Raw genomic sequence first — 44743 nt, 5'->3', positions numbered from 1 at the left:
AAAGCGTGCGTATTGCCTGAAAACACAACCCGCTACGGGGGAGACTTACCCGAAATCTGATTTATTCAACAAAGCCCTTACCCTTTTGAAAACAAGATGCTCAGAACCAAACAAGGCAATTGCCTGGATTATTACGAAAAGTGATGCAGCAAAAGATATAGCCCCAAAGGCAGAGGGTCCAATATATTTAGCCACATATGAAGTCACAAAAATCAAACCAAATATCGATATTACTTTTTCTAAGATCATCCAAAAGGAATTTCTAAAGACTTTAAGCTTCATTGCAGCACACCTGAATACCCTTCATTACATATTAAAATTTCGACGGATAATTTAGTCATCCTCGACCTTTTTATGATTTGTGATGATATAGTAGTAAGTAAGGATGATAAAACTATCAAGAGTGAAGAAAGATACTGTTGCAGTAAATATCACCAGTATGGCAACATCGTAACTATCTAACTTAAGTATAACAAAAAAGAATACAATACCAACAAACCCCAGAAGCCCCATATCCATGATTAATCCAGATAGACCAACAGCAGGCATCATTCCCTGATCGGCTAGGAACTTAAACACAGGTTGATAATCAACTAGACAATTATAATCAGTATTACATCCATACAAAAGATTACCTATATTCATATGTAGCATCAGATAGGATGCAGACAATCTATGAGCGATTGAGTCATTAGCCGTAAAGTAACTAGGAGAGCCTATATTTAAAAATTGGGCGAGCGCGACAAAAATAATCACAAGGGCGATAAACGTAATAATTACAGGTATTTTTTTCAAGAGTCTTCGCATAGGGTAAAGAATCATAAAAAAAACTAATGATATAGAAGACTTTGATAAACTAAAAGCGTACCCTAAGAAGAAAAGACACTTCTCAGGAAGGCTGAGTTTATGATCTCTTATTCGAATCATGAAACAGATAATCAGAAGCGAGGCAAAAAATCCAGCCTCTCGAGAAAGACCTGACATTCTAGGGAACAAGAACAAAACATACTGATTGGTGTAAGTGTTCGTAGCGAACTCGCCCCAAAAAAACCGCGACATCGAGCTTGGACCAATAATTACTGAATAGGCAGGGCTTATCTGATATGCTATAAACTGTATGACACACCAAAGGATTGATATAAGCATACAAATATAAACTTTATTTGTAATATGGTTTCCTATCTTTAATAAATATGACACACCTAGAATTAAAATGGCCGATTTTACGGCAAGATCAAATCGTAGGAAAAGAACACACATACTTAACCAAACAAATACACAAAGAAGGACCGGTTTAGATATTTTCCTAAGCGTACTTATATATTGATAATCCAGAATAACCAATGGAATCCATAGATAAAAAGTAGTATTTAAAATATATGGGCTTAACGGGCTAGCGATGATAAATAAAGCAATCAAGCATCTCAACAACTTCAGATAGAGAGACTCGCGATTACTTTCACTTATACACATCTCATTTTTCAGCACGGTGGTCATTACATTTCCTTACAAGGAAAATTTCAATCTTGAATAGCATTCAAAAATGCGCCCGCATAACTAGCCACGCGCGCGCCAATCACATTTATTTTAATATGCACCATCTCTACGAAGAACAACATTAACTGTCTTAAATAAGATAGCTATATCATTCCATAAGGCCCAGTTCTTTACATACCAAGCATCAAAGTAAACTCGTGTATCATAATCAATATCGTTACGTCCACTAACTTGCCATAGCCCTGTCATTCCTGGTTTCGCCATTAAATAATAATCCACATCCCCTGCGTAACGTTCCAATTCAGCTTCAACGATTGGGCGAGGCCCAACTAGGCTCATCTCTCCAATGAAAACATTCCATAATTGTGGCAATTCATCCAAACTTGTTTTACGAATAAATGCGCCAATTTTTGTTACCCGAGGATCATTTTTAAGTTTAAAATCTTTATTCCACTCAGCCCGAGCATCTGCATCACTCTCGAGTAATTGAGAAAGTACTTCTTGAGAGTTAACCACCATTGAGCGGAATTTAAGGCATTTAAATCGCTGTCCACTCCGGCCTATTCTCTCATGACCATAAATAGCCTTCCCACCATCTTTAGACACTAAATAGGCCAATAAAATCAATATAGGTGAAAGAAGTAGCATAATAGAAAAAGAGCTTACAATATCGAATAAACGCTTGGTAAATCGTGAAGAACGCTTAGCCAAGTTATTACTGACTCTCAAAATCATCACTTCGTGACTAAAAATAAAAGACATATCCGTGCCATAAAGAGGCACGCCTCGAAGAGTCGGGATCACCGATACAGACCGACAATTATTCTTAGCAAGGTTTTTCAACCACCAATCGCGTAAGCTATGTTGCTCAAATTCTAAAGCGACTATAAATTGAGTATTGTCTATATCAACTAAACGCCATAGCTCTTCCTCACTATCAATGAGTGGTATCCCTAGATAACTTTTTTTATCGGATGACCCCGTGCATACAAAGGCTTCAACTTTAAAACCCAGTACCTCTTCACTTTGTAGTGCAGCATAAGCCTCGAATGCATTTCGACCAGAACCGATAATTATCGTATTTTTTTTCCACAGGTCAAATTTGTTGAGTATACGTTTAGCGACACTCCGGCCAATAGGGACTAAAACAAGGATAATGACCCAAGTAAATAACCATAGAAGGCGAGAGAAATTCCATTTAGAGAAGGCCACCAATGCCAAGTCAAGCACTGAGAAAATTATCAAGGTTCGTATTATTTCTTTCAACTCAAACCAATAGGGTTTTCTATAGGAATAATGTCTTAGTCGCGTCCAGAACCATGTTATACATATAACTGAAAGCACAAAGTGTGACGTAATCCTAACATTCAACTCCTCAGGAAGAACAAAATCACTAGTATGCGTAGAGAATAAACCAATCAATATATAGGCTAAAAATATGGCGACATTGAAAAATACGATATCTGATATGGCTAGGAACATCTTTGGAAAAAGACCGATCCAAAAGTTACTATTTTTTTTCATCAGTTTTACCCATTTTCAAACCCCTTAATTATTTAGTAAAAATCTTTTTTAAATCATATAAAAATTTAATTTTCGCCACTAAAAAACAACAATATCAATAAATTATCTTTTTTCTATTTTCGAATTCATTCCATTTCGCAGTGATATAAGTATCCATTTCTTTTCTAAATCTCTCACAAGAGAAATTCACTGCATGATTACGACAATCCTCTGCATAAATTCTATCTTGTATAGCTTCGAATTGACTCACCGCATCCTTTATTGAATCAGCAGTCTGTTTATCAAAAAAAACACCTGTAGGTTTAGACGCCACACCATACGGTCTAACGGTCTCAAGAGAACCACCTTTCCCAAAAGCTATCACCGGAGTACCACAAGCCTGAGCTTCAACTGGGGTAATACCAAAATCTTCTTCAGCGGCAAAGACAAATGCTTTTGCACGCTCCATATAACTTTGCATTATATCGTTATTTTGATAACCCATGATCTCAACATTTTTACCTGCTTTCATTTTTATTTTTTCTATTTCACTACCATTACCGATCACAACTAGCTTTTTATCGGGCATCGCACTAAATGCTTCTACAATCAGGTCAACACGCTTATAAGGGACCAACCTGGATGCCGTTATATAGAAATCTTCTTTATTCTCCCTGAAATTAAAACGTTCCACATCAACTGGAGGGTATATAACGTCTGCATGCCGACCATAAACCTTTTTGATTCGACGAGCTATAAACTGAGAGTTTGCAACAAAATGATCCACTCCATTTACGGTACGTAAATCCCATAATCGAACTTTATGCAACAACCATTTTGCGAGTAAACCTTTAATACCTTTATCCAATCCTGACTCTCGAAGATATTGATGTTGCAGATCCCATGCATATCGGATAGGAGAATGAACATAACTGATATGCATTTGGTCTGGACCGGTCAATACGCCTTTTGATACAGCATGACTACTTGACAAAATAATATCGTGATGCGACACATCTAGCTGCTCGATGGCCAACGGCATTAACGGAAGGTATTTTTGATAAATTTTCCGAGATCTAGGTAGTTTTTGGATAAATGTCGTAGTTGCGTGCTTACCACTGAAATTATTTCTGGACTCATCCGATAAAAAATCGACCACAGAGTAAAGATCAGCATCGGGATAAAGTTGAATAAATTCTTTTATAACTTTTTCAGCACCAGCATATGTAACCAGCCAATCCGCTACAATGCCAATATTAATTGTCCCCTGGGACATTAGAAATCTCCTTAAAAGAATAAATAATAGAATTTCTTATCATCAGCTATAGACTGTAAATATAGCCATAAAGCAAACTTCAATATTTATTAAAATTTTATTGATTCAGTTGATTGATAAGAGAGTTTAATTTTTTCGCGGAATTACCCCATGAGAAACGCGTAATATTTTCGTAACCTTTATTGATAATTTTAGATCTCTCATCAGGGTTTTTAGCTATGAAATTCATAGCATTTGCAATTTCCCTTTCACTATGCGGGTCGAAAAAAATTGCACTATCCAACAAAACCTCAGGCATAGATGCCGCATGAGAAGATAAAACAGGGCATCCACATGCTTGTGCTTCAAGCGGGGGTATACCAAAGCCTTCATAGAAAGACGGAAAAATGAATGCGTGTGCCGTAGAATATAACTTAGCTAATTCTATATCTGAAACACGACCGAGATACTCAACTCTTCCGTCATTATCACCTAGTGATTCATCAAGCTCGATGCCGTTAAAGTTTTTATTTTTCTCACCAATAATCTTTAACGTGAAATCGTCAAGTTCTTTATTTTTTTTAAAAGCATTGATCAAGCCATGAAAATTCTTATGGTAATTAGGTGATGATACAGCCAAGAAAAAATGCTTTTTATTTTCATTTTGACTTATTGTTTTTTTAAAAATGTCACTCGCCGCATTATAAATAACACTAATTTTTTCTTTATCGTAATGATAAGTATCACTTATTTCGTTTTTTGAAAATTCACTAACAGTGATTAATGAACGGCTTTTCTTTAACATTAGTGGAATTAGAGTATTATATATTAATCTAAATTTCCATGAGTAGCTCTTAGGGTATTTCTTATAAGTAACATCATGATGTGTAACAACTTGATTTTTATACAGAATTGGACCTGTGTTTCCCAAGTTAATCAGAAGCCCTCCTCCATTATTTTTTAAATATTTTGGAAGTTCGACTTGCTCCCAATAATGTCCGCCTCTCTTACCCACAACGATAACATTGAGTTGCGAAGCAATATCATGCCTAAGAATATCTGGAGGTGATAAGAATACGATATCATCTCTTATTTTCTTTAATTCAAGGCTTATTTGCTCTGCAAAACGCTGAACCCCAGTGAGATTTTGAGTCAAAAACCTTGCATTAACATATATCATAATTAACTAAGTACCTTGCTCTATGTGTGTTAAAGCTCTTAGGCATGATCGAAAAAAGTGCATATACCGTACGGCAGGCAGAATTAACTCTGCCTGCCAGTTACTTTCAAAAATTAACTTTTATATTCATACTGATAATAATCATAGTAGTTTGCAGCTCGTCTCTCTACGGCATTCAATATCACACCTTTGATATCAACACCATTTTGTTCAAAGCGACGTATACTAACTTCTATCTCTTTCACAGTGTTCATCGCAAAACGAGCTACCATCAAAGATGTCCCAACATGACGACCGATAATAGCTGCATCTGTTACGGCCAGAATTGGAGGAGTATCAATTAACACTAAATCGTAGTTATCATTACACCAACTTAATAATTGCTCAAGTCGAGACGTCATCAATAACTCAGCTGGATTCGGCGGCACTTGTCCACGAGAAATAAAATCCATGCCGTCAACATCGGTTTTTTTGATCGCTTGCTCAACTGATATCTTATTTGAAAGTATATCAGAAAGACCGTTCGTTCCATCAAAACCTAGTAAACTATGAGAATACCCTTTTCGCATATCAGCATCGATGATAAGTACCCTTTGCCCCGTTTGAGCAATAACAGCAGCCAAGTTGATACTGACAAACGTTTTACCGATGTTCGGACTAGCCCCAGAAACCATTAAAACATTATTTTTGGACTCCATCATTGCAAAATGCAAACTTGTTCTAAGGCTTCTAATTGCTTCTATTGCAAGGTCTGCAGGATTCTCTTTCGATAAGAGATTTCCCTTCCCAGGTTGATGACGCTTCTTATAATTGGCATACGTTTCTTTATCTTTCTTTTGCTGCCATTCAGAGAATGGTATGCTCGCGTATACGTTGATGCCCTCTTGTTCTAATTGTTCTGGGCCTTCAATCCCTTTGTGCAGCATTGTTTTAAGTAAAACAATACTAACGGATATTAGAAGACCGAACATAGATGCAATGATTATGACAAGTGCTTGACGCGGTTTAACTGGTTTTATTTGCGTAATGGCCGGATCGACAACCCGAACATTGCCAACTGTACTAGCTTTAGTAATGCTCAGCTCCTGTTGTTTATTCAACAGTTGCATATAGATTTCTTTTCCCGCATCAACATCACGCGTTAAGCGAATAATTTCTTGTTGCGTTTTCGGCATCCCATTAATCTTTTTATTCAGATTGCCTTTTTCAGTTTCAAGCGTTTTTCGCTTTTCCAATAACGCCCGATAAGCGGGATGCTCTTTGGTATAAAGCTTAGATATCTCAGCCTCTTTGAAAGTCAACTCATTTAATTGGGATTCAGTGGCAACAATCGTATCAAGCATTGATTTAGCTTCCAGCGATAAATCTACAGAAGAGTTCTGTTGCCTAAATAGATTTAATTTATTTTCCGCTTCATCTAATGACGATCTAACCAGAGGTAGCTGCTCCTTCAGGAAGGCTAAACTTTTTGCTGCCTCTTCAGATTTTCGCTCAACATTTTGTAGGAGATAATTATTGCTAATACTTTGAAGGACTTTCTTCGCAAGGTTAGGATCTGGGTTTAAATAACTTAAGCTCAGAACGCCAGTGTCCTTACCTTTATCAACAACTGTTAGCGAATCCAGTATATTATTTATAGCATATATTTGGTGAACTTTCTTTACCAGGAAAATAGTTCCTGGCTGAGCGTCTATCGCGGTAACCAACATGCTTGCATAGTCTGAGCTGGCGAATTCACCAACTTTTCCTTTAAGAATATCCTGGCCGTCTGAATATAGGATATAATTTTCTTTATCAATTACTTTCAATTCCAAATCAGACCCAATTAGGTTATCCCTGAAATTTACTCTCGATAAAGCTATTCTTGGCGTTTCTGCTGACGTTAATCTTGCCCAACCTTTACCAAAAATAGGAAAGCGTTTTACTTCAACAATCGTATCTAATCCTAAATCATCAACTGTCTTTCCGATAACCATTCTTGACTGAATAAGCTCAATCTCAGTAGATGAGGATCCCGCTTCATTACTCTGCATCATTTGCGATAAATCACTCAGAATCGCGTTACCCGTTGGGTTTTCAACCTGTATCAACGCATCTGATTGATAAATAGGAGTTGCAAATATCGCATATACCATGCTTGCAACAGAGAATAAAAGGGTTATTCCTATAATCAACCAACGGTGGTCAATCAACATCCCAAACAATCTGCCGAGATCGATATCATCGTGACTACTACCCGTAGTGCTGGCTCTTTTATTGTCAGTCATTGTAATCTCTATTAATCAATTTAGTGCTTTAGCCCATTTCTGAGCTGATTCAGCCAACAAATTATATACAATCTCGAATACCTCATCACTTTTACGATAAGGATCCACGACCTCTTTTTTATCATTCCAATGACCAAATAGCATGGTTTTTCCGCGAGCCTCCGGTGAATACTGACATACAGCATCGATGTGTCGTCGCTCCATTACTAGGATCAACGAATTTTTTCTACACATGTCTGCCGTTAACTGCCTAGCTATATGCCCGTCCAAACTCACACCATAGTTACTGGCAACCGCTGATGCTTTATCATCAGCACTTTTACCGACCAGTGCCGATATCCCAGCCGAACTCACACTCTTATCCGGTAATAAATCTTTCAGCAATCGTTCTCCAATAGGTGAACGGCATATATTTCCGACACAAACGACCAAAATAGAATCAAACATTTGTCATTTCCTATGGCCAATTACGAATACGCAATGTACCTTCAGTTAAATTATTATAGCTGGATATAGTAGGAGCCAATTGTGAAATCAGACGATTCCAACGAACAATTGGCGCTGCGGTAACATATACTATATCGTAAGGCTGTAATTGAAATTCGGTTCCCATTACCATAGCGGTAGCATCAGCCATATTTAGTTGGTAAATATTTGCAAGCTTGCTTCCTTGAGTGCCACGTAAAGGTCGTATAACAAAAACTCCCGTAGCATCGGACGTTGTCTGGTCAAGACCAGCTGCATTACCAAGTGCTTCTGTTAGCGTCATTCCACTACGATCCATTTTCAGCGTTGCTGGTGTCTTAACTTCGCCCATAACAAACACTTTAAGTTCATCATTACGAGGTACGTAAACAATATCACCTGGGAAAAGAAGTCTGTTCTGTGTTAGATCGCCATTTTGCATCAGCTTCTGCAATGATAAAACTTGTTCTTTTCCCTCATGCGTCAACACAATATTACGCCAATCGGCATTAGCACTTAGCCCGCCAGCAGCATTAATTGCATCTAGAATGGTTAACGGTATGTTGGTAATCGATTGCTGACCCGATTTTTCAACCTCACCAGTTATGTAGGTTTTCTGAGAGCGGAAAGCCGCAATATTCACATCAACTTGAGGGCTTTCGATATACTGAGTTAAACGATTAGAAATTTCAGTTCGAACCTGACTAGCCGTTTTGCCCGCAACCTTGACTTTTCCAATATAGGGATAAAAGATAGTCCCGTCTGCTTGCACCCAGTTACCCGTATCACTAGCGCTACGATACTGCCCGGCAGGTGTTGTAAGTTCAGGATGGTCCCAAACAGTTACGTTAAGAACATCGCCTACACCGATCTTATATTCATAATTTCTAATTGCCTGTTCAAGTGACGCATTAGGTTGAGCTACAACTTTTACGGGCCTGAGCTTGGCAATCAGTGAAGGAGTCAATGGATAAATGTTGACCATATCATCAATATTAAAATCACTATCTTCTTGTTTAACAATGTTTTTGCTATCTTGACTCAAATGCTGTCCTGGGATGACAGTACATCCGGTTAGCATCGTCCCATATACAATAATTGCTAAAGCTTTAACTCTTGGATTTATCATTATTGGTCGCTACCATCTAAATATTGAAGTTGAATTTATGCTAATTGATTTTGAATATGATAGAGTATTTTATCTCGCAGTGCTGCAACTTCATCGCCTGAAACTGCATAAAGGCTATTTTTAGGCAAATAATCTAGCATGCCATCCCTTGCAGCAGCAATGATCGGCACATCCCGTGCTTGGGCTTCTAACATCACAAGCGGCACCCCCTCGAAAAGCGATGGTATTACCAAAAAATCAATATTATGGTTAGTGGCAATACGCCATGAATCGTCAACCCAGCCATGAAACGCTAACACAATGTTTTTTGGCAGCTTATGTTGCATTGCTTTTAGTTTATGTAGATCTGGTCCATCACCCACTACATGCAGTGTAATTTTGTAGTCGCTGATCCCAGTCAATGCGTCAATGAGAATATCGTGACCTTTTTGATGGAATTGTACCCTACCGATAATAAAGATATTTATCTCATCATCATTATCAAGATCTCTCTCTTTACGTTTTTCAGGCATTCCCACCTCACTCACAAAGTTGTGTATGAGTGATACTCTCGCGTTTTTATTTTTTAGTTCTATTTCATGTTTAAAACATTCGGATATTGTGATGTATTCCTCACAAGTTTTATAAATGATCTTTGCGAAAAAATCTTTAAGCGTAGCTAGCTTGGCGCCCATTTTCCTGAAAGAATGCGCATAAGGTATATAGCTAATTATTTTACTACGTAACAACTTTCCTGAAACTATAAATCCAACACCTTGCAAAATATCACCTTGAACCAAAATTATATTTTTTTCCTTTGATAAGGTTTTAATTATTTTAATGCATCGATATAGGTAAAACGGATTAAAAAAGGCGTGTAAAAACTCTGGTTTTGAATCGTTTGATTTGTATGTTTTAAATTCAAAATGGTTTGTTTTTATAATTTTCTCAAGCTTTTTATTATCACTCGGAAAAACGCAAATAATGTCATTGGCGTTCCTATATCCTTGAGACAATATTTTCCTTATTATTCCTAATGCCATTATTTCATGTCCCCCAACAAATTTGCTCGGGAAAATAAAAATCAACTTTCCTTGATTCATTTGAAGAATGAATTTATCAATATCAGCTTTTACGATTTCATCTTGAAAACTATTCATCCAACATCATCCACTATAGTTATCCACAATCGTCATTTCTTTTTTCGTGAACATCATGTATAAAAGGAAGTATAAATAAATTTAAAAACAGTATAAAATATACTGATAGGGGCTAATTATGTTCGATTTCTTGAACCTTCGACCATGTTTTTTACACAAGGAATATTTTCCTTTATAGATTGCTTAACATATATTTTAAAATTTTCAAAAGTAAAGTTATTTAATAAATCATCAATATTCAGAGGCTCGCTACGATTCATTTTATCTTGAAAGTAAAGATGCTTAAGCTTTGATTTATCTAGTTTTTCTTTGTGCGTTAAAATGAACATTTCGTAGCCGATTTTTGCTTTATTACCCGTGGTAATTCTGCCTAACTCGTGGTCAACATTCTGTATATAAGTCGCTTCCAAATGTTTAAAACCTGGGCCGTATAAATCTACCAGTCGGAACCATGCGTCATAATCTTGCCATGCTGGGAACTTTTCATCAAAACCACCAATGCTTTGCAAGTAATCCGTTTTCGTAAAAAGCTGATTGCCAACATGATTTTTAAACCCCATCATATCTCTGCTTATGACCCCACTAAAGTTGCCCATTACTCTCTGGTGAGTACCATAATTCATTATTATATTGCTGCAAACAAAAGCACATTCTTTATCTTCGAACACATCCACAAGGGTTTTAATGCGATTTTCCTTGAACTGATCATCATCATCTAAGCCAGTAATATAGTACCCTTTCGCCGAGAAAATCCCCATATTTCTGGCAGAACAGGCTCCCTGAGGAACTTCACTCCTAAAATATTTAATTCTGTTATCAAAAGTAGACAACTTTGCCACAACATCTTCAGTTCCATCAGATGAGCCATCGTCACAGACAAGAATTTCAATATTTTTATATGTTTGTTCTTGCACTGACCGGATTGCCCGCTGGAGCATTAACTTACGATTATGTGTAGGGATATATACAGATATCAATTTATCTTCTACCACTTTCATTTCCTTAATATATTTAATTGGTAATATCTGATTGAAAATCGGTGATGTAAGATATTGTCATCAGTTTAATTTTCCTCATAGGCCAATTGATAATTAGCCCATGTAGATTTACGTTCAAGACTACGATAGTATCGCGTTAATCCATTGTTTAAACTCAATACCTTGACTTGGATGCCGTAAACCATAGGTCACAAACGCCCGCAGATACCCCATTTTTTCACCACAGTTGAACGACTCTCCCACCAGCTCTGTCGCCTCGACCGGTTTGTGTTTCAGTAATTCAGCAATAGCATCTGTCAGTTGAATGCGTCCCCACGCCCCTGGTTTTGTTTTTTCCAAGATCGGCCAAATATCAGCCGAGAGAACATAGCGCCCTACCGCGGAATAATTCGACGTCAACTGAACTTCACGACCCGGTTTTTCGATAATCGCAGTCATGCGAGAACTTTCACCCGGTTGCAGCTTGCTGGCTTCGCATTCAACTACCGAGTAATCATGTAGCACATGCTCATCGGCTGCCTGAACCAACACCTGGCTCAATCCCGTTTGTTCAAAGCGAGAAATCATGTGTGGCAAATTGTCTTTCTTCAAGTCTGCTTTTGCGTCGTCAAGCAAGACATCCGGCAACAGAACCACAAAGGGTGAATCCCCTACCAAGGGTTTGGCACACAGCACCGCATGTCCCAAACCTTTTGGCTGCCCTTGACGAATATGCATCAACGTTACGCCTTTTGGCGTAATTGACTGTACCTCTTCCAGCAACTGGCGCTTCACGCGCGCTTCAAGCATCGCTTCCAACTCGAATGAGGTATCAAAGTGATTTTCAATCGCGTTTTTCGATGAGTGTGTCACCAGGATGATTTCTTTGATCCCTGCCGCGACGCACTCATTAACAATATATTGAATCAACGGCCTATCGACGATCGGCAACATTTCTTTTGGAATAGCCTTGGTTGCCGGCAGCATACGCATACCCAGACCTGCAACAGGAATGACAGCTTTCAACTTGGTCATGATAATCCTCTTTCAATATTATGATCGTATTTTAAGCCGCAACCATTACTTGCTATTTAGTGTCTGCTTCAACCATTGGGTAAAATCTTCACCCTCGGAGGAGTGACGCAAGCCATATTGCACAAACGCTTTCATGTAACCCAACTTATCCCCACAGTCATGCGACTTGCCACTCATGTGAAAAGCCTCTACGGTTTGAGCACCCATCAACATGGCAATCGCATCGGTGAGCTGGATTTCATCACCTGCACCCGGCAACGTTTTTTCCAACAGCGGCCAGATATCGGCGGACAGAACATAACGGCCCACTACGGCCAGATTAGATGGCGCGTCCTCACGAGCAGGTTTTTCCACTACCGCAGTCATCGGAGTACTCTCTCCTGCCGACAACGCCGCACCACCACAGTCCACCACACCGTACTTCGAAACATCCTGTTCCGGTACCGGTTCCACCATAATCTGGCTATAGCCAGTTTCAGTGAAACGTTGGATCATTTTGGCCAGGTTCTCTTTACGCAGATCGGCTGTCGAATCATCCAACAGGACATCCGGTAACAACACCACAAAAGGATCATCACCGACCATAGGTTTAGCGCATAGAACGGCATGGCCCAAGCCTTTTGCCTGACCTTGGCGCACCTGCATCACCGTCACATCGTCTGGGCAGATAGTCTGTACTTCTTCGAGAAGTTGGCGCTTAACACGTGACTCCAGAACCGCCTCGAGTTCAAAAGAAGTATCGAAGTGGTTCTCAATCGCATTCTTAGAGGAATGGGTAACCAATACAATATCTTTAATCCCAGCAGCCACACACTCATTAACAATGTACTGAATCAATGGTTTATCGACCACCGGCAGCATTTCTTTAGGAATGGCTTTTGTCGCAGGCAACATACGGGTTCCCAGGCCAGCTACGGGGATCACAGCCTTCAGTCTCTTTTGCATGTTTTTCATCCAATCAATAATTTTAACGTAGCCGAACTGAGCCTTATCCAGGACGCTTATGAAAACGAGAATGGAGTGGTGCAGACACGCTACCGCCCCTGGCTCTCAGCTACCAATGCACTGTCATCATTTTCTATGAAGCAACTGGGTAGCCCAATCGCTTTTCAATGTAAATTCAAGGCGATGCTCTTTGCTAAGTGACGTAGATGTCACATAAAAGCAAAAAAATACGTGTTTATAACCAAATGGTGATACTTGTAAATGTTTGTATGGCTAAGATTCTTATACTATTAACTTATCGATACAAGTCTAAGATACTTGCTGAGTACCCTTTTCAGATTAAGACTACCCATCGGCGTGTACTGAACAAAGTGTAGCAGGCCAGATCACATATAACTAATTGATATTTTTAAATTATATTTCCACCATTTCATCTACAATTAACCACTCCCCTTTTCTTAAGACTCATCCCTTTTGCATGAAAAAAACCCTCTGACCGCATAATCTCATCCGACGAGCTCGATGGGAGGGTGATTTTTTATGCATTATTTTGGCTTAACCCCATCCTAGCTTAGATGCACATTGCCAAAGCAAGGTTTAAAAGTTGAATTTTCCCGCCTCAGCACCCATCATTCCCCTGCGGCATAAGCCGTCGAACTTACAGGTGAAATTGGGCGTATGGAATGGATCGCAGATCCAACAATTTGGGCCGGCCTGGCCACTTTGGTCGTGCTGGAAATCGTTCTGGGTATAGACAACCTTATCTTTATTGCCATCCTGGCGGAAAAACTACCAAAACATCAGAGGGATAAAGCCCGCGTCGTCGGCTTATTGCTGGCGCTGTTGATGCGCTTGGCACTGTTGGCGTCCATCTCATGGCTGGCCACGCTGACCCAACCGCTGTTCTTTGCCTCTGGGCACCCTTTCAGCGGCCGCGATCTGATTATGTTGGTCGGGGGCATCTTCCTGCTGTTCAAAGCCACCATGGAGTTGAACGAACGGCTGGAGGGTAAAGATGAAGAACAGCATGGCCCGCGCAAAGGCGCCCGTTTCTGGCCGGTTGTGGCACAAATCGTGGTACTGGATGCCGTATTCTCTCTCGATTCGGTGATCACCGCCGTCGGCATGGTCGATCACCTGGCGGTAATGATGATTGCCGTCTGTATCGCTATCGGGCTGATGCTGCTGGCCAGCAAGCCGCTAACGCGCTTTGTCAACGCCCACCCGACGATTGTTATCCTGTGCCTAAGCTTCTTGTTGATGATTGGTTTCAGCCTGGTTGCTGAAGGATTTGGCTACCATATCCCGAAAGGTTATCTGTATGCCGCCATTGGTTTCTCGGTGATGATTGAGGCCTTGAACCAACTGTCCCAGTTCAACCGGCGTCGTTTTCTGTCAACGGTACGGCCGCTGAGAGAACGAACTGCGGAAGCGGTATTGCGTATGCTGAGTGGTAAACACGAAGAAGCGGAAGTGGACAGTCACTCCGCCAACCTGTTGGCCGATAGCACCAGCGAAAACGGTGAGATTTTCAATCGGCAGGAACGGCATATGATAGAACGAGTGTTAGGCATGGCGCAGCGTACGGTAAGCAGCATCATGACTTCACGCCACGATGTGGAATATCTTGAGCTGAATGATCCACAAGAAAAGCTGACACAGCTACTTGAAAGAAATCAGCATACGCGCATTGTCGTGGTGGAGAACAGTGCCAGCGATGAACCGCTCGGGGTAATCCATACTATTGATGTACTGAAACAGCAACTGGCTCAGGCTCCGCTCGATTTACGTGCGTTAATCCTTCAGCCGCTGATTTTCCCGGAGCAGTTAACCCTGCTGAGCGCGCTGGAGCAATTCCGCCAGGCACAGACGCATTTTGCCTTTGTCGTCGATGAGTTCGGTTCAGTTGAGGGCATTGTGACGCTAACGGACGTGATGGAAACCATTGCCGGTAACCTTCCGGAAGCCGGTGAAGAGGTCGATGCGCGGCATGACATTCAGCAAAATGCTGATGGCAGTTGGACCGCCAATGGTTATATGCCTCTGGAGGATTTGGTGTTGTATCTGCCACTTCCGCTGGAAGAGAGACGTGAATACCACACCTTGGCCGGCTTGCTGATGGAACACAGCCAACGTATTCCTCAAGAAGGCGAACAGTTACGCATTGGTGACTATCTGTTTGAACCACTGGAAGTCAGTAGCCACCGTATTTTGAAAGTGAAGATCACTCCGCTGTCAGTACCAGAGCCTGACTACGAGGTGTAAACGGGGGCCGGGCATCGCCCGGCCACCTGTTACAAATGCTGAGGAACCAGCAGCTCCGTCGCCACAATCACCACGATCAACCCGACAATCACCGGTACCGACGTACGTTTCACGACGTCGAACGGGGAGATTTTCGCCATGCCAGATACCGCCACCACCACACCGGAAACCGGTGACAACGTACGACCCAGATTCGACGCCTGCAGCATGGGGATCACCAAATACGCGGGATTTACCCCCATCTGAGCCGCCAGTTTAGGAATCAGTTCAACAAAAGCATAGAACGGCGCATTTCCCGAACCGGTAGTCATTGCCGCCAGCATGGTAATCACCACCAGCACCAGCATCATGATAATCCCGCCAGTACCAAACGACTGTGCCAAACTGATTAACCCGCTGATAAAACCAACGGTACTCAACCCTTGAGCGAATACGCCCGCAGCGACCAACAGCATCACCACACTGGCAAAAGCGTCCGCCATTCCCCGATAGGCCACTTCAAGACCGGTAAATACCTGTTTGGCACTGAAGCTGCGCAAGAACTCAATCACTGCCGCCAATAACATGCACCCCACCAATACAGTGATGATATGCAGTTCCGGCCCCCACTTACCGTCAAACACCAGCACGCCGAGAATCGGTGTAAAAGGTAAAACAGCGTAAAACCCCGGTGCATGCGTAGTTATTTCACTCACATCCATAATGTGGTGCTGTTCGTTGTTCTTCTTGTCGAGGTAGCGTTGCCAGAAGAAGTGCGCAATGGCCATGCAGACAATCGCCGCAATGGATATCGGTAAGGTAGTTTTAAACGCGAAATCGACCAACGACATTTCCGCAGCCTTTGCAGCCAGCACCACGTCACCAGAGGTAGGTGCAAGGATAATGGCAGCCGGTGAAGCACAGATAGCCGCCGCTGCGCCGCGGCTAATCCCCACGTTGACCATCAGTGGGAATAATGTGGCCATCAGCAGCACACCCAAACCGGTTGCAGAGGAGACAGCCAGTGACATCAGGCAAGCGACAAAATACGCTGCCACCATCAGAAGATAGGGGGAGTTGATCATCTGCAAGGGACGTGAGGCCAGCTTTACGACCACATCATTAGCACCAATGTGTGTCATATAAGCCGCAAATCCGCACAGCATCATGATCATCATGCCAAGATCGCCACCGCGGCTCATCAGCAGGATCTTGACATACTCGATGATATCCGTCGTGCGCCACCCCGTAGATACTGCGCTTGCAGGCAACAGGCTCTTGCCCATCAAGGCACTGATGGCCAAGAGGAGCAGGCCGCCCACCATCAGAACTCCCGTCGCAGAGTAGCCTTTAATGATATAGCGCCCAACGCCCGCCGCCACTATGGCACCAATAAAAAGTTCCAACATGAATTGACCCCAGATAGATGTAGAAAAAATAATATGAATATATCACTGCGGACACTATAAATATTATGTCTTGTACTATAAGTGATAAAAATCAAAGTAAATAGAATTTATCTCACACATTTCACAAACACTAAACCATAAACATAACCAATTGATTAAATTAGACAATAATGCATTCCACAATGAATGCAATCAATTCATTAACAAATAGATACCAGATTTAACAACTTATATTTTACAATTAGCCACCTGATGTTATTATTAATTTTGAATCACTCTTTTAACATAGACAGGAAGGGTATGCATGAACCGTAGAAATCTCGTAAAGACAATAATAGCAGGAACATCTGGTATTTTAGCGGGTAAGGTTTATGCCGCAGATAAAGTGAATGGCATTATATCAACAAATGCTGAAAATGATTTATCAGCCAGCAATAGCTTATCTGTTTTATCTTCAAAGCTTTCTAGTTACGATGGAGCCAAATATATTGGAAGGTGCCCCGACATTGATAATTTGAGAAAAATAACCCCCCAGTTCTCAGGTCAAAAAATAGACGTTGTGAGTTTTTATTCAACTAACAATATTATATCATCTGGGGGGGGGAGAGTTCTATGCTGTCCAATCGAAAGACTTGAAGGAAAAAAGTGGCATAGTAATTAGAGTGGATGATAATTGGTGTTGGATTAGGGTTGACTCTGTTTCTACCAACATATGGCCAATTGAGTGGCTTGGGATAAGAACTGGCTCAACTCAATATGGAGAACAAAATTCTATTATTTTACAAGAATCTATGGTTAATAACTATAGAGTAGAATTAGTGTTTCCAAGCGCAATGACATATTTAAAGCCTGGAGTTATAAAAATCCCTAGTAATTGGGCTGGGGTTCTTCGAGGAAGTAATACTAGAAATTGCATTATCCGTCCCAGCGAGGATCCTAAAGACCCTAACGTTATACTGATAGAATATAATGCAGAAAAAAAGTTTAGCTGGGGATTGAGAATCGAAAACCTATCTTTTGATGGTATTAACTTCACATTGAGTGCACTCAGATTAACAAATGTTGCCTATGTCTATACTAACAATGTACAAATATATTCTTTCCATGGCTGCAATCTTTGGTTGGATAAAGTTCAAGACTCTGTTTTCGAAGCCACTAATATTCAAGATGGTGGTTATTCAAATGGTGACCCATCTGACAATACAAAAACGACCCATCCAGCATTGCTACTAACCAGTACAATTAAGAATGATGCTTGTAATATGATAAGATTTAATAACTGCCAGATTGAGAATAATAAATGCAGCCCCTATGTACGCATAACTAATGGGATTGGTCTTATGTTTCACCAGACACATGCTGAAATCAGAGATAAATGGAATTGGGGCAAAAGAGACTTTATGGAAATAGGTAGCGCCGACGTACAAATATCTGAGCATGCAGGTTCTAGGTTCAAAAATGCTTTACTGATTAAAGGGTACGGCAAAACAATCGTTTCAGGTGGCCGTGGCATTGGAGGTAACATTATAACTCAAGCCGATGGTAAAAGAGGTACATTAGCACTATCCAACTGTCTTGTAGGTAAAATAGAAATTTCGGCCTATAACGGAAACCACCAATTTTCAAATGTTGTAGCATCTGATGTTATTATTAAGAATACCGCCGGTTCTATAAGATGGTTTGGCGGAACGTTAAGTTCTCTTTTGGTCACAAATACATCGCCACAATCTCAGGGCACACATTTTGATGGCATATTAGTGCAGAATAACGTAACGTTTCTTGAAGAGAAGAATAACACATCCTCATCTCATTCTTTTGTAAACAGCACCGTTTTAGGTAATATGACATTTAACTGTAATAACAGTATCTATTATGCTAATAACATTGCCGGAAATGAAACGATCGCAATGGAACAACGAATTTCAATCCCAAGTAATGTTCGTATCATGCATGGAAATACGGCACCAACATCAGGCAGCTTTAGCCAAGGTGACCGAATTGTAAATAGCGCTCCAACAGCAGGTGGATGGGATGGTTGGCGATGTGTAGAGGCAGGAACCCCCGGTGTATGGAAAGGATATGGAAAAATATCTGACTAACATCCATTAACGTTAAAAATATGGGGGCATTGCCCCCATATTTTGACTTTAAAGCTTATCAAGCAGTTTTTTCAGATCCTGGCCTTCGCGCGAATCCTTGTTCTTATCAGCCCACTTATTCAGCGCCTCTTTCGCCCTGTCCTGCAGCGTTTTACGCAGTATCTGATCAACCTGTAACTGGTAGTTGAGCTGGCTCCACGGGCCGTAAACACGCAGCGGGATAGGCGTTTTCTGCAGCTGTTCGATCAGATCGCTACGCCCTTGCCAACCGCCCGTTACTCGTACATTCAGCGCCATATCACACTGCTTACCTGGCATATCCACCGTACCGCTACCACTCAGATTCAACAATGGCGAATCTGCACCCAACTCGGTGAATTTTACCGTACCGCTATTCAAACTCGCTTTTGCCGACAGTTGCTTCACTTCGGTATAACGTTGGTAATCTTTCTGCCCACTCACGCTGCTGTCGTTGCGTGCCACCGCTTGCTGAATCAACTGCTGAATATTCAGGCCGTGCAGTTGCGCATCTTGCATTGTCAATTGAGCGGTTCCTTGCCAACGCCGCTCAAACGACTGTGATGTCAAACGATCGCCCGTCAAATCCCCTTGCATGCTGAGTTTGCCGGTTAATACCTGTGGCATGTCGAACGCTTTCAGTACAGTGCCCAACTCAACCTGCCGCACTACCGGCTTCACGGCGATCACTGGCCGGCTGTGGCGTGCATCCAGCGAGCCAGGCAACGCGAAATCGCCCCCGGCCAGCTGCCCCGAGAGTGAATGTACCGTCAGCAAACCCTGCTGGTTTTCCGCTTGCGTTGATAAATGGACAATATTCATGCCGCGATAGGTGAGTTGATCAACGCTCAAATTAAGCTGTGCGTTAAAGTCACGCAGTACTTCAAGATTTTGCTGTGGATCGTCCATTTGATTGGCAATCACCGGCGCAGATGTCGTGCCTGGTGTTTGCTGTTCTTGTGAACCGGACTTGGACTGCCAACCAGAAAGTGCGTCCAAATCTACTGCAGTGGATGTCAAATTCAACACATAGGCAGGCACGTCACCCATCTGCACGCTGGCCCCGCCCGAGAATTGGCTGTCATTGGCGCTGAGGGTCAGCTGGCTTAACGCGACTTGCTGCGGCATTTGTTGGTACACCATCTGAGCGCTGCCATCACCCTTGATGCCACCGGCCAAAATATCCGCACCTTCAAGTTGGTAATTGAGTTGGCTGATATTGGCCGCAATGCGTCGCGGATATTGCTGCAGATCGATATCCGCCACCATGTTGAAAGTCAGATCGCGTTGATCACGATTCACCCGACTGGAAAGTTCCATTTGCGCCTGGCGTTTGGCATTTTGCTTCAAGGTGAGATTAATATCGCGAACGTTGATTTGTTCGTTGTTGGCACGCTGCCAGATCAGCAGACTGTCCACAACCTTCAGATTATCAATGTCAAACTTCCATGGCGTATCTACCGACTCTGCAGAATTGCCCGCAGGCGCGATAGGTGCATTGGGTTGATTTTGTTCTTCGCTGTCGGGCGTAAGGCGGATGACGGCATTTTTCAGCATTACCTGTTTCACAAACAGCTGATGCGACAACAACGGCAGCAATTTAACGTCAAGGCGCATATTATCCGCGCTCACCACTGGCGCGTTGGCCCCAGGTGCGGTCAGCGTCATGCGCCCTGCCAGAATGCTGAGCTGCGGCCAAATATGCCAGCGCAGATCGCCATCCAATGTCAGATGATAACCGCTCTTTTGTTCGACCTTCGTAACCATATAGGCACGAAAATCATTCGGATTAACCAAAAGCACCAGCGCGGATATTCCGGCCACCAGCACCACCAGTAAAATCGCCAAAGTCGTCAGTAATCTTCTCATGCCATCCTCTTGTCAGCGCCACACTAACCCGACCACCAGCGCGGTTAGTCCTTGTCAATTCGACTGGCTACTGCACCCTGTTGATCGCGGTATTTTGCATCCTGGCGGCTATTGTAAGGACGTGCTGCCGGTCCGGACAACGGTTCAAAGCTTAACGCACCGATCAGCATACCCGGACGCAATGCCAGCGGCAGCTTACCCGAATTATAGAACTCCAGAACAATGCGGCCCTGCCAGCCCGGATCGATACGGTGTGCGGTTACGTGAACCATCAACCCCAAACGCGCCAAGGAGGAGCGGCCGTCCAGCCAACCCACCAGATCGTTCGGCAACGTTACCGACTCCAAAGTCACTGCCAGTGCCAGCTCACCCGGGTGCAGGAAGAAGGCCTCTCCTTCTGGCAGAACGATCTCATCACTCATCACGCGGTCCAACGCAGCGCTGACCTCGTCTTTCGGGCCACTCAGATCGATAAATGCCGCAGTATGACCGCGGAACACACGGAACTGATTGCCTAAACGGACATCCACTGTGGCCCCGTTAATACGCTCAATCGGCGGACGCGGTGAAATCACCAGTTTTTCACAATCCAGCCAGGCTTCTATATCACGGTCGCACAGTCTCATCTCTTCATCTCCATCAAGGCGTGTCACTAAAACAAAAATTGCCACACAACGGGCGAAAGGTCTACGCCGCAGCGTAAATAGTTGCCCGCAGGCCGGAAACCAGGGGTTTCCGGCCATTGAGCAGCATTACTCAAAGAATTGGCTAATTTTGGCTTTTAGAATGTCGATCGCAATACGGTTTTTCCCACCGCGTGGAACGATAATGTCGGCGTATTGTTTGGAAGGCTCGATAAACTGCAGGAACATAGGGCGGACGGTTTTCTGGTATTGCGCCATCACCGAATCCATCGAACGGCCACGTTCATTCACGTCACGCTTCATTCGACGCATCAAGCAAATGTCCAGCGGCGTATCGACAAAAATCGAGAAATTCATTTCCTGACGCAGACGGATATCCGTCAACAGCAGGATCCCCTCAAGAATAATCACCTTTTTAGGTTCCAGGTGAATGGTCTCTTTCTTGCGTGTGTGTTCAGTGTAACTGTACAGCGGTAACTCTATCGCCTTGCCCGATTTCAGCATTTGCAAATGCTGGAACAGCAGGTTGTGATCCATGGCACTCGGGTGGTCATAGTTTGTTTTGACCCGTTCTTCCATGGTTAGATGAGTCTGGTCTTTGTAGTAACTGTCTTCAGGAATCACGCCGATGTGTTCATCGCCAACCTGATCGCGAAGTTCACGATATAACGTACTGGCGATAAGGCTTTTTCCGGAGGCAGATGCGCCAGCTATACCAATAATGACGCACTGATGCGGCTTGTCAGTCATAAAATTAAAGACCTGATTTCGTAGTGTGAAGGAGGGGAACTAAAACGCGACAATTATAGGGAGTTAGCGGGCATTGCGCCAGACTATATTGTTGGCAACGGAGCGCTATCTCTGGTTATTTCGCCATAAGTGGCATTCATCGGTTTTAAGATTATTGCGTCTAGGGCAATCCAGCGTCACAGGGTAAACTCCGTGGCTTGATGATTATCCTTGAAATAGGATTTTGCATTTCACCGGAGACTAACGTGCTGGACTGGCATTTTTTGACATTTTTTGGCGACAGCATGTTGCTGTTGCCCTGCTCGCTGATTCTTTTTGCCGTACTTGTTGCCTCACGTGCGACCCGTACCGCTGGCTGGCAATGGGCGCTGATCTTCGGCTGCGCCGGTGCTGTAGTGTGCGTATCCAAGCTCGCTTTCATGGGGTGGGGCATTGGGATAAAAAGTTATGACTTTACTGGCTTTAGCGGCCACTCCGCGTTGGCGGCCAGTATCTGGCCGGTTCTGCTCTGGACGCTGACCGGGCGTTTTTCACATGCAGTACGCAGCATGGCGCTGGTTGTGGGGCTGGTATTGCCTGTCACCATAGGGCTATCACGGTTAGCTATCCACGTACATTCTCCTTCAGAGGTGGTGAGCGGCCTGATACTTGGCTATCTGGCCAGTACGCTATTTTTGTGGTTGCAACGCGGCAAGCCTCGCCCTCAGCTCTCTACACCGCAGATTGTCGTGGCATTGGCCTTGCCAATGGCACTGATGGGAGTACGGCAACCTGCACCAACGCAAGGATTGCTGGAACATATTGCTACTGTCTTGGCGCAGGTAGAGCGCCCGTATACGCGGGCGGATTTGCACAAACAGGCTATAGCCCCATAAACAAAACCCCGGAACTTGTCCGGGGTTTTGTTTTTAAGCCAGCGGTGTGATTACAGCGCGCGGAAAGAGATCTCCGTCGGGATTGCTTCACCCTGCCAGTACATTTGTGCGGCAACACGACCGGCAAGTTGACGGTACAGTTCGGCAAACTCACTGTCCGGGCGGCTGATCACCGTCGGCTCGCCGCGATCCAAATCCTCGCGCAGTGAAATATGCAGCGGTAATTGCCCCAACAGCCGACTGTTATATTTCTTCACCAGCTTCTCAGCCCCACCGGTCCCAAAGATGGGCTCGTGATGACCGCAATTGCTGCAAATATGCACGCTCATGTTTTCCACTATGCCCAAAACCGGCACGTGAACTTTTTCGAACATGACAATACCTTTAGCAGCGTCAAGCAACGCGATGTCCTGCGGTGTGGTCACCACTAAAGCCCCGGTAACCGGGATATTCTGCGACAACGTCAACTGGATATCGCCGGTGCCTGGTGGCATATCCAGCACTAAATAGTCCAGATCCGGCCAAAGCGTATCCTGCAACAGTTGCATCAGCGCTTTACTGGCCATAGGCCCACGCCAGACCATGGCGTTATCGTCAGTCACCAGATAACCAATCGAATTGGTTGCCAGGCCATGCGCCACTATCGGCGCCATGTGCTGACCGTCTGGTGACGTTGGGCGTTCATTTTCAGTGCCCAGCATATTCGGGATCGACGGGCCATAGATGTCAGCGTCCAAAATACCGACTTTGGCCCCTTCCGCTGCCAGCGCTAATGCCAGGTTAACCGCCGTAGTGGATTTACCCACCCCGCCTTTACCGGAACTGATAGCAATAATATTACGCACGCCTTTGATGCCGGCCTGATCGTTCGCACGTTTCAACGTAGTGATATCGTGCTTCAGTTTCCAGTCGACAGCCTCAGCGCCGGTCACGCGCAGTAACTCTGCACTGACGGTGTCCTTCAGCACCTCGAAACCGCTCTGCCAGGCGAATGGCATGGTCAATTCAATATGCAGTACATTGTCCAGCAGCGCGCAATGGTGAATGGCCTTCAGCGCAGTCAGATTGTTTTTTAACGTCGGGTGTTCAAAGGCGGCCAATACTCCGGTCACCAGGGCACGCAGAACTTCGGGGTTAGTCTGCTCAGGGGATTTTGCGCTCATCCCGGCTCCTTGATTTTGAATGGATAGCTTCCCGTCTAGCATATCAGAACTGCGCGCCCGCCGACGCATCTCTGCATAAAGAAACCGCCCTAGCCGTAGCGGACACGATCGGGTAACATCGAAGACCCTTTTTATTCATTACAGAAACCAAGTTCTCACTATGGCTCAAGTCGCGAAAAAATTATTGGTGACGTGCGCGCTACCGTACGCAAATGGTTCCATCCATCTCGGCCACATGCTCGAGCACATCCAGGCAGATATCTGGGTTCGTTACCAACGAATGCGCGGCCACGAGGTTCATTTCATCTGTGCGGACGACGCGCACGGCACGCCGATCATGCTGAAAGCTCAGCAGTTAGGCATTCAGCCAGAAGAAATGATTGCGGAAATGAGCCAGGAGCACCAACAGGATTTCGCCGGTTTTGGCATCAGCTATGATAACTATCATTCAACCCATAGCGATGAGAACCGTGAGCTGTCGAGCCTGATTTATGGTCGCCTGAAAGAAAACGGCTTTATTAAAAACCGGACAATTTCTCAGCTGTACGATCCGGAGAAAGGCATGTTCCTGCCTGACCGCTTCGTAAAAGGCACCTGCCCAAAATGCAAATCACCGGATCAATACGGTGATAACTGTGAAGTTTGCGGTGCAACCTACAGCCCGACCGAGCTGATCGATCCGAAATCCGTGGTCTCTGGCGCTACGCCGGTATTACGCGATTCCGAGCACTTCTTCTTTGATCTGCCTGAGTTCAGCGCCATGCTGCAAGCCTGGACCCGTTCAGGTGCGCTGCAAGAACAGGTTGCCAACAAGATGCAGGAGTGGTTTGAATCCGGTCTGCAACAGTGGGATATTTCACGCGATGCGCCGTATTTCGGCTTTGAGATCCCAGACGCACCTAGCAAATACTTCTACGTCTGGCTGGATGCGCCAATCGGCTACATGGGCTCATTCAAAAACCTGTGCGACAAGCGTGGCGATCTGGACTTTGACGAATTCTGGCGCAAAGACTCCACCACCGAGCTGTACCACTTTATCGGTAAGGACATCGTTTATTTCCACAGCCTGTTCTGGCCAGCAATGCTGGAAGGCAGTAACTTCCGCAAACCGACCAACCTGTTCGTACACGGTTACGTGACGGTGAACGGCGCCAAGATGTCCAAGTCTCGCGGCACCTTTATCAAGGCCGGTACCTATCTGCAACACCTGGATGCCGATTGCCTGCGTTACTACTATGCCGCCAAGCTGTCTTCACGCATTGACGATATCGACCTGAATCTGGAAGATTTCGTGCAGCGCGTGAACGCCGACATCGTCAATAAAGTGGTGAACCTGGCTTCTCGCAACGCTGGCTTTATCAATAAACGCTTTGGCGGCCAACTGGCCGACAAACTGGCTGACCCTGCGCTGTACCAAACCTTCGTTGACGCGGCGCAAAGTATTGCCGACGCCTATGCCAGCCGTGAGTCTGGCCGGGCAATCCGCGAAATCATGGCGTTGGCCGATCTGGCTAACCGTTATGTGGATGAGCAGGCACCCTGGGTTGTGGCGAAACAAGAAGGCCGCGATGCCGACTTACAAGCCATCTGTTCAATGGGCATCAACCTGTTCCGTGTATTGATGACCTACCTGAAGCCAGTGCTGCCGTCGCTGAGCGAACGTACCGAAGCTTTCCTCAACTGTGAGCTTAGCTGGGATAGCATTCAGCAGCCGTTACTGAGCCATCAGGTCAATCCATTCAAAGCGCTGTTCAACCGTATCGATCTGGACAAAGTCAATGAAATGGTAAGCGCGTCGAAAGAAGACATGGCGGCGGCTAAAGTTGTCACCGGTCCGCTGGCTGACGATCCCATTCAGGATACGATCACTTTTGACGATTTCGCCAAGGTTGATATGCGTATCGCACTGATCAAAAGTGCCGACTTTGTTGAAGGCTCGGATAAGCTGCTTAAGCTGCAGTTGGATCTGGGCGGTGAAATGCGTCAGATCTTCTCAGGCATTCGCTCCGCTTACCCAGAACCCAAAGCGCTTGAAGGCCGCCTGACCATCATGGTTGCCAACCTTGCACCACGCAAAATGCGCTTTGGTATTTCCGAAGGTATGGTGATGGCTGCCGGCCCAGGTGGAAAAGAGATCTTCCTGCTTAGCCCGGACAGCGGCGCACAACCAGGGATGCAGGTGAAATAACACCTTTTCTCCTGCCATAAGGGTCGAGCTTGCTCGGCCCTTTTTATTTGCATTCCCTCACGTTAACGCCTCACCGTCTCGTTCGGCGAAGGGCAATGCCAGATCCATTGCCCGTTACGGGGCTCCGATATTACAAGTAGACGTCCAGAAGGAAAGACTGCTATAAATAGCGTCTTACCGGGATAGATCTCACCTGCTTTCGGAGCCAATAATAATGAAAACCTTAAAGACCCCGCTGCTGGCTATTGGCCTGCTGACCGTTTTGCCGCTGTTCGCGGCAGAAACACCCACGCCAGTACCTGCGGCCATCGCGCAACATCAGGGACCGATCCGTATTGCGGTAATCCGTAATTTGGGATCTGACGACAACACCACCCAGTTTCTCGCCGGTACGCTTCAGGAGGGTCGGAAGCTGGGCTTTAAGGTCGATACCTTTCTCAGCAATGGTGATGATGCACGTTTCCAAGATTTCGTAAACCAAGCCATCAGCCAGAAATATGACGGTATTATCCTCTCGCAGGGGCGCGCGCCTTATTCGACCGAGCTGGTCAAACGCATTGCCGCAGCAGGCATTGCCGTATCCGCATTTGATACCGATATCAGCGGCAGTATTCCTGGCGTCACAGTTTCACAGCAAGATGACGCCTCGCTGGCGAATGAGTCCTTCGGACAGTTGATCAAGGACTTCAACGGCAAAGCCAACATTATCAAGCTCTGGGTCGCTGGCTTCCCGCCGATGGAGCGCCGTCAGGCAGCCTATCAACAGTTGCTGAAACAAAACCCGGGCATTCATGAGCTGGAATCGATTGGTGCTGTCTCATCCGACGTACAAGGGGATACCGCCAATAAAGTGGGTGCTGTACTGGCCAAATACCCGAAAGGCAAGATTGACGCTATCTGGGGCACCTGGGACGCCTTCAGCCAAGGGGCTTATAAAGCGCTGAAAGAAAACGGCCGCACCGAAATCAAACTCTACAGCATCGACATATCCAATCAGGATCTGCAACTGATGCGCGAGGCCAACAGCCCATGGAAAGTCAGCGTGGCAGTGGATACCAAGCTCATTGGTGCAGTCAACTTACGTTTGGTGGCGAACAAAATTGCCGGCGAACCGACGCCGGCAACCTACGAATTTAAAGCCGCATCTATCCCGCAGGCACTCCTGGTCAGTCAGCCTGGTCCTGTCAATGTCGCCAGTTTGGCTAAAATTATTCCGGGCTGGGGCAGCAGCGATGCTTTCATCCAGCCTTGGTTCGCCACGTTGCAGACCAAAACAGGCCAATGAGCCCATTCCACTGAGGCTATTCCGGTAGCCTCTTTTTTCACACAATTCCCTATTCCCCCCTTCTTTGTTGGTTAAAATACGCTATGTTATCCCTATTGGGTTAATAACTGTATGCATGAACAGGTCTGACATGAAGGGATTCCCACCACTGATCAACGCACTGCTGGCGAGTTCGCTGGTCTTAACCATCGGCCGCGGCGTGACTCTGCCATTCATTACCATTTATCTTACCGGGCATTTTCACCTGCTGCCGAAAAGTGTCGGGATTATTCTGGGCATCAGTCTGGCAATCGGTATTTTCGCCAGTTTGTACGGCGGTTACCTGGTGGATAAATTCAACAAGAACACGCTCATTCTGACGTCCATTCTGCTGTTTGCCCTGAGCTTTTTCGCTATCCCTTGGATCCCGCGTCCGGGCGGCATCATTGTGGTGTTGGCTATCCTGCATACTGCCTATTCCGTACTGGGCATTACTATCAAGGCCTGTTTTGCCGACTGGCTGCCGGTTGCACAGCGTATCAAAGCCTTTTCCATCAACTACACGCTGGTGAACGTGGGTTGGGCGGTAGGTTCATCACTGGGCGTGATGGTGGCAGGGCTGAACCCATTGTTACCTTTCTACCTTTCCGGCGGGTTGGCTTTACTCACGGTGACAACCTTGAATTTTAGCCTGCGCCGACAGCGCGTTCCCTCCCCACCAGCAAGCGATGTGATACCTACCGCACCGCCGAATTTCCGCCAGACGCTGAAAATCCTGCGTAACGATCGTCGGCTGATTTACTTTACCCTTGGCAGTACACTCGGGGCGGTCGTTTTCGGCCAGTTCACCGGCTATTTGTCGCAATACCTGATTACCGTTTCGAATGCAGAGTTCGCCTATCAGGTGATTGGCGCAGTGATGATCGTCAACGCCTGTATCGTTATTGCCCTGCAATATGTGCTGAGCCGAGGAATGCGTCAGGAAAACATGCTGCGCTGGCTGGCGCTGGGCACGCTATTTTTCATTCTGGGGCTGCTGGGGTTTTGGTTGGCAGGGCAATCGCTCTGGCTCTGGATCGCGGCCATGGCGGTATTCACATTGGGGGAAATCATTGTGATCCCTGTGGAGTATATGTTTATCGATTTTATCGCGCCGCAGCATCTCAAAGGCAGCTACTACGGCGTGCAAAACCTCAGTGCATTGGGCGGCGCCATCAATCCGGTGCTGTGCGGGTTTATTCTCAGCTACACGGCACCATACATGATGTTTATGATGTTAATAGCCGCCGCGTTATTTAGCCTGTTATTCTTTTTCCTCGGGCACCGCCTGGCGCAAAAACAGCAGTTGGACACCCATAATGCTGTCAGTGCAGAATGAGCATGCGGCTTAATGACGACTGTCAACCGGCTCAATCGGCATAGTCGTCATAGAGCGAATTCATGGTGTGATTTGTGGCTAAGGTCACAGTTTAATTGTATGATGAATGCATCGGTTAAACAGGATTAAGTTATGACCAAGCTACTCACTCTGTGCTGGAAATACCTGAGGGCAATCGCCCTTATCTACCTTTGTTTGTTTATCGGCAATGCGCTCGCGGCATTGTTGCCGATCGCCATTCCCGGCAGCATTATCGGTATGTTGCTACTGTTCGCCCTGCTTTCCACACAAATTATGCCGGCCAAGTGGGTCAAACCAGGCTGTCATCTGTTGATCCGCTATATGGTGCTTTTGTTCGTGCCCATCGGTGTTGGCGTGATGAAATACTATGACCAGATTATCGAACACCTCGGCCCACTGGTGATCTCTTGCGCCGTAAGTACTCTGATGGTGTTAGTCGTTGTCGGCTATACCTCGCATTATTTCCATCGAGAACGCCGCATCGTCGGCAAGTCTGATGCAGCGGAGGGCGAAAAATGATCCATGAAATCTGGTGGTCATTGCCGCTGACGCTAGCGGTCTACTTCGCAGCACGCAAGCTGGCCCAATGGCTGAATATGCCACTGCTCAACCCATTACTGGTGTCAATGGCGGTGATTATTCCCCTGCTATTGCTGACGGGCATTCCTTATGAGCGTTATTTTCAGGGCAGTAAAATCCTCAATGACTTGCTACAACCGGCCGTAGTGGCACTGGCTTACCCGCTTTATGAGCAACTGCACCAGATTCGCGCTCGCTGGAAGTCCATCATCGCCGTCTGTTTTATCGGCAGCATGACGGCCATGATCAGCGGTGGTGCTATCGCATTATGGATGGGGGCCACACCGGAGATTGCCGCGTCCATCATGCCTAAATCGGTCACGACGCCCATCGCGATGGCGGTCGCAGAATCGCTTGGCGGCATTCCGGCGATCAGCGCCGTCTGCGTTATCTTCGTCGGTATTCTCGGCGCCGTGTTCGGGCATACCTTGTTCAAAATATTAGGCATCACGACCCGCTCGGCACGTGGGTTGGCAATGGGGACAGCATCACATGCGCTGGGCACGGCGCGCTGTGCGGAAATGGACTATCAGGAAGGTGCATTCGGCTCACTTGCGTTAGTCATCTGCGGGATCATTACCTCGCTATTGGCGCCGTTTCTGTTCCCGGTGTTGCTGCACCTGTTCGGTTGAAAGGCTTAAAACTTGCGATACGTCCCGCAATTATGCATTTCATTGCATTGATTTCATCAATAAAGAGATTTTCATCACACTTTATTCGCACTGAGCTGCCTAGAATGTTATCCCGTTAACCTGTAGAGAGAGTTTCTATGCACCCGCGTTTTCAAACCGCTTTCGGTGAACTGCCCGCCACATTGCAATCCGCCCTATTACCTTATATTGATGCGCCTGATTTTCCGGCCATGTTTAAGGCAGAACAGGTGGATGCAATCAAGCAGCGCTGCGGGCTGGATGATGATGCTCTGGCATTTGCTCTGCTGCCCCTGGCGGCGGCCTGCTCGTTAGCCCCGATCTCCAAGTTCTATGTCGGTGCCATTGCCCGCGGACAGAGCGGCAATCTCTATTTTGGCGCCAATATGGAGTTCAGTGGCGCGCCGATGCAGCAGACCATTCATGCCGAACAGTGTGCCGTAACCCATGCCTGGCTGCGCGGCGAAACCGCCCTGGTCTCCATCACGGTGAACTACACGCCTTGTGGCCACTGCCGCCAGTTTATGAACGAACTCAACAGCGGTACCGCTCTGAAAATCCGCCTGCCTGGCCGTGAACCTGCAACTCTTGGCGATTATCTGCCAGATGCCTTCGGCCCCAAAGACCTGGATATCACCACACTGCTGATGGATCGGGTCGATCACGGCTTCCAACTGACGCTAACCCACGAACTGGAAAAAGCCGCACTGGCCGCAGCCAATCAGAGCCATGCGCCCTACAGCAATGCGCACAGCGGGGTTGCGCTAGAAGCCGAAGACGGTACCATTTACACTGGCCGCTATGCTGAAAACGCCGCGTTCAACCCAAGTCTGCCCCCCCTGCAAGCCGCGTTAATTCTGATGAATGTCTCCGGCCGCGATTGCCAAAAAGTGAGCCGTGCAGTGCTGGCTGAACCGGAAAGTGCCATTCTCACACAATGGGATGCTACGCGCGCAACGCTGGCCGCCCTCGGCTGCCAAGACGTCAGCCGCATCACGTTCTAATCCTGCCTCCTGGCGGTGCTGCCTGGCACCGCTGTTAACAGCCCCGCAAGCCGATTACAATGGCATTCACGTCTTAAAACACTTTCTTTAGTTAAATTAGGACGTGATCGTCGATAATTGCGCCAATTTACCTCATGATCCGATAACAATTGCTGTACATATTTTCCCGATCTTTTAGGATCTACCCCATAAAGTTATCCGATACGTTGAAGAGCTAAAGCCATGGAACTTGAATACGAAAGCAAACGCCCCCTCTACATCCCTTATGCTGGCCCTATTCTGCTGGAATTCCCGCTGCTGAATAAAGGCAGCGCCTTCACTGAAGAAGAACGTAGCCATTTTAACCTGCAAGGCTTACTGCCTGATGCCGTAGAAACCATTGAGGAACAAGCAGAACGCGCCTATCGCCAGTACCAGGATTTCAAAAACGACAGCGATAAGCACATTTACCTGCGTAACATTCAGGACACCAACGAAACTCTGTTCTACCGTCTACTTGACTCACACCTGAGTGAGATGATGCCAATCATCTACACACCGACGGTGGGTGAAGCTTGTGAGCATTTCTCCGATATTTATCGCCGTGCGCGTGGGCTGTTTATTTCCTACCCGAACCGCGATCGCATTGATGACATGCTGCAAAACGCCACCAAGCAAAACGTCAAAGTGATCGTCGTCACCGACGGTGAACGCATTCTCGGCCTGGGCGACCAGGGCATCGGCGGCATGGGCATTCCTATTGGTAAGCTGTCTCTGTACACCGCCTGCGGCGGTATCAGCCCCGCCTATACCCTGCCGGTAGTGCTGGATGTCGGGACCAACAACCCACAACGCCTGAATGATCCGCTGTACATGGGTTGGCGCCACCCGCGTATTTCTGGTGATGAATACCACGCTTTCGTAGAAGAATTTATTCAGGCCGTAAAACGTCGCTGGCCGAATGTGTTGTTGCAGTTCGAAGACTTTGCACAGAATAACGCCACCCCGCTGTTGAACCGCTACCGCAACGAAATCTGCTGCTTTAACGACGATATTCAGGGTACCGCAGCCGTCACGCTTGGCAGCCTTATCGCCGCCAGCCGTGCGGCGGGCAGGCAACTGCGTGATCAAACCGTAACCTTCCTTGGTGCAGGTTCCGCCGGTTGTGGTATTGCCGAGCAAATTATCGCGCAGATGAAATCCGAAGGCCTGAGCGAAGATGAAGCCCGCGCGCGCGTCTTTATGGTCGACCGTTTTGGCCTGCTGACCGACAAGCTGCCTAACCTGCTCGATTTCCAAAGCAAGCTGGTGCAAAAAAGCGAAAATCTGGTCGAATGGCAGACAGAAAGCGATGCCATTTCACTGCTGGATGTCGTACGTAACGCCAAACCAACCATTCTGATTGGCGTTTCTGGTCAGCCGGGCCTGTTCACCGAAGAGCTGATCCGCGAAATGCACAAGCATTGTTCGCGTCCGATCGTGATGCCATTGTCCAACCCGACTTCCCGCGTGGAAGCGCGCCCGGAAGACATCATCAACTGGACCGATGGCGCAGCGTTAGTGGCAACCGGCAGCCCATTCGCCCCCGTGAGCTATAAAGACCAGCTGTTCCCTATCGCCCAGTGCAACAACTCCTATATCTTCCCAGGGATTGGTTTGGGCGTTCTGGCCTCCGGTGCCACACGCGTTACCGATGCCATGTTGATGGCCGCGAGCCGCGCACTGGCTGAATGTTCGCCGTTAGCGACCGATGGACATGGTGCCTTGTTGCCGGATATCGATGATATTCAGGGCGTGTCGAAATGCATCGCAATGGAAGTCGGCAAAGCGGCTCAACTGCAGGGAATGGCCGTCGTCACCTCTGAAGAAGCGCTGTCAAAAGCCATCGAACACAACTTCTGGCGTCCGCAATATCGCAGCTACAAGCGCACCTCATTCTGATTGATAAAGATGAAGCAGATAAAGCCCGGTTAACCGGGCTTTTTTTATGGGTAACATTGCCTAAAAATGCCGCGTAATGCGCGCTTGAGAGAGGGACAAGCTTGCTTCAACCAGTCAGGTAAAGTAGCCTTGAACCATCTTTTTTGGCCCCTGTGCGCGTAAGGCAATAACATGTGGAAACGCCTGATCATCAGCCTGTTCATCATTACTGCACTGGTGATGGCTTCAGCTCTCGCGCTTGATCGCTGGATCAGCTGGAAAACCACGCCTTACATCTATGACGAGCTACAAGGTCTGCCCCATCGGCAAGTGGGTGTGGTACTCGGCACCGCCAAGTATTACCGTACCGGCGTAATCAACCAATATTACCGCTACCGCATTCAGGGAGCGATCAACGCCTACAACAGCGGTAAGGTAAAATACCTGCTGTTGAGCGGTGACAATGCCCAGCAAAGCTACAACGAACCTATGACCATGCGCCGCGATTTGATTGCAGCAGGCGTGGCGCCCAGCGACATCGTGTTGGATTATGCAGGGTTCCGCACGCTGGATTCCATCGTACGTACCCGAAAAGTGTTTGATACCAACGACTTTATTATCATCACGCAACGCTTCCACTGCGAACGTGCGCTGTTTATTGCGTTGCATATGGGGATCCAGGCGCAGTGTTATGCGGTACCTTCACCGAAAGATATGATGACGGTGCGTGCTCGCGAGATCTTCGCCCGCCTTGGCGCACTGACCGATCTGTACATTCTCAAACGCGAACCCCGTTTCCTTGGCCCGCTGATCCCCATTTCCGCCATGCATACCGTACCTGAAGATGCTCAAGGTTATCCGGCGGTGTCGCCTGAACAGTTGGTTGAACTGGAACACAAGCTGGCAGCTGAAAAGCAAAAGGCCAAATAGTCTTAATCCCTTCGGTCAAAACAATAACGGCCAGCAGGTGCTGGCCGTTTCCATCCCTGAACCGCGACTATTTTTTCTTGGCGTACTTCAGTGAATCCAAGGCCACGGCAAAGATAATAATGCCACCCTTGATGATGTACTGCCAGTAAGGGTTAACACCGATATAGGTGAGTCCATAGTTGATGACGGTGAAGATGATCACCCCGGTCACCACCCCCAGCACCGTCCCCACCCCACCGGCAAAGGACACGCCCCCCACCACACACGCGGCTATCGCATCCAGCTCATACATAAAGCCAAGGTTGTTGGTGGCACTACCGATACGGCCCGCTTCCAATAACCCCCCGAAGGCATAGAATACGCCGGACAGCGCATAAATCATGATCAGGTTCAGCGGCACGTTCACGCCTGACACCTTTGCCGCCTCTGGGTTACCGCCAATAGCGAAGATATTTTTACCGAAGCGGGTCTTGTTCCACAGGATCCAGACAAAAATAATCGCAATGATGGCGTAGAAGGTAATGTACGACAGCTTAAAGTCCCCGAAACGCAGGAATCCTTGTGCAAAGGTCGAGAACTTGGGATCAAACCCCGCCACTGGGGACGCGCCGACAGAGTCGTAATACAGCGAGTTAATGCCGTACACGATAATCATGGTACCCAGCGTCGTAATAAAGGGTGTCACATTGAGATAAGCAATAATCAACCCGTTAACCAAGCCGATCACGGCGCCAACGGCACACACCAGCAGGATCACCAGCGGAATCGACCAGGTTTCCATGTGCGGGAACACTTTATTGACGTTATCCATTGACTGCAATAACGTCGCCGCGATCACCGCCGCCAACCCAACCTGACGCCCGGCTGACAGGTCAGTCCCCTGCGTGACAATCAGCCCCGCTACGCCCAGTGCAATAATGATGCGCACCGAAGACTGAGTCAGGATGTTACTCAGGTTCATTAAACTGAGGAATGTCGGATCCTGGATAATAATAATTGCCAGCAGCACCAGCAATACCACGTAAATGCCACCTTCCTTAAAATAGGTGAACAAAGTTTTCTTATTCAGCGCGTTCATAATTCTGATCCTTAAAGGTGCAGGGATGCGAGACGTAAAATTTCATTTTGCGAGGTCTGTTTGGTATTAACGATGCCCGCAACCTGACCATTACTCATCACCAATATTCTGTCGGTAATTCCCAAAAGCTCCGGCATTTCAGACGAGACAATAATGATCCCCTTGCCCTTCTTCGCCAGTTCGGTCATCAATTGATAAATTTCGAATTTGGCACCAACGTCGATGCCGCGCGTCGGTTCATCCAGCATTAATATTTCCGGCTGAGTCAGCAGCCAGCGGCCGATGATCACCTTCTGCTGGTTACCGCCGGACAGCGAACCAATATTGGTATGATGACCGGGTGTTTTAACCCGCATAGCATCGATCACCCACTGGGTATCGCTTTTCATTCGCGCGTTGTCCAGCAGGCCGATTTTATTTTTATAGTTGCGGATATTGGAGATCAGCGAGTTGAAGCCAACGTCCAAATAGGCGTAAATCCCGGTGGAACGACGCTCTTCCGTCACCAAGGCAAAACCGTGGTTTATCGCTTCATTCGCGCTGTGGTTGTTGATGACTTTGCCGTGCAGCTTGATGGTGCCAGCGATTTTCTCACGAATGCCGAACAGGGTTTCCACTATGTCGGTACGTTTGGCCCCCACCAGCCCGGCAATGCCGAGGATTTCCCCCTGATGCAGATCGAAGGAAACATCGCGAATCGAAGGCTGACGCAACGACGTCAGGTTCTTCACCTCCAGGATCACCTCGCCCGGCGTATTCTGCCTGTCTGGGAAGCGCTGGCTGAGCGAACGCCCCACCATCATTGAGATGATCTTGTCCATATCCAGCCCTTCCAGCGGCTGGGTGGCGATCCACTGACCATCGCGCAGAATGGTGATTTCGTCGCACAGTTGGAAGATTTCTTCCATCTTGTGCGAGATATAAACAATGCCGCAGCCGCGCTCTTTCAACTTGCGGATAATGGTGAATAAATGATTCACCTCTTTTTCCGTCAGTGACGATGTCGGCTCATCCATAATGACAATTTTAGCGTCGTAGGAGAAAGCCTTGGCAATTTCGATCATCTGCATTTGCGATACCGATAACGTCCCCACTTTATCCCGTGGATTAATATCAATATCCAACTCGTCAAATATCGCCTGAGTGTCTTTAAGCATCTTGTCCTGATCGACAAACATGCCCTTGGTCGGGTAACGCCCCAACCACATGTTGTCCATCACGGTACGCTGCAAGACCAGGTTTAACTCTTGATGAACCATTGAAACACCGTGTTCCAATGCCTCTTTAGAGCTTTTGAAATCAACTTCCTGGCCCTGAAAAATAATACTGCCGGCATCTTTTTTATAAATGCCAAACAGGCATTTTAATAATGTCGATTTCCCCGCGCCGTTCTCCCCCATTAACGCATGAATGGAGTGCGGACGAACACGCAGATTCACATTATCCAATGCCTTGACGCCGGGAAATGACTTACTGATATCGGTCATTTCCAGTAAAAATTCGCGTGGGCTGTCGGCCATAAATACACCTGGCTTGTCGGTCTTTTAATAATAAATGCCCCGTTTGCGGCTTTCCTGGTGTTGGCGCGGGTTAGCGCACCGCAAACGGGTTCATTGTGTGTTATCTCAGCACTTATTTGACAAACTGAGACAGGTTGTCTTTATCTACACCAACGTAAGGAATACGAACCACTTTATTTTCGATCTTATATTTGGTGCCATCGGCAGCCGGTTTGCCCGCAGCCAGGTTTTTCGCCAATTCGAAAGTGGCTTTAGCCTGATTGTCGGCATCGTTCAATACTGTCCCCGCCATCGCTCCGGACTTCACCATCGCCAGTGCTTCAGGCAACGCATCCACACCGAAGACCGGAATGCTGGATTTGTTATGTGCCTTCAGCGCTTCTACCGCACCCATCGCCATTGCATCGTTGTTGGCGATAACCACTTCAATTTTGTTGGCGTTAGGGCCAGACAGCCAGGCATCCATCTTGTCTTTCGCCTGTGCGGTGTCCCACATTGCGGTATCCATTTGCAGCTGCTGAGTCTTAATGCCGTCGTCATTCAGTGTTTTCACCACGTAGGTGGTGCGTGCTTCGGCGTCCGGATGGCCTGGTTCGCCTTTCAGCAACACATACTGAATCTGACCATCTTTGTTCAGATCCCAGTTCGGATTCGCTTTCCAGTGCTTCTCAATCAATTGACCCTGGATCACGCCGGATTCTTTAGAGTCGGTTCCCACGTAATACGCTTTGTCATAGCTGTCCAGCGCTTTACGTGAAGGCTCTTTGTTGTAGAACACGATCGGGATATCGTTTGCGCGTGCTTTATCAATAACCACCGGGGCAGCTGCCGGGTCAACCAGGTTGATCGCCAGCGCTTTTACGCCTTTGGCAATCAGCACATCGATCTGGTCGTTCTGTTTGGATTGGTCGTTCTGTGAGTCATTCATCAGCAAAGTGACATCCGGAGAGGCCTTGGCGTCTTTCTCGATTGCCTTGCGAACCACCGACATAAAGTTGTCGTCGTATTTATAAATAGTGACGCCAATACGGGTATCTGCGTGTGCTGCGGCGCCAAACATCATGGCTGCGGCCGTCGCGGCCAGGGTGAAAACCTTCTTATTCATTGTGTGTCTCCGGTTTATGTAGGGTCTTGCTCAGTATTTGGCCAAGGGTCACCGGTGGTGAGTGCACGACCGGGCCTAGGAGTTTCCCTGTCATCCGTGAATCATGTTATTCCTGAAAAATAGGACGCCAGCGTGAGATAAAACAGCAGCGGCAAGTGCCTTTACGCTGGAAAACGCCTAGAGCATAGACGGCGTGATGTTAATAATCTGTGAATTTTCTCACAAATTGAAAACGGTTACACAAGATTAAATGTTCAGAGAGTGACCGTCGCCTCACTTTGCCAAGGGGCAACAGAATGGCGGCGCACCAGGGTAGGCATGAACAAATGACGGGCCTGAGTCTCCAGCTGGCCTGCTGCTCCCTGCAGGGCCAGTTCAGTCGCCAAAGTCGCCATGGTAACAATGGGATAGCGTACCGTGGTGAGTTTCGGGCTGGTATAGCGCGCGATAGGAATGTCATCGAACCCCACCAGCGAGAAATTTTGCGGTACTGTGATACCGTTTTCTTTCAACACCGCCATGGCACCGGCAGCCATGGCGTCATTGTAGGCGAACACGGCGCTCAAGTGCAGGTTACGGCTCAGCAACTCGATCATTGCAGACTCCCCGCCCTGCAAGTCCGGCGAACCATAGGCACGCCAATTGTCTGGCGTCGCGAGGCCGGCAGTGCCCATCGCCTGCGCATAGCCCTGCTGACGTAACGGACCATCTTCAATGGGGTGGTTGGAGCCCAAATAGCCGATACGCTGATGGCCCTGTGATAAAAGCAAACGCATTGCCATCTCTGCGCCGCTGATATTGTCCAGGCCGACGCAGCGATGTTCATAACCCGCAATAATTCTGTTGATCAATACCATACCCGGCACCTGATCAAGAAAGCCGATCAATTCTGCATCACACAGGGTTTTTGCATGAACAATCAATGCATTACACCGCTGCCGGAGCAGTACCTCGATAGCGTGGCGCTCTTTATCCGCCTGATGGTAACTGTTGCCAATCAACAGATATTTATGATGTTGCTGCGCGACAGTGTCTACCGCTTTCACCAATGCGCCGAAGAAGGGATCGGAGACGTCCATCACCACGACTCCGAGGGTATCGCTGCTCTGCGTCGCCAGTGCTTGCGCATTGGCATTGGGCCGATAACCCAGTTCGGCCACCGCTTTGAGCACCTGTTCACGCGTTTCTTTGCTGGTCAGGGCACTGTGGTTGAGCACGCGGGAGACGGTCGCCACGGACACGCCCGCACGCTTCGCCACGTCGCGAATGGTGGTTGGGTGAACAGAGGTCATGAAAGATCCTGAGGTCGGGGTAGTTGACAGTGGCGCTATCCTACCCCGTTTGTCCTCCTCCTCTGCGTGAATTACGTCACAGGAAAGAAAACGTTTACATACATTTTTTTAACCTACCTGCGCCAGATCTCAGTTCAGTACCTTGGCCTCCGTTTTGCCGGCAGCCAGACGAGTCAACTTGCGCCATAGCCACTCAACCGGGCCCTGAGCAAAATAATGCAACCACAAGTTTGAAAACAACAGGTTAGCCAACCAAACTGCGGGAACAAACGCCAATAATTGCAGACGGTCAAATTGCTGATACAAGCCAAAGCGGTAGAACAACGTGGTGCAAATCAGCGTTTGCAGCAGGTAATTGCTCAAGGCCATACGCCCGACCTGCGTCAGCCAATGGCCGATACGTAGGCGCGACAGCGTTGGCCAGAAACCGTAGCACAAGGCCAGATACCCCATGGCCTGCAAGGGGGCGCCCAGTTCACGCGGCACCTGCAATAAAAAACCGCTCCAGCGGTAGTCCCAGTGAAGATGCCATTGCAATGCCACTGCCGGTAATTGAATTAACAATGAAAGCGGTATCAGCCAGGCCGCCTGACGACGATAGTAACCCGGAGAATAAGTCCCACGCAGCCAGCCACTGCGCATCAACCCGGCACCGAACAGCATTAGGCCCGCCAGTTCCCAGCCGTATTGCGCGCCAATCGCCAACAGGCTCGAAGAGAGCAGATCGGTGCGGCTGCGCCAGGCTTCCATTCCCCCCTGCAACTTCCAGAATTTCTCATACTGCAGCTCTGCCACGCCCGGTTGCCAAAAACCGCCCGGTTCACCGTGCGAGATAAAGCCCAGTAGCAGCAGTACCCCTACGCCGATCAGGTACAGCACCACGCCCGTTTTCAGCAGTTGATAGGTTTCTTTGGCATCGCGGATCATCCGCCAGCACACAAGACCAATCAACCCATAGGCCAACAGAATGTCACCGTCCCAGAAGAAGATGGCATGGGCCAAGCCAAAGAGCACCAGCCAAGACAACCGTGCACGTATCCAGCCTTTGCCGCGGCGAAGCAACATCTGCAAACCGGCACCAAATAACAGTGCGAACATCGCCAGAAATTTGGCCTGAGCGAAAATATCCAACAGCGCCCAGGTCCAAGCATCGCGCGACGGCGGCAGCCCCAGGTAGGCAGGGTTAAGATAGGCCGCTTTCGGCAATCCAAAGGCGCTGATGTTCAGCAGCAGAATGCCAAGGATGGCGATACCGCGCACGCAGTCCAGCGTGGCGATGCGCGGCAGCGGTGTTATCGGAGCATTGTTCATTATTTTACCGCTGTATTCCGGTCATTAAAAAAGGCGCCCGCAGGCGCCTGTTCTTGTTCGGTGAACCCACATCACCCCTGATGATGGCGCACCGCGCGCAGGAATTCCTGGCGAGTGTTCTGGCTGGACTTGAATAGCCCACCCAGCGAGGTGGTGGTGGTGGCGCTGGTCGCGTCGCGGATACCGCGCGCCTTAACACAATAATGGACCGCATCGATCGATACCGCCACGTTATTGGTCCCCAGTAAGGTTTGCAAAGCCACCAGGATCTGCTGAGTCAAACGTTCTTGCACCTGCGGTCGCTGGGAGAAGAACTGCACGATACGGTTGATTTTAGACAAACCGATAACGGCATCTTTCGGGATATAGGCCACAGTCGCCTTACCGTCGATCGTCACGAAGTGGTGTTCGCACGTACTGGTCAGGGTGATATCACGCACCGTCACCATTTCATCCACCTTCATCTTGTTTTCGATGACGGTGATTTTCGGGAAGTTGGCGTAGTCCAGGCCGGAGAAAATCTCATCGACATACATTTTGGCGATGCGGTGTGGGGTTTCCGCCAGGCTGTCGTCGGACAGATCGAGATTAAGCAGCTGCATGATTTCCGTCATGTGCTCTTTAATACGACGTTTACGCGTCTCGCGATCCAGCACTTCGCCGCGTAACGGAGTTTCCAGACCGCGCTCTTCGAGCGCTGCATGAACCAATGCAGCTTCTTTACTTAATGATGTCATTTCTTCTCTCCAACGGACTTGAACTCGCTCATCCGGCTGTTTTACCGAGCAGATGAGTGAATTACATACTCTCCTGACGACAGAAGTTTCCGCAGTTAATAACGTGAACCCAGTCAAGATTTTGCCCCCACTCTAGATGAGAGTGAGGGGATTATCCAGTGATTGTGTTTCATCCGCAGGTGAAATATTCGCATTTAGCACAATCAGGCCAGCTGCGGCTATTCCACGTTTTTTGTACGGAATTTAATCATTGCGGCATCGGTTTTCGCGCCAGCTCGCGTGCCGGCGTATTGACCACCAGCAGACCGGCCACGATCAACGCCACGACGGCAATGTATAATGCAGGCTCCAACCTATGGGTCAGTGCGGTTGATAAGGCCGACAGCGTAGGGCCGACTAACTGACCAATCGCGTAACCGGTGGTCAATAAACCCGCCATATACCGTGCATGGTTGGGCGCCAACTCGCGGCCGTGCTGGATAGATAACTGCACCACACTGAGGAAACCACCGCCGGTCAGCAGCGCCCCCAACGCCAGCCCGGCAACCCCCGGCACAATTTCCGCACTTAAAACCCCTAACGCCTGTACCCACAGGGTAATAGCCAAACGCGTCTGGGTCGTCAGCCGGTGTCGAGTCAGAATGCCGAGAATAATCCCCAATACTGCCGCCCCACCGAAGATCGGCCAGACAAATTGCGCAAAGACACTGCCAGGAAAACGTGCGGCCGCCATCTGCGACAGGAAGGTGGCCGGCAGAATATAACCAAAGCCTGCCAAACTGTAGCTCCATACCAGGCGCTTAAGCGCCGGGGTGAGCAACAGCGGCTCTGGGGCAACATTTGGCCGGTGTAACTCGCCGGCCTTCGGCAGGTTAATGCTGATTGCGCCGATCAGCACCAGCGCCAACGTACCGTACACCATCCAGGCTTGTGACGCTGTCAGCGCCATACTGTGAATGCCGACCGCCAACATGCCGCTGATAAAAATCCCGGCCCCTGGGCCAGCAAACACCGCGGCACTGAGTGCCGGCCGGCCATAGTGTGCCAACCGCTCGTTGGTCCAGGCCGCGACCAATACCATCGACCAGCCGCTGGCCCAACCGATGAAAAAGCGCACGGCACCATGCCACCACTCGCCCTGAACCCAGGCGGAAAGCAGCGTCAAGAGCACGGCTCCCCACACGCCCAGCCACAGTCGACGCTCGACATGCCGGCTGGCACGCATAGCGTCGTAAGCACCGCACAGGTACCCCAAATAATTGATGGCTGCCACCAATCCAGCCCCGGTCAGGGTGAACTGGTGTTCGGCAATCATCAGCGGCACCTGCGGGGTGAAGGCAAAACGGCCAATCCCCATGGCGACGATCAACGCAATAAAACCGCTCAGGGCAATTCTTATGGCCATGTAGTGTTATCCAAACTGTTAAAAGAAAGTTGCCAGTATCATGCCGTAGCATTACACTTACAAAAACTGAATAATACTCATCAAGTTCATCACGAAAAGAGAATGCCATGGATCTGACCCAGCTCCGAATGTTCTGCAGCGTTGCCGAAACGGGCTCTGTCGCCCGTGCCGCCGAGCAATTGCACCGCGTGCCGTCGAACCTGACCACACGCCTGCGCCAGCTCGAAGTGGAACTGGGTACCGATCTATTTATCCGCGAAAAACAGCGCCTGCGGCTTTCACCGATGGGCCATAATTTTCTCTGTTACGCCCATCGCATCCTGGCACTGAGCGAAGAGGCCATGAGCATCACTCATGCCGGTGAGCCCGCAGGCAACTTCGCCATTGGTTCAATGGAAAGCACTGCCGCCACCCGTTTGCCCACATTGCTGGCGGCGTATCACCAGCGCTTCTCGCAGGTTTCGCTGTCGCTGAGCACCGGCACTTCCGGCGAAATCACGGAACGTGTGCGTGCCGGCACACTGGCGGCCGCCTTGGTCGACGGGCCGGTCCAGTACGATGAACTCAACGGTTGCATCGCCTTCCCCGAACATATGGTGGTGATCTCCTGTCTCGATCACCTGCCGATCCATAACGCCAAAGACGCCAAGGGTGAAACCTTGTTCGCCTTCCGCGCCAGTTGCTCTTACCGACTGCGGCTGGAATCCTGGTTCAAGCGTGAAGGTGTGCTTCCAGGCCAAGTGATGGAAATACAGTCCTACCACGCGATGTTGGCCTGCGTTGCCAGCGGTGCGGGGTTGGCGATGATCCCGCATTCTGTCCTCAGCCTGCTACCGGGTCATGAACGAGTAAAAGTGCATACCCTGCCGGATGATATCGCCCAAACCGCCACCTGGCTGTTGTGGCGACGCGACGCCTTTGGGCCAAACGTACGCGCCCTGAAAGAATTAATCATTGAACAGGCAGAAACCGCCACGGTTGAAAATACTGCCTACGACTTACCAAATGCTATCGATATAGCCTGATTTAAAAAATAGACCACTGGAGACTATGATGGAAATGATCAAAACCCGTGCCGCCGTTGCCTGGGGCCCGAACCAGCCGCTGAAGATTGAAGAAGTCGATCTGATGCCACCACAAAAAGGCGAAGTGCTGGTGCGGATCGTCGCCACCGGCGTCTGCCACACGGATGCCTACACCCTGTCTGGTGCAGATCCAGAAGGCGTATTCCCGGCGATCCTCGGGCATGAAGGCGGTGGCGTGGTTGAGGCTATCGGTGAAGGCGTCACCAGCGTTGCAGTCGGCGATCATGTGATCCCGCTATACACCCCAGAATGCGGCGAGTGCAAATTCTGTAAATCCGGCAAAACCAACCTGTGCCAGGCGATCCGTGCCACCCAGGGCAAAGGTCTGATGCCGGACGGCACCACCCGCTTCTTCAAAGACGGCAAGCCCATCTTCCACTACATGGGCACTTCAACCTTCTCCGAATACACCGTGGTACCGGAAATTTCACTGGCAAAAATCAGTAAAGAAGCCCCGCTGGAAGAAGTCTGCCTGCTGGGTTGCGGCGTCACCACCGGCATGGGTGCGGTGATCAACACGGCCAAGGTCCAAAAAGGCGATACCGTCGCTATCTTCGGCCTCGGGGGCATTGGTTTGTCGGCCATCATCGGTGCACAGATGGCCGGTGCAGGCCGCATCATCGGCATTGATATCAACACCAGCAAATTCGATTTGGCACGCAAACTGGGCGCGACCGATCTGATCAACCCGAAAGATTACGATAAGCCGATTCAGGATGTGATCGTCGAACTGACCGACGGCGGCGTTGATTTCTCCTTCGAGTGTATCGGTAACGTCAACGTAATGCGCTCGGCGCTGGAATGTTGTCATAAAGGCTGGGGTGAATCCGTCAT

At 47.9% G+C, this 44743-nt stretch carries 38 protein-coding genes (1 of these 38 cut by a window edge); 15 read left to right on the top strand and 23 right to left on the bottom strand.

Translation table 11 applies throughout. From position 1 onward, the window contains the following. The coding region (locus AC2FCQ_RS22185) for a hypothetical protein (protein WP_490308960.1) at nt 1-337 on the top strand (337 nt) is incomplete at its 5' end. Here the strand turns inward: AC2FCQ_RS22185 and AC2FCQ_RS22180 are convergent. The 11 genes from AC2FCQ_RS22180 to galU form a co-directional block, all read right to left on the bottom strand. Continuing rightward, complete coding sequence (locus AC2FCQ_RS22180; RefSeq protein WP_490308961.1) at nt 334-1497, bottom strand: hypothetical protein; 1164 nt, start codon at nt 1495-1497, stop codon at nt 334-336. The two genes, AC2FCQ_RS22185 and AC2FCQ_RS22180, sit on opposite strands and share 4 nt — an antisense overlap. A 90-nt stretch (nt 1498-1587) precedes the next feature. Next, on the bottom strand, nt 1588-3021 hold the full coding sequence (gene wbaP, locus AC2FCQ_RS22175) for an undecaprenyl-phosphate galactose phosphotransferase WbaP (protein ID WP_490308963.1): 1434 nt from the start codon (nt 3019-3021) through the stop codon (nt 1588-1590). Nucleotides 3022-3115: 94 nt separating this feature from the next. Continuing rightward, nucleotides 3116-4276, bottom strand: coding sequence for a glycosyltransferase family 4 protein (locus AC2FCQ_RS22170; RefSeq protein WP_490308964.1), 1161 nt, complete (start codon nt 4274-4276; stop codon nt 3116-3118). A gap of 97 nt (nt 4277-4373) precedes the next feature. Continuing rightward, complete coding sequence (locus tag AC2FCQ_RS22165; protein ID WP_490308965.1) at nt 4374-5435, bottom strand: glycosyltransferase family 4 protein; 1062 nt, start codon at nt 5433-5435, stop codon at nt 4374-4376. A 113-nt stretch (nt 5436-5548) separates the two neighbouring features. After that, the gene (wzc, locus tag AC2FCQ_RS22160; protein ID WP_490308966.1) at nt 5549-7702 is read right to left on the bottom strand and encodes a tyrosine-protein kinase Wzc; all 2154 of its coding nucleotides are present in this window, start codon (nt 7700-7702) and stop codon (nt 5549-5551) included. Nucleotides 7703-7717: 15 nt separating this feature from the next. Continuing rightward, nucleotides 7718-8149 carry an arsenate reductase/protein-tyrosine-phosphatase family protein gene (locus tag AC2FCQ_RS22155; RefSeq protein ID WP_061807100.1) on the bottom strand — a complete coding sequence of 144 codons (432 nt, stop codon included), beginning with the start codon at nt 8147-8149 and terminating at the stop codon, nt 7718-7720. Between the two features lie 10 nt (nt 8150-8159). Then, entirely contained in the window at nt 8160-9296 is a 1137-nt protein-coding gene (locus tag AC2FCQ_RS22150; RefSeq protein WP_061807098.1) for a polysaccharide export protein, read from the bottom strand. 35 nt (nt 9297-9331) lie between these two features. After that, on the bottom strand, nt 9332-10435 hold the full coding sequence (locus AC2FCQ_RS22145) for a glycosyltransferase family 4 protein (protein WP_490308967.1): 1104 nt from the start codon (nt 10433-10435) through the stop codon (nt 9332-9334). A gap of 116 nt (nt 10436-10551) precedes the next feature. Further along, nucleotides 10552-11427 carry a glycosyltransferase gene (locus AC2FCQ_RS22140; RefSeq protein WP_490308968.1) on the bottom strand — a complete coding sequence of 292 codons (876 nt, stop codon included), beginning with the start codon at nt 11425-11427 and terminating at the stop codon, nt 10552-10554. A gap of 126 nt (nt 11428-11553) precedes the next feature. Further along, entirely contained in the window at nt 11554-12447 is an 894-nt protein-coding gene (locus AC2FCQ_RS22135; RefSeq protein ID WP_490308969.1) for a UTP--glucose-1-phosphate uridylyltransferase, read from the bottom strand. A gap of 45 nt (nt 12448-12492) precedes the next feature. Beyond that, nucleotides 12493-13392 (bottom strand): UTP--glucose-1-phosphate uridylyltransferase GalU, encoded by a 900-nt coding sequence (gene galU / locus AC2FCQ_RS22130; RefSeq protein ID WP_490308971.1) that lies wholly within the window; start codon nt 13390-13392, stop codon nt 12493-12495. 678 nt (nt 13393-14070) lie between these two features. Between galU and AC2FCQ_RS22125 the strand changes: the two genes are divergently transcribed. Then, nucleotides 14071-15657, top strand: coding sequence for a TerC family protein (locus tag AC2FCQ_RS22125; RefSeq protein WP_265555313.1), 1587 nt, complete (start codon nt 14071-14073; stop codon nt 15655-15657). Nucleotides 15658-15686: 29 nt separating this feature from the next. Here the strand turns inward: AC2FCQ_RS22125 and dcuC are convergent, their stop codons facing one another. After that, nucleotides 15687-17045 carry an anaerobic C4-dicarboxylate transporter DcuC gene (gene dcuC / locus AC2FCQ_RS22120; protein ID WP_490308972.1) on the bottom strand — a complete coding sequence of 453 codons (1359 nt, stop codon included), beginning with the start codon at nt 17043-17045 and terminating at the stop codon, nt 15687-15689. A gap of 304 nt (nt 17046-17349) precedes the next feature. Between dcuC and AC2FCQ_RS22115 the strand changes: the two genes are divergently transcribed. Then, nucleotides 17350-17706, top strand: coding sequence for a hypothetical protein (locus AC2FCQ_RS22115; RefSeq protein WP_490308973.1), 357 nt, complete (start codon nt 17350-17352; stop codon nt 17704-17706). A 1-nt stretch (nt 17707) separates the two neighbouring features. Further along, nucleotides 17708-19144 (top strand): hypothetical protein, encoded by a 1437-nt coding sequence (locus AC2FCQ_RS22110; RefSeq protein ID WP_490308974.1) that lies wholly within the window; start codon nt 17708-17710, stop codon nt 19142-19144. Nucleotides 19145-19192: 48 nt separating this feature from the next. Here AC2FCQ_RS22110 and asmA read toward each other — a convergent pair whose 3' ends face one another. From asmA to udk, 3 genes are all read right to left on the bottom strand, one after another. Next, nucleotides 19193-21031, bottom strand: coding sequence for an outer membrane assembly protein AsmA (asmA, locus tag AC2FCQ_RS22105; RefSeq protein ID WP_490308975.1), 1839 nt, complete (start codon nt 21029-21031; stop codon nt 19193-19195). A 44-nt stretch (nt 21032-21075) separates the two neighbouring features. Beyond that, a complete protein-coding gene (gene dcd, locus AC2FCQ_RS22100; RefSeq protein ID WP_012006010.1) occupies nt 21076-21657 on the bottom strand; it encodes a dCTP deaminase in 582 nt (193 codons plus the stop codon). Between the two features lie 126 nt (nt 21658-21783). After that, nucleotides 21784-22425, bottom strand: coding sequence for a uridine kinase (gene udk, locus AC2FCQ_RS22095; protein ID WP_004942376.1), 642 nt, complete (start codon nt 22423-22425; stop codon nt 21784-21786). Nucleotides 22426-22670: 245 nt separating this feature from the next. On the opposite strand from udk, the gene AC2FCQ_RS22090 reads away from it, so the two are divergent. Then, the gene (locus AC2FCQ_RS22090) at nt 22671-23300 is read left to right on the top strand and encodes a phosphatase PAP2 family protein (protein ID WP_209632445.1); all 630 of its coding nucleotides are present in this window, start codon (nt 22671-22673) and stop codon (nt 23298-23300) included. A gap of 50 nt (nt 23301-23350) precedes the next feature. Here AC2FCQ_RS22090 and apbC read toward each other — a convergent pair whose 3' ends face one another. Continuing rightward, on the bottom strand, nt 23351-24463 hold the full coding sequence (gene apbC / locus AC2FCQ_RS22085; protein WP_209632444.1) for an iron-sulfur cluster carrier protein ApbC: 1113 nt from the start codon (nt 24461-24463) through the stop codon (nt 23351-23353). Between the two features lie 160 nt (nt 24464-24623). Here apbC and metG point away from each other — a divergent pair, with 160 nt between their 5' ends. From metG to sanA, 8 genes are all read left to right on the top strand, one after another. After that, the gene (metG, locus tag AC2FCQ_RS22080; protein WP_490308976.1) at nt 24624-26651 is read left to right on the top strand and encodes a methionine--tRNA ligase; all 2028 of its coding nucleotides are present in this window, start codon (nt 24624-24626) and stop codon (nt 26649-26651) included. 214 nt (nt 26652-26865) lie between these two features. Continuing rightward, on the top strand, nt 26866-27936 hold the full coding sequence (locus tag AC2FCQ_RS22075) for a sugar ABC transporter substrate-binding protein (protein ID WP_490308977.1): 1071 nt from the start codon (nt 26866-26868) through the stop codon (nt 27934-27936). Between the two features lie 130 nt (nt 27937-28066). Beyond that, nucleotides 28067-29293 carry an MFS transporter gene (locus AC2FCQ_RS22070; RefSeq protein WP_265555330.1) on the top strand — a complete coding sequence of 409 codons (1227 nt, stop codon included), beginning with the start codon at nt 28067-28069 and terminating at the stop codon, nt 29291-29293. 132 nt (nt 29294-29425) lie between these two features. After that, nucleotides 29426-29833: a CidA/LrgA family protein gene (locus AC2FCQ_RS22065; RefSeq protein WP_490308978.1), complete on the top strand. Its 408-nt coding sequence runs from the start codon at nt 29426-29428 to the stop codon at nt 29831-29833. After that, nucleotides 29830-30525 (top strand): CidB/LrgB family autolysis modulator, encoded by a 696-nt coding sequence (locus AC2FCQ_RS22060; RefSeq protein ID WP_209632439.1) that lies wholly within the window; start codon nt 29830-29832, stop codon nt 30523-30525. The genes AC2FCQ_RS22065 and AC2FCQ_RS22060 overlap by 4 nt, the downstream gene beginning before the upstream one ends. 137 nt (nt 30526-30662) lie before the next feature. After that, nucleotides 30663-31547, top strand: coding sequence for a cytidine deaminase (gene cdd / locus AC2FCQ_RS22055; protein WP_265555335.1), 885 nt, complete (start codon nt 30663-30665; stop codon nt 31545-31547). Between the two features lie 222 nt (nt 31548-31769). Beyond that, complete coding sequence (locus AC2FCQ_RS22050) at nt 31770-33467, top strand: NAD-dependent malic enzyme (protein WP_209632437.1); 1698 nt, start codon at nt 31770-31772, stop codon at nt 33465-33467. A gap of 171 nt (nt 33468-33638) precedes the next feature. Then, the gene (gene sanA / locus AC2FCQ_RS22045) at nt 33639-34376 is read left to right on the top strand and encodes an outer membrane permeability protein SanA (RefSeq protein ID WP_490308979.1); all 738 of its coding nucleotides are present in this window, start codon (nt 33639-33641) and stop codon (nt 34374-34376) included. A gap of 67 nt (nt 34377-34443) precedes the next feature. Here the strand turns inward: sanA and mglC are convergent, their stop codons facing one another. The 7 genes from mglC to AC2FCQ_RS22010 all read right to left on the bottom strand — a co-directional run bounded on the left by mglC (nt 34444) and on the right by AC2FCQ_RS22010 (nt 42824). Then, nucleotides 34444-35454, bottom strand: a complete 1011-nt coding sequence (gene mglC, locus AC2FCQ_RS22040; protein ID WP_012005998.1) for a galactose/methyl galactoside ABC transporter permease MglC — start codon at nt 35452-35454, stop codon at nt 34444-34446. An 11-nt stretch (nt 35455-35465) separates the two neighbouring features. Then, nucleotides 35466-36974, bottom strand: coding sequence for a galactose/methyl galactoside ABC transporter ATP-binding protein MglA (mglA, locus tag AC2FCQ_RS22035; RefSeq protein ID WP_209632435.1), 1509 nt, complete (start codon nt 36972-36974; stop codon nt 35466-35468). Between the two features lie 112 nt (nt 36975-37086). Further along, a complete protein-coding gene (gene mglB, locus AC2FCQ_RS22030) occupies nt 37087-38079 on the bottom strand; it encodes a galactose/glucose ABC transporter substrate-binding protein MglB (protein WP_037420206.1) in 993 nt (330 codons plus the stop codon). A 254-nt stretch (nt 38080-38333) separates the two neighbouring features. After that, nucleotides 38334-39371: an HTH-type transcriptional regulator GalS gene (galS, locus tag AC2FCQ_RS22025; RefSeq protein WP_209632434.1), complete on the bottom strand. Its 1038-nt coding sequence runs from the start codon at nt 39369-39371 to the stop codon at nt 38334-38336. A 129-nt stretch (nt 39372-39500) separates the two neighbouring features. Next, nucleotides 39501-40682: a DUF418 domain-containing protein YeiB gene (gene yeiB, locus AC2FCQ_RS22020; RefSeq protein WP_322740299.1), complete on the bottom strand. Its 1182-nt coding sequence runs from the start codon at nt 40680-40682 to the stop codon at nt 39501-39503. Nucleotides 40683-40753: 71 nt separating this feature from the next. Beyond that, the gene (gene folE, locus AC2FCQ_RS22015) at nt 40754-41419 is read right to left on the bottom strand and encodes a GTP cyclohydrolase I FolE (protein WP_004942347.1); all 666 of its coding nucleotides are present in this window, start codon (nt 41417-41419) and stop codon (nt 40754-40756) included. A 247-nt stretch (nt 41420-41666) separates the two neighbouring features. After that, nucleotides 41667-42824, bottom strand: a complete 1158-nt coding sequence (locus tag AC2FCQ_RS22010; RefSeq protein ID WP_265557142.1) for a YbfB/YjiJ family MFS transporter — start codon at nt 42822-42824, stop codon at nt 41667-41669. Nucleotides 42825-42931: 107 nt separating this feature from the next. Here AC2FCQ_RS22010 and ptrR point away from each other — a divergent pair, with 107 nt between their 5' ends. Together ptrR and AC2FCQ_RS22000 are read left to right on the top strand one after the other, a co-directional pair. After that, entirely contained in the window at nt 42932-43849 is a 918-nt protein-coding gene (gene ptrR, locus AC2FCQ_RS22005) for a putrescine utilization regulator PtrR (protein WP_209632432.1), read from the top strand. 28 nt (nt 43850-43877) lie between these two features. Further along, nucleotides 43878-44743 carry the 5' portion of an S-(hydroxymethyl)glutathione dehydrogenase/class III alcohol dehydrogenase gene (locus tag AC2FCQ_RS22000; RefSeq protein WP_490308980.1) on the top strand. It continues 262 nt past the right edge of the window, so 866 of the gene's 1128 nt are visible here — the first part of the coding sequence; the start codon lies at nt 43878-43880; the stop codon falls past the right edge of the window.

Source organism: Serratia sp. CoH_134_PS_4 (genome assembly GCF_058190535.1).
Note: the sequence above shows the minus strand (reverse complement) of the source record. Positions and strands in the feature narration are given on the sequence as shown.

Bases quoted from the DNA above. Each gene is read 5' to 3' on its own strand.
- AC2FCQ_RS22180 (WP_490308961.1), bottom strand. From the start codon at position 1,497: ATGACCACCGTGCTGAAAAATGAGATGTGTATAAGTGAAAGTAATCGC.
- wbaP (WP_490308963.1), bottom strand. From the start codon at position 3,021: ATGAAAAAAAATAGTAACTTTTGGATCGGTCTTTTTCCAAAGATGTTC.
- AC2FCQ_RS22170 (WP_490308964.1), bottom strand. From the start codon at position 4,276: ATGTCCCAGGGGACAATTAATATTGGCATTGTAGCGGATTGGCTGGTT.
- AC2FCQ_RS22165 (WP_490308965.1), bottom strand. From the start codon at position 5,435: ATGATATATGTTAATGCAAGGTTTTTGACTCAAAATCTCACTGGGGTT.
- wzc (WP_490308966.1), bottom strand. From the start codon at position 7,702: ATGACTGACAATAAAAGAGCCAGCACTACGGGTAGTAGTCACGATGAT.
- AC2FCQ_RS22155 (WP_061807100.1), bottom strand. From the start codon at position 8,149: ATGTTTGATTCTATTTTGGTCGTTTGTGTCGGAAATATATGCCGTTCA.
- AC2FCQ_RS22150 (WP_061807098.1), bottom strand. From the start codon at position 9,296: ATGATAAATCCAAGAGTTAAAGCTTTAGCAATTATTGTATATGGGACG.
- AC2FCQ_RS22145 (WP_490308967.1), bottom strand. From the start codon at position 10,435: ATGAATAGTTTTCAAGATGAAATCGTAAAAGCTGATATTGATAAATTC.
- AC2FCQ_RS22135 (WP_490308969.1), bottom strand. From the start codon at position 12,447: ATGACCAAGTTGAAAGCTGTCATTCCTGTTGCAGGTCTGGGTATGCGT.
- galU (WP_490308971.1), bottom strand. From the start codon at position 13,392: ATGCAAAAGAGACTGAAGGCTGTGATCCCCGTAGCTGGCCTGGGAACC.
- AC2FCQ_RS22125 (WP_265555313.1), top strand. From the start codon at position 14,071: ATGGAATGGATCGCAGATCCAACAATTTGGGCCGGCCTGGCCACTTTG.
- dcuC (WP_490308972.1), bottom strand. From the start codon at position 17,045: ATGTTGGAACTTTTTATTGGTGCCATAGTGGCGGCGGGCGTTGGGCGC.
- AC2FCQ_RS22115 (WP_490308973.1), top strand. From the start codon at position 17,350: ATGAACCGTAGAAATCTCGTAAAGACAATAATAGCAGGAACATCTGGT.
- asmA (WP_490308975.1), bottom strand. From the start codon at position 21,031: ATGAGAAGATTACTGACGACTTTGGCGATTTTACTGGTGGTGCTGGTG.
- dcd (WP_012006010.1), bottom strand. From the start codon at position 21,657: ATGAGACTGTGCGACCGTGATATAGAAGCCTGGCTGGATTGTGAAAAA.
- udk (WP_004942376.1), bottom strand. From the start codon at position 22,425: ATGACTGACAAGCCGCATCAGTGCGTCATTATTGGTATAGCTGGCGCA.
- apbC (WP_209632444.1), bottom strand. From the start codon at position 24,463: ATGAGCGCAAAATCCCCTGAGCAGACTAACCCCGAAGTTCTGCGTGCC.
- metG (WP_490308976.1), top strand. From the start codon at position 24,624: ATGGCTCAAGTCGCGAAAAAATTATTGGTGACGTGCGCGCTACCGTAC.
- AC2FCQ_RS22075 (WP_490308977.1), top strand. From the start codon at position 26,866: ATGAAAACCTTAAAGACCCCGCTGCTGGCTATTGGCCTGCTGACCGTT.
- AC2FCQ_RS22070 (WP_265555330.1), top strand. From the start codon at position 28,067: ATGAAGGGATTCCCACCACTGATCAACGCACTGCTGGCGAGTTCGCTG.
- AC2FCQ_RS22065 (WP_490308978.1), top strand. From the start codon at position 29,426: ATGACCAAGCTACTCACTCTGTGCTGGAAATACCTGAGGGCAATCGCC.
- AC2FCQ_RS22060 (WP_209632439.1), top strand. From the start codon at position 29,830: ATGATCCATGAAATCTGGTGGTCATTGCCGCTGACGCTAGCGGTCTAC.
- cdd (WP_265555335.1), top strand. From the start codon at position 30,663: ATGCACCCGCGTTTTCAAACCGCTTTCGGTGAACTGCCCGCCACATTG.
- AC2FCQ_RS22050 (WP_209632437.1), top strand. From the start codon at position 31,770: ATGGAACTTGAATACGAAAGCAAACGCCCCCTCTACATCCCTTATGCT.
- sanA (WP_490308979.1), top strand. From the start codon at position 33,639: ATGTGGAAACGCCTGATCATCAGCCTGTTCATCATTACTGCACTGGTG.
- mglC (WP_012005998.1), bottom strand. From the start codon at position 35,454: ATGAACGCGCTGAATAAGAAAACTTTGTTCACCTATTTTAAGGAAGGT.
- mglA (WP_209632435.1), bottom strand. From the start codon at position 36,974: ATGGCCGACAGCCCACGCGAATTTTTACTGGAAATGACCGATATCAGT.
- mglB (WP_037420206.1), bottom strand. From the start codon at position 38,079: ATGAATAAGAAGGTTTTCACCCTGGCCGCGACGGCCGCAGCCATGATG.
- galS (WP_209632434.1), bottom strand. From the start codon at position 39,371: ATGACCTCTGTTCACCCAACCACCATTCGCGACGTGGCGAAGCGTGCG.
- yeiB (WP_322740299.1), bottom strand. From the start codon at position 40,682: ATGAACAATGCTCCGATAACACCGCTGCCGCGCATCGCCACGCTGGAC.
- folE (WP_004942347.1), bottom strand. From the start codon at position 41,419: ATGACATCATTAAGTAAAGAAGCTGCATTGGTTCATGCAGCGCTCGAA.
- AC2FCQ_RS22010 (WP_265557142.1), bottom strand. From the start codon at position 42,824: ATGGCCATAAGAATTGCCCTGAGCGGTTTTATTGCGTTGATCGTCGCC.
- ptrR (WP_209632432.1), top strand. From the start codon at position 42,932: ATGGATCTGACCCAGCTCCGAATGTTCTGCAGCGTTGCCGAAACGGGC.